General features: G+C 70.3%; 57 protein-coding genes and 2 pseudogenes. 30 read left to right on the forward strand and 29 right to left on the reverse strand.

Features of this window, described 5'->3' with window-relative positions; all coding sequences use genetic code 11:
- Positions 1-82: 82 nt before the first annotated feature.
- Together ABZ454_RS26945 and ABZ454_RS26950 are read right to left on the reverse strand one after the other, a co-directional pair.
- Entirely contained in the window at positions 83-1,261 is a 1,179-nt protein-coding gene (locus ABZ454_RS26945; protein WP_359541619.1) for an acyl-CoA dehydrogenase family protein, read from the reverse strand.
- Positions 1,262-1,294: 33 nt separating this feature from the next.
- Complete coding sequence (locus ABZ454_RS26950; RefSeq protein ID WP_359541622.1) at positions 1,295-2,413, reverse strand: acyl-CoA dehydrogenase family protein; 1,119 nt, start codon at positions 2,411-2,413, stop codon at positions 1,295-1,297.
- A gap of 88 nt (positions 2,414-2,501) precedes the next feature.
- Here ABZ454_RS26950 and ABZ454_RS26955 point away from each other — a divergent pair, with 88 nt between their 5' ends.
- From ABZ454_RS26955 to ABZ454_RS26970, 4 genes are all read left to right on the forward strand, one after another.
- On the forward strand, positions 2,502-3,323 hold the full coding sequence (locus ABZ454_RS26955) for an enoyl-CoA hydratase/isomerase family protein (RefSeq protein ID WP_359541624.1): 822 nt from the start codon (positions 2,502-2,504) through the stop codon (positions 3,321-3,323).
- Between the two features lie 76 nt (positions 3,324-3,399).
- On the forward strand, positions 3,400-3,906 hold the full coding sequence (locus ABZ454_RS26960) for a MaoC/PaaZ C-terminal domain-containing protein (protein WP_359541626.1): 507 nt from the start codon (positions 3,400-3,402) through the stop codon (positions 3,904-3,906).
- Between the two features lie 66 nt (positions 3,907-3,972).
- A complete protein-coding gene (locus tag ABZ454_RS26965; protein WP_359541893.1) occupies positions 3,973-5,091 on the forward strand; it encodes an acyl-CoA dehydrogenase family protein in 1,119 nt (372 codons plus the stop codon).
- 61 nt (positions 5,092-5,152) lie between these two features.
- Positions 5,153-6,172, forward strand: a complete 1,020-nt coding sequence (locus ABZ454_RS26970; RefSeq protein ID WP_359541628.1) for an LLM class F420-dependent oxidoreductase — start codon at positions 5,153-5,155, stop codon at positions 6,170-6,172.
- A gap of 80 nt (positions 6,173-6,252) precedes the next feature.
- Here the strand turns inward: ABZ454_RS26970 and ABZ454_RS26975 are convergent, their stop codons facing one another.
- The gene (locus ABZ454_RS26975) at positions 6,253-7,854 is read right to left on the reverse strand and encodes a class I adenylate-forming enzyme family protein (protein ID WP_359541631.1); all 1,602 of its coding nucleotides are present in this window, start codon (positions 7,852-7,854) and stop codon (positions 6,253-6,255) included.
- 641 nt (positions 7,855-8,495) lie between these two features.
- On the opposite strand from ABZ454_RS26975, the gene ABZ454_RS26980 reads away from it, so the two are divergent.
- Together ABZ454_RS26980 and ABZ454_RS26985 are read left to right on the forward strand one after the other, a co-directional pair.
- Positions 8,496-8,840 (forward strand): SRPBCC family protein, encoded by a 345-nt coding sequence (locus tag ABZ454_RS26980; protein ID WP_359541634.1) that lies wholly within the window; start codon positions 8,496-8,498, stop codon positions 8,838-8,840.
- The gene (locus tag ABZ454_RS26985; RefSeq protein WP_359541636.1) at positions 8,825-9,697 is read left to right on the forward strand and encodes an FAD-binding protein; all 873 of its coding nucleotides are present in this window, start codon (positions 8,825-8,827) and stop codon (positions 9,695-9,697) included. Before ABZ454_RS26980 ends, ABZ454_RS26985 begins: the two co-directional genes overlap by 16 nt.
- On the opposite strand, the gene ABZ454_RS26990 is transcribed toward ABZ454_RS26985, so the two are convergent.
- The 6 genes and pseudogenes from ABZ454_RS26990 to ABZ454_RS27015 form a co-directional block, all read right to left on the reverse strand.
- The gene (locus ABZ454_RS26990) at positions 9,687-10,490 is read right to left on the reverse strand and encodes an FCD domain-containing protein (RefSeq protein ID WP_359541896.1); all 804 of its coding nucleotides are present in this window, start codon (positions 10,488-10,490) and stop codon (positions 9,687-9,689) included. The two genes, ABZ454_RS26985 and ABZ454_RS26990, sit on opposite strands and share 11 nt — an antisense overlap.
- Before the next feature lie 155 nt (positions 10,491-10,645).
- Positions 10,646-11,557 carry an acyl-CoA thioesterase domain-containing protein gene (locus tag ABZ454_RS26995; RefSeq protein WP_359541638.1) on the reverse strand — a complete coding sequence of 304 codons (912 nt, stop codon included), beginning with the start codon at positions 11,555-11,557 and terminating at the stop codon, positions 10,646-10,648.
- Positions 11,554-12,096: an acyl-CoA dehydrogenase family protein gene (locus tag ABZ454_RS27000; RefSeq protein ID WP_359541899.1), complete on the reverse strand. Its 543-nt coding sequence runs from the start codon at positions 12,094-12,096 to the stop codon at positions 11,554-11,556. Before ABZ454_RS27000 ends, ABZ454_RS26995 begins: the two co-directional genes overlap by 4 nt.
- Before the next feature lie 30 nt (positions 12,097-12,126).
- Positions 12,127-12,378, reverse strand: a pseudogene (locus ABZ454_RS27005) (acyl-CoA dehydrogenase family protein); the annotation flags it as partial.
- A 21-nt stretch (positions 12,379-12,399) separates the two neighbouring features.
- Positions 12,400-12,744, reverse strand: a complete 345-nt coding sequence (locus ABZ454_RS27010) for an acyl-CoA dehydrogenase family protein (RefSeq protein ID WP_359541640.1) — start codon at positions 12,742-12,744, stop codon at positions 12,400-12,402.
- 23 nt (positions 12,745-12,767) lie between these two features.
- Positions 12,768-13,511, reverse strand: a complete 744-nt coding sequence (locus tag ABZ454_RS27015; protein WP_359541643.1) for an enoyl-CoA hydratase-related protein — start codon at positions 13,509-13,511, stop codon at positions 12,768-12,770.
- Between the two features lie 457 nt (positions 13,512-13,968).
- On the opposite strand from ABZ454_RS27015, the gene ABZ454_RS27020 reads away from it, so the two are divergent.
- Complete coding sequence (locus tag ABZ454_RS27020; protein WP_359541645.1) at positions 13,969-14,190, forward strand: enoyl-CoA hydratase-related protein; 222 nt, start codon at positions 13,969-13,971, stop codon at positions 14,188-14,190.
- A 184-nt stretch (positions 14,191-14,374) separates the two neighbouring features.
- Here the strand turns inward: ABZ454_RS27020 and ABZ454_RS27025 are convergent, their stop codons facing one another.
- From ABZ454_RS27025 to ABZ454_RS27050, 6 genes are all read right to left on the reverse strand, one after another.
- Positions 14,375-15,220: an oxidoreductase gene (locus ABZ454_RS27025; RefSeq protein ID WP_359541647.1), complete on the reverse strand. Its 846-nt coding sequence runs from the start codon at positions 15,218-15,220 to the stop codon at positions 14,375-14,377.
- A gap of 70 nt (positions 15,221-15,290) precedes the next feature.
- Complete coding sequence (locus tag ABZ454_RS27030; protein ID WP_359541649.1) at positions 15,291-16,157, reverse strand: crotonase/enoyl-CoA hydratase family protein; 867 nt, start codon at positions 16,155-16,157, stop codon at positions 15,291-15,293.
- A 112-nt stretch (positions 16,158-16,269) separates the two neighbouring features.
- Positions 16,270-17,022 carry an SDR family oxidoreductase gene (locus tag ABZ454_RS27035; RefSeq protein WP_359541651.1) on the reverse strand — a complete coding sequence of 251 codons (753 nt, stop codon included), beginning with the start codon at positions 17,020-17,022 and terminating at the stop codon, positions 16,270-16,272.
- A gap of 77 nt (positions 17,023-17,099) precedes the next feature.
- Complete coding sequence (locus ABZ454_RS27040) at positions 17,100-18,104, reverse strand: LLM class flavin-dependent oxidoreductase (protein ID WP_359541653.1); 1,005 nt, start codon at positions 18,102-18,104, stop codon at positions 17,100-17,102.
- Positions 18,105-18,159: 55 nt separating this feature from the next.
- Positions 18,160-19,419, reverse strand: a complete 1,260-nt coding sequence (locus ABZ454_RS27045) for a cytochrome P450 (RefSeq protein WP_359541656.1) — start codon at positions 19,417-19,419, stop codon at positions 18,160-18,162.
- Entirely contained in the window at positions 19,416-20,258 is an 843-nt protein-coding gene (locus ABZ454_RS27050; protein WP_359541658.1) for an SDR family NAD(P)-dependent oxidoreductase, read from the reverse strand. Before ABZ454_RS27050 ends, ABZ454_RS27045 begins: the two co-directional genes overlap by 4 nt.
- Positions 20,259-20,333: 75 nt before the next feature.
- Here ABZ454_RS27050 and ABZ454_RS27055 point away from each other — a divergent pair, with 75 nt between their 5' ends.
- The 3 genes from ABZ454_RS27055 to ABZ454_RS27065 all read left to right on the forward strand — a co-directional run bounded on the left by ABZ454_RS27055 (position 20,334) and on the right by ABZ454_RS27065 (position 22,768).
- Positions 20,334-20,963 carry a TetR/AcrR family transcriptional regulator gene (locus ABZ454_RS27055; RefSeq protein WP_359541661.1) on the forward strand — a complete coding sequence of 210 codons (630 nt, stop codon included), beginning with the start codon at positions 20,334-20,336 and terminating at the stop codon, positions 20,961-20,963.
- A 162-nt stretch (positions 20,964-21,125) separates the two neighbouring features.
- Entirely contained in the window at positions 21,126-22,193 is a 1,068-nt protein-coding gene (locus ABZ454_RS27060; protein ID WP_359541664.1) for a hypothetical protein, read from the forward strand.
- Complete coding sequence (locus ABZ454_RS27065; protein WP_359541666.1) at positions 22,190-22,768, forward strand: helix-turn-helix domain-containing protein; 579 nt, start codon at positions 22,190-22,192, stop codon at positions 22,766-22,768. The genes ABZ454_RS27060 and ABZ454_RS27065 overlap by 4 nt, the downstream gene beginning before the upstream one ends.
- Before the next feature lie 274 nt (positions 22,769-23,042).
- Here ABZ454_RS27065 and ABZ454_RS27070 read toward each other — a convergent pair whose 3' ends face one another.
- Positions 23,043-24,086 (reverse strand): alcohol dehydrogenase catalytic domain-containing protein, encoded by a 1,044-nt coding sequence (locus ABZ454_RS27070; protein WP_359541668.1) that lies wholly within the window; start codon positions 24,084-24,086, stop codon positions 23,043-23,045.
- 325 nt (positions 24,087-24,411) lie between these two features.
- Positions 24,412-24,837, reverse strand: a pseudogene (locus ABZ454_RS27075) (four-carbon acid sugar kinase family protein); the annotation flags it as partial.
- Between ABZ454_RS27075 and ABZ454_RS27080 the strand changes: the two are divergent.
- The 3 genes from ABZ454_RS27080 (at position 24,794) to ABZ454_RS27090 (ending at position 26,205) form a co-directional block, all read left to right on the forward strand.
- Positions 24,794-25,057, forward strand: a complete 264-nt coding sequence (locus ABZ454_RS27080) for a hypothetical protein (protein ID WP_359541900.1) — start codon at positions 24,794-24,796, stop codon at positions 25,055-25,057. The pseudogene ABZ454_RS27075 and the gene ABZ454_RS27080 overlap by 44 nt on opposite strands.
- 63 nt (positions 25,058-25,120) lie before the next feature.
- Positions 25,121-25,399: an MFS transporter gene (locus ABZ454_RS27085; RefSeq protein WP_359541670.1), complete on the forward strand. Its 279-nt coding sequence runs from the start codon at positions 25,121-25,123 to the stop codon at positions 25,397-25,399.
- Positions 25,393-26,205 (forward strand): hypothetical protein, encoded by an 813-nt coding sequence (locus ABZ454_RS27090; protein ID WP_359541901.1) that lies wholly within the window; start codon positions 25,393-25,395, stop codon positions 26,203-26,205. Before ABZ454_RS27085 ends, ABZ454_RS27090 begins: the two co-directional genes overlap by 7 nt.
- Here ABZ454_RS27090 and ABZ454_RS27095 read toward each other — a convergent pair.
- The 3 genes from ABZ454_RS27095 to ABZ454_RS27105 form a co-directional block, all read right to left on the reverse strand.
- Entirely contained in the window at positions 26,130-27,134 is a 1,005-nt protein-coding gene (locus tag ABZ454_RS27095) for an NADP-dependent oxidoreductase (protein WP_359541673.1), read from the reverse strand. The genes ABZ454_RS27090 and ABZ454_RS27095 overlap by 76 nt on opposite strands.
- Positions 27,135-27,268: 134 nt before the next feature.
- Positions 27,269-28,324 carry an aldo/keto reductase gene (locus ABZ454_RS27100; RefSeq protein ID WP_359541675.1) on the reverse strand — a complete coding sequence of 352 codons (1,056 nt, stop codon included), beginning with the start codon at positions 28,322-28,324 and terminating at the stop codon, positions 27,269-27,271.
- Positions 28,325-28,391: 67 nt separating this feature from the next.
- On the reverse strand, positions 28,392-29,084 hold the full coding sequence (locus ABZ454_RS27105) for an SDR family oxidoreductase (RefSeq protein ID WP_359541678.1): 693 nt from the start codon (positions 29,082-29,084) through the stop codon (positions 28,392-28,394).
- Between the two features lie 115 nt (positions 29,085-29,199).
- Between ABZ454_RS27105 and ABZ454_RS27110 the strand changes: the two genes are divergently transcribed.
- On the forward strand, positions 29,200-29,760 hold the full coding sequence (locus ABZ454_RS27110; RefSeq protein WP_359541679.1) for a TetR family transcriptional regulator: 561 nt from the start codon (positions 29,200-29,202) through the stop codon (positions 29,758-29,760).
- A 174-nt stretch (positions 29,761-29,934) separates the two neighbouring features.
- Here the strand turns inward: ABZ454_RS27110 and ABZ454_RS27115 are convergent, their stop codons facing one another.
- Positions 29,935-30,537, reverse strand: a complete 603-nt coding sequence (locus tag ABZ454_RS27115) for a helix-turn-helix domain-containing protein (protein ID WP_359541682.1) — start codon at positions 30,535-30,537, stop codon at positions 29,935-29,937.
- A gap of 178 nt (positions 30,538-30,715) precedes the next feature.
- Between ABZ454_RS27115 and ABZ454_RS27120 the strand changes: the two genes are divergently transcribed.
- The 3 genes from ABZ454_RS27120 (at position 30,716) to ABZ454_RS27130 (ending at position 33,455) form a co-directional block, all read left to right on the forward strand.
- Positions 30,716-31,795 carry an alkene reductase gene (locus ABZ454_RS27120; RefSeq protein ID WP_359541683.1) on the forward strand — a complete coding sequence of 360 codons (1,080 nt, stop codon included), beginning with the start codon at positions 30,716-30,718 and terminating at the stop codon, positions 31,793-31,795.
- Positions 31,796-32,158: 363 nt separating this feature from the next.
- Positions 32,159-33,070, forward strand: a complete 912-nt coding sequence (locus ABZ454_RS27125) for an alpha/beta hydrolase fold domain-containing protein (RefSeq protein WP_359541684.1) — start codon at positions 32,159-32,161, stop codon at positions 33,068-33,070.
- 133 nt (positions 33,071-33,203) lie between these two features.
- Complete coding sequence (locus tag ABZ454_RS27130; protein WP_359541685.1) at positions 33,204-33,455, forward strand: hypothetical protein; 252 nt, start codon at positions 33,204-33,206, stop codon at positions 33,453-33,455.
- A 55-nt stretch (positions 33,456-33,510) separates the two neighbouring features.
- Here the strand turns inward: ABZ454_RS27130 and ABZ454_RS27135 are convergent, their stop codons facing one another.
- Entirely contained in the window at positions 33,511-34,479 is a 969-nt protein-coding gene (locus ABZ454_RS27135; protein ID WP_359541687.1) for a helix-turn-helix domain-containing protein, read from the reverse strand.
- Between the two features lie 70 nt (positions 34,480-34,549).
- Here ABZ454_RS27135 and ABZ454_RS27140 point away from each other — a divergent pair, with 70 nt between their 5' ends.
- Positions 34,550-35,506 (forward strand): NADP-dependent oxidoreductase, encoded by a 957-nt coding sequence (locus tag ABZ454_RS27140; protein ID WP_359541690.1) that lies wholly within the window; start codon positions 34,550-34,552, stop codon positions 35,504-35,506.
- A gap of 599 nt (positions 35,507-36,105) precedes the next feature.
- On the forward strand, positions 36,106-36,603 hold the full coding sequence (locus tag ABZ454_RS27145; RefSeq protein WP_359541692.1) for a hypothetical protein: 498 nt from the start codon (positions 36,106-36,108) through the stop codon (positions 36,601-36,603).
- Positions 36,604-36,859: 256 nt separating this feature from the next.
- On the opposite strand, the gene ABZ454_RS27150 is transcribed toward ABZ454_RS27145, so the two are convergent.
- The 3 genes from ABZ454_RS27150 to ABZ454_RS27160 all read right to left on the reverse strand — a co-directional run bounded on the left by ABZ454_RS27150 (position 36,860) and on the right by ABZ454_RS27160 (position 39,756).
- Positions 36,860-37,798: a Rieske 2Fe-2S domain-containing protein gene (locus ABZ454_RS27150; RefSeq protein WP_359541693.1), complete on the reverse strand. Its 939-nt coding sequence runs from the start codon at positions 37,796-37,798 to the stop codon at positions 36,860-36,862.
- 107 nt (positions 37,799-37,905) lie between these two features.
- Complete coding sequence (locus tag ABZ454_RS27155; RefSeq protein WP_359541695.1) at positions 37,906-38,505, reverse strand: hemerythrin domain-containing protein; 600 nt, start codon at positions 38,503-38,505, stop codon at positions 37,906-37,908.
- A gap of 48 nt (positions 38,506-38,553) precedes the next feature.
- The gene (locus ABZ454_RS27160; RefSeq protein WP_356319805.1) at positions 38,554-39,756 is read right to left on the reverse strand and encodes a hypothetical protein; all 1,203 of its coding nucleotides are present in this window, start codon (positions 39,754-39,756) and stop codon (positions 38,554-38,556) included.
- Positions 39,757-40,275: 519 nt separating this feature from the next.
- On the opposite strand from ABZ454_RS27160, the gene ABZ454_RS27165 reads away from it, so the two are divergent.
- On the forward strand, positions 40,276-40,764 hold the full coding sequence (locus ABZ454_RS27165; protein ID WP_359541696.1) for an MSMEG_6728 family protein: 489 nt from the start codon (positions 40,276-40,278) through the stop codon (positions 40,762-40,764).
- A gap of 135 nt (positions 40,765-40,899) precedes the next feature.
- Here ABZ454_RS27165 and ABZ454_RS27170 read toward each other — a convergent pair whose 3' ends face one another.
- Complete coding sequence (locus tag ABZ454_RS27170) at positions 40,900-41,400, reverse strand: DUF1360 domain-containing protein (RefSeq protein WP_356319737.1); 501 nt, start codon at positions 41,398-41,400, stop codon at positions 40,900-40,902.
- A 355-nt stretch (positions 41,401-41,755) separates the two neighbouring features.
- Here ABZ454_RS27170 and ABZ454_RS27175 point away from each other — a divergent pair, with 355 nt between their 5' ends.
- The 3 genes from ABZ454_RS27175 to ABZ454_RS27185 all read left to right on the forward strand — a co-directional run bounded on the left by ABZ454_RS27175 (position 41,756) and on the right by ABZ454_RS27185 (position 45,288).
- Positions 41,756-41,950: a hypothetical protein gene (locus tag ABZ454_RS27175; protein ID WP_359541699.1), complete on the forward strand. Its 195-nt coding sequence runs from the start codon at positions 41,756-41,758 to the stop codon at positions 41,948-41,950.
- 749 nt (positions 41,951-42,699) lie between these two features.
- A complete protein-coding gene (locus ABZ454_RS27180; protein ID WP_359541701.1) occupies positions 42,700-43,614 on the forward strand; it encodes a diiron oxygenase in 915 nt (304 codons plus the stop codon).
- Between the two features lie 27 nt (positions 43,615-43,641).
- Positions 43,642-45,288: an FAD-dependent oxidoreductase gene (locus tag ABZ454_RS27185; protein WP_359541703.1), complete on the forward strand. Its 1,647-nt coding sequence runs from the start codon at positions 43,642-43,644 to the stop codon at positions 45,286-45,288.
- Between the two features lie 99 nt (positions 45,289-45,387).
- On the opposite strand, the gene ABZ454_RS27190 is transcribed toward ABZ454_RS27185, so the two are convergent.
- The gene (locus tag ABZ454_RS27190; RefSeq protein WP_359541705.1) at positions 45,388-45,912 is read right to left on the reverse strand and encodes a DoxX family protein; all 525 of its coding nucleotides are present in this window, start codon (positions 45,910-45,912) and stop codon (positions 45,388-45,390) included.
- Positions 45,913-46,153: 241 nt separating this feature from the next.
- Here ABZ454_RS27190 and ABZ454_RS27195 point away from each other — a divergent pair, with 241 nt between their 5' ends.
- Both ABZ454_RS27195 and ABZ454_RS27200 read left to right on the forward strand, forming a co-directional pair.
- Positions 46,154-48,169 carry an NADPH-dependent 2,4-dienoyl-CoA reductase gene (locus tag ABZ454_RS27195; RefSeq protein WP_359541708.1) on the forward strand — a complete coding sequence of 672 codons (2,016 nt, stop codon included), beginning with the start codon at positions 46,154-46,156 and terminating at the stop codon, positions 48,167-48,169.
- Between the two features lie 62 nt (positions 48,170-48,231).
- Positions 48,232-48,783 (forward strand): PadR family transcriptional regulator, encoded by a 552-nt coding sequence (locus tag ABZ454_RS27200; RefSeq protein ID WP_359541711.1) that lies wholly within the window; start codon positions 48,232-48,234, stop codon positions 48,781-48,783.
- A gap of 72 nt (positions 48,784-48,855) precedes the next feature.
- On the opposite strand, the gene ABZ454_RS27205 is transcribed toward ABZ454_RS27200, so the two are convergent.
- Positions 48,856-49,815, reverse strand: a complete 960-nt coding sequence (locus ABZ454_RS27205; protein ID WP_359541713.1) for a hypothetical protein — start codon at positions 49,813-49,815, stop codon at positions 48,856-48,858.
- Positions 49,812-50,657, reverse strand: a complete 846-nt coding sequence (locus tag ABZ454_RS27210) for a phosphatase PAP2 family protein (protein WP_356319729.1) — start codon at positions 50,655-50,657, stop codon at positions 49,812-49,814. Before ABZ454_RS27210 ends, ABZ454_RS27205 begins: the two co-directional genes overlap by 4 nt.
- 162 nt (positions 50,658-50,819) lie before the next feature.
- On the opposite strand from ABZ454_RS27210, the gene ABZ454_RS27215 reads away from it, so the two are divergent.
- From ABZ454_RS27215 to ABZ454_RS27235, 5 genes are all read left to right on the forward strand, one after another.
- Positions 50,820-51,449, forward strand: a complete 630-nt coding sequence (locus ABZ454_RS27215) for a TetR/AcrR family transcriptional regulator (RefSeq protein WP_359541714.1) — start codon at positions 50,820-50,822, stop codon at positions 51,447-51,449.
- Positions 51,450-51,741: 292 nt separating this feature from the next.
- Complete coding sequence (locus tag ABZ454_RS27220) at positions 51,742-52,755, forward strand: SPFH domain-containing protein (RefSeq protein WP_359541717.1); 1,014 nt, start codon at positions 51,742-51,744, stop codon at positions 52,753-52,755.
- On the forward strand, positions 52,752-53,651 hold the full coding sequence (locus ABZ454_RS27225; RefSeq protein WP_359541718.1) for a hypothetical protein: 900 nt from the start codon (positions 52,752-52,754) through the stop codon (positions 53,649-53,651). The genes ABZ454_RS27220 and ABZ454_RS27225 overlap by 4 nt, the downstream gene beginning before the upstream one ends.
- Before the next feature lie 70 nt (positions 53,652-53,721).
- Positions 53,722-54,222: an NUDIX domain-containing protein gene (locus ABZ454_RS27230; protein ID WP_359541719.1), complete on the forward strand. Its 501-nt coding sequence runs from the start codon at positions 53,722-53,724 to the stop codon at positions 54,220-54,222.
- A gap of 56 nt (positions 54,223-54,278) precedes the next feature.
- Complete coding sequence (locus tag ABZ454_RS27235; RefSeq protein ID WP_356322049.1) at positions 54,279-54,773, forward strand: FBP domain-containing protein; 495 nt, start codon at positions 54,279-54,281, stop codon at positions 54,771-54,773.
- The last annotated feature ends 73 nt before the right edge of the window (positions 54,774-54,846 follow it).

Raw genomic sequence — 54,846 nt, forward strand, 5'->3', positions numbered from 1 at the left:
ACCCCCCCGCCGGCCCCCGCCGCCCCGCTTTTCCCCCCCCCCCCGGCCCGGCGCGGCCCTTCGTCGCGGCGGGCCTGACCGCTCAGGGTCTCGGGTCCTTGGGAAGTCCGAGCACCTTCTCGCCGATGATGTTCCGCTGGATCTCGCTGGAGCCCCCGTAAATGGTCTCCGCAAGGGACAGCAAAAACGAGCGCTGCATGCCGTCTAGTTCGTAGTCCGGGCCGACCACCTGACCGGCCTGGCCCGCCAGTTCCATGGCCACGTGGCCGAGACGCTGGTGCCCCGTCGAGGCGTAGAGCTTGGCCGTCGTGGACTGTGCTCCCGGAGTCCGGCCATCCACCAGCTCACCGACCGTACGCAGGTTGGTCAGACGCATGATCCGGACCGCCATCCAGGCCTCCACGATCCGCTCGCGCAGCATGGCGTCCCCGGCCAGGCCGCGCCCGCGGGCCCGCCGCAGAACGGCCTCGGCCTCACGCTCGAAGGTGAACTGCTGGGGCAGCAGCGTGCCGCCTCGCTCGATCCCGAGGGTCACCATGGCGGTCCGCCAGCCCTGGCCCACTTCCCCCACCACCAGGCCGGCGGAGGTGCGCGCGTCGGAGAGGAACACCTCCGCGAACTCTTCCTGGCCGGCCAGGTTGCGGATCGGGCGGATCTCGACACCGGGCTGGTCGGTGGGGATGAGCAGCATGCTCAGCCCGTGGTGGCGCTCGGAGTCCGGGTCGGTGCGGACGAGCACGTAAAGCCAGTCCGCGTACATCCCGAAGGAGGTCCACACCTTCTGGCCGTTGACGACCCACTCGTCACCGTCGCGTTCGGCGCGGGTACTCACCGAGGCCAGGTCGGAGCCCGCGCCCGGTTCGCTGAACCCCTGCCCCCAGAACTCCTGGGCAGCAAGGATGGGTGGCAGGAAGCGCTTCTTCTGCTCCTCGTCGCCGACCGCGATCAGCATCGGCCCCAGCAGGTCCAGCGCATTGCCGGTGGCCCGGTAGGGCGCGTTGGCGCGCGCGTATTCGTACTCGAAGACGATCTCCTCGAGCAGGCCGAGACCACGTCCGCCGTGCTCGCGCGGCCAGCCGACGCCCAGCCAGTTCCCTGCCGCCATCTCACGGTCCCAGGCGAGCCGCACGTCCCAGGCCACACCGTCGGTGGGACCACCGACCCCGCGGAACTCGGCGAACTCACCGACCAGGTGCTCGTGCAACCACGTGCGGATCTCGTCCCGGAACTCCCGGACCTCAGGCCCGAAATCCAGCTCCACTCGCTTTTCCCCTCTCCTGCTCGGATTCCTGCCTCAGATGCCCAGCCGGGACGCCAGGGCTTCCCGGTGGTAGGACGCCGGACCGAGCAGTACCTCGGAACTCTTGGCGCGCTTGAAGTAGAGGTGTGCTGGGTGCTCCCAGGTGAAGCCGATCCCACCGTGCACCTGGATGTTGTCACCGGCCACCCGCGTGTAGGCCTGCGAGCAGAACGCCTTGGCCAGCGAAGCCGCCAGGGCGGCCTCGTTGTCGTCGTCGCCCGCGACGGCCCACAGGCCGCCGTACGCGGCGGAGCGCGCGGACTCGATCTCCACCAGCATGTCCGCGCACTTGTGCTTGATCCCCTGGTAGGAGCCGATGACACGGCCGTACTGCTTGCGCATCTTGGCGTACTCCACCGCCGCCTCCAGCGCCGCGGACGCCCCGCCCACCTGCTCGGCGGCGAGGAGCACGGCGGCCGTGGCGAGCGCTCGCTCGATGCCCGGCCAGGCCTGGCCTTCCTCGCCCAACAGCCGCGCCGGGGTGTGGGTGAACTCCACGCGAGCCTGTTTCCTGGTTTCGTCCATGGCGGGCTGGTGTGTGCGGCTCACACCCCGCGCATCCGCGTCGACCGCGAGCAGGCCCACCCCGCCGGGGGTGGCCGCCACGACCAGCAACAGATCGGCCGTGTGCCCGTCGGGTACGTAGGACTTGGTACCGGTCAGCGTCCAGCCGTCGCCGGCCGGTGCTGCGGCCAGGTGGATGCCGGCCCGGTCCCAGCGGCCGTCCTCCTCGGTGAGCGCCAGCGTCGCCACGGTGCTTCCGTCCGCGATGCCCGGCAGCAACTCGCGGCGCGCGTCCTCGTCCGCCACCCGCAGCAGCACCTCCGCGGCCAGCGCGACCGTGGAGAAGTACGGAGCGCACAGCAACGCCCGGCCCATCTCCTCGAAGACGACCCCGAGTTCGAGGTGGCCGAACCCCGAGCCTCCGTACTCTTCCGGGATCGCGATCCCCTGGAGGCCCAGTTCGGTGGCCATGCGGCGCCAGATCGCCCGGTCGAAGCCGTCATCGGTCGCCGCGAGGCGGCGCACCTCCGCCTCGGAGGAGTGCCGCGTCAGAAAGGAGCGCACGACCGATCGCAGCTCCTCCTGCTCTTCACTGAAGGTGAGTTCCATGCAGAGCCCTTCCGTGCCCGGTGTTGCTCACGTCGACAATACAGTTAGATTATTGCAGTATCCATACTGATTGAGCCGGAGGCCCGACGTGACCGACCGATACGAGCAGTTCAGCAGCCTGACCTTCGAACGCCCGGCTCCCGGCGTGCTCCGGATCGTCCTGGACGCCCCCAACCTGAACGCCGTCGACCCGGCGATGCACCGCGAACTGGCCGACATCTGGCCGGTCATCGACCGCGACGAAGAGACCCGCGCGGTGATGATCCAGGGCGCCGGAAAGGCGTTCTCGGCCGGCGGCACCTTCGATTCCATCGAGGCCATGACCGACTCGTACGACGTGCGCGTCAGGGTCATGCGCGAGGCCAGGGACATGGTCTACGGAGTGCTCAACTGCGCCAAGCCGGTGGTCTCGGCGATCCACGGCCCTGCCGTCGGCGCGGGCCTTGTCATCGGGATGATGGCGGACATCTCGGTGGCCGGCCGGAAGGCGAAGATCGTCGACGGCCACACCCGGCTCGGCGTCGCCGCCGGCGATCACGCCGCCATCTGCTGGCCACTGCTGTGCGGCATGGCCAAGGCCAAGTACTACCTCCTCACCTGTGACGCACTGAGCGGCGAGGAGGCCGAACGGATCGGCCTGGTCTCCACGTGCGTGGACGACGAGGAGGTGCGGGACGAGGCGCTGCGCATCGCCACCCGTCTGGCCGCCGGTTCCGTCAGCGCCATCGCCTGGACCAAGCGGTCACTCAACCACTGGTACCGGATCGCCCAGCCGATCTTCGAGGCGTCGCTCGGGCTCGAGTTCCTCGGCTTCGGCGGACATGACGTGGCCGAGGGCGTCGCCTCGCACCGCGAGAAGCGCTCTCCCGACTTCGAGGCGGTGGCAGCGGCCCACCCCCTGGACCTCTGACCCCCCGCCCCGCCGACACGACAGCCGACAGCCGACAGCCGACAGCCAACAGCCGATCGAAACCGAAGGACTCGCCATGCCCCAGCCGGCCCAGCCGCCCGCACAAGAAGTCACCCCGCTGGTCAAGGGTCTGACCTATGAGGAGATGCCGACCGGCCAGCGGTTCCGCACCGCCCGCCGCACCATCACCGAGACCGACCTGGTGAATTTCATCACCTGGGGCGGCTTCAACGAGCCGCTCTTCTGGGATGCGTCGCACGCCGCCGACGGCGGCTACACCGGTCGGCTGGTCCCAGGAGCTCTGACCTACTGCATCGCCGAGGGACTCGTGCTGCAGACCAACGCCCTGCACGGCACAGGACTCGCCTTCATGCACATGGAGTTGTCCGTCAAGGGCCCGGTCTACGTCGGCGACACACTCTGCGCAATCGTGGAGACCACGGACTCGCGGTCCTCGAGCAAGCCCGGCCGCGGCGTCGTGACCAGCAGGATCAGCGTCCGCAACCAGCGGGACGAGGAGGTACTGGTCTATACACCGGTGCGACTCATCCGCGGCAAGGACTTCGAGCCGACAGAGCACTGATCCCGACCGCAGAATCTCCAGTTACACCATTCCCCCTCAATCTCCGCCATGGATCCGGGAGTTCCCGTGCACTTCGCCTTCACCGACGAGCAGGAGGATCTGCGCAGAACCGTGCGCGCCTTCTTCGACAAGACCTCTTCGGAGCCGGAGCTGCGCCGGCTGATGGACTCCCCGGAGGGCCACGACCCGGGTGTGTGGCAGCGCATGGGCTCCGAGATCGGCGTTCAAGGACTGATGGTGCCCGAGGAGTTCGGTGGTGCCGGCTGCGGCATGGTCGAACTCGGCGTGGTGATGGAGGAGGCAGGGCGGGCGCTGCTGTGCGCGCCGCTGCTCTCCTCCGCCGTGATGGCCACGACCGCCCTGCTTCGCTGCGAGGACCCGGACGCCCGCAAGCGACTGCTGCCCCGCCTTGCCGCGGGCGAGACGGTCGCGACGTTCGCGCTGACCGAGGACGCGGCGCGATGGGACGCGGAGGGCGTGCGGCTCGCCGCCCGTGAGGATACGGGCGGCGGCTGGCGGCTGTCCGGGAACAAGAACTTCGTGCTCGACGGAGCAGTCGCCGACGTGGTCCTCACCGTGGCACGCACCCCCGACGGCATCGGGCTGTTCTGCGTCGAGGGCGATGCCCCCGGTCTGGTCCGCGAGACCCTGCCCACCTTGGACCCGACGCGGCGCCAGGCACGCTTGGAGTACCGGGAGGTGCCGGCCACCCGGTTGCGCACTCCGGGGAACGGCTGGGACCTGGTGTCCGAGGTGCTCGACCGGACCGCTGCCGCGCTGGCCGCGGAGCAGGTCGGAGTGGCCGAGCAGGCTCTGGACATGGCGGTCGAGTACGCCAAGACGCGCCACCAGTTCGGCCGCGCCATCGGCTCGTTCCAAGCGGTCAAGCATCTCCTCGCCGACGTACTGCTGGAGGTCGAATCCGCCCGTGCCGCCGCCTACTTCGCTCTGCTGAGCGCCGACGGCGGCGGGGACGACCTGCCGAACGTAGCCGGACTGGCCAAGGCCTTCTGCTCGGACGCCGCCGTGCTGGCCGCGTCGCAGAACATCCAGGTGCACGGCGGAATCGGCTTCACGTGGGAGCACACCGCTCACCTGTACCTCAAGCGGGCCAAGACCTCGCAGCTGCTGCTCGGTGACTCCGCGCACCACCGAGAGCTGCTGGCCCGGCGCATCGGAGTCTGAGAACCCTCGGCTCGATCTCCCCGGCACCGTCCGGGGACCTGTACTCAAGGGAGTTGACGCTATGAAGGTGGACGGCAAGCTGAGCGCCTGGGGGGCCTCCGAGGTGGTCTCCCAGGCCGTGGAATACGAGCGGCGCGGCTACAGCGGACTGTGGTCCTCGGAGTCCAAGCACGATCCGTTCCTGCCCCTGCTCCTCGCCGCCGAGCACACCGAACGGCTGGAGGTGGGTACCGCGATCGCACTCGCCTTCGCACGCTCCCCCATGCAGCTGGCCTATACCGCGCACGACCTCCAGGCCTACTCGGGCGGCCGTTTCACCCTCGGCCTGGGGAGCCAGATCAAGCCGCACATCGAGCGCCGGTTCTCGATGCCCTGGAGCCGGCCGGCGGCCAGGATGCGGGAGTACATCAGCGCGCTGAAGGCCATCTGGTCCGCCTGGAACGACGGCACCCGCCTGGACTTCCGCGGCGACTTCTACAGCCACACCCTCATGACGCCGTTCTTCGCCCCTGCCCCGGCGCCCGGCGGCGCGCCGAAGGTCTTCCTGGCCGCGGTCGGTGAGGCGATGACACGTACCGCGGGTGAGGTGGCGGACGGTCTGCTCTGCCATGGCTTCACCACCGAACGCTACCTCCGCGAGGTCACCCTGCCGACCATCGAGGCCGGGCTGGCCTCCTCCGGCCGCACGCGGAGCGACTTCACCGTCAGCCACCTGCTGCTGACCGCGACCGGACGGACCGAGGAGGAGATGGCCGACGCGGTCTCCGCCACCCGTCGGCAGATCGCCTTCTACGGCAGCACACCGGCCTACCGCGCCGTACTGGAGCTGCACGGTTGGGGTGAGTTGGGCGACGAGCTGCACGCCTTGTCCACCTCCCGCCGCGAGGACCGCTGGGAGGCCATGGGCACCCTGATCGACGACGACGTGCTCAACGCCTTCGCCGTCGTGGGCGAGCCGGACCGCCTGGCAGCCGAGATCAACCGACGATACGGCTCGCTGGTGGACCGGCTCTCCTTCTACACCACCTACGACACCGAACCAGAGGTCTGGCAGCCGGCGCTGGAGGAACTGCGCGACTGAGCGGGCCCAACGGCCCGCAAGCGCAGCAAAGCCGGGGGCGTGGACGGTGACACATCCACGACCCCGGCTTTGTCTGCCGATCAGCTGGACGGCAGGAACAGCTTCCGCAACTCGGTGCGCCGCACCTTCCCGGAACCGGTCAGGGGAAATGCGGAGACGGACCGCCAGGTACGGGGCACCTTGAACGACGCGAGCCGCTCGCCGGCGAACACCTGGAGTTCCTCGGGGTCGAAATCGGCTCCCGCGTGCGTCCGCACACAGGCCGCCACCGTCTCACCGAGCCGGGCGTCGGGGATACCCACGACGACAGCTGCCGCGACGGCGGGGTGTGACTCCAGGACGTCCTCCACCTCCCGGGGGTAGACGTTCTCGCCGCCTCGGATGATGACCTCTCGGATCCTGCCGTGGAAGGTGATCACTCCCCGGCTGTCCATGCTGCACAGATCGCCGGTGTGCAGCCACCCGTCGGTATCGAGCGTGGCAGCCGATGCCTCCGGCATGTCGTGATACTCGATCATGTTGAGCGGGGACCGGATCCACAGTTCCCCCGGCTCTCCCAGTGCCGCGGTCTCGCCCGTTGCCGGGCGGGTGATGCGCACCTCCCGGTGCGGCGACGGGCGTCCGAGCGTGAGCGCCTTGTCCTCGGCCGTGTCACCGGTCTCCGTGGAACACGCGTGAGGGCTTTCGGACTGGCCGTACCCGACCACGAATTCCACTCCCAGGGTCCGCTGGAAGTCGCGGACAGTGGCGGGTGAGACCGTGGCACCTCCCCCCATCACCACCCCCAGCGTGCTCAGGTCGCGATCGCCAAGGCCTGGAAGGGCCAACAGGTCCGCCACCATCGTGGGCACCACCCCCAGGATCGTGGTCCCGGTCTCCTCGATCAGTCCGAGAAGCTGGTCGGCGTCGAAGCGCGGCGCGGAGATCCATGCCGCGCCGACGCTGGCGGCCACCAGCACACCGCACACCGAGGCCCCGACGTGGTGCAGGGGCAGCAGTGAGCAGAAGACCTCGTGGTCGGTTCCCGTGCGCTGCCGTTCCATCCCGAAGCGTGCGGTGTTGACGCAGGCCAGGTGGGAGAGCACCGCCCCCTTGGGGCGCCCCGTGGTCCCCGAGGTGTACTGGATGAGGAAGGGCGCGTCCGCCGAGACGGTCGGCAGAGCCCCGCCCATGGGAGAACCGTCCTCCCAGTGCGACAGCGAGTGGACGAGGGGAGCCTGAGGCAGCCCCTCCGCGATCTTCCGGGCCCTGTCCAGCAGGGGCCTGCCGCGGTGGTCCTCCGATGCCAGGACCACCCGCACACCGGAACGCCTGAGTTGGTCGGTGACCTCGGCGTCCGCGAGCGAAGTGTTCAGCGGTACGAGCACGGTGCCGGCGAGCGCACAGGCGTACTCGGCCACGACCCAGGCCACCGAGTTCGCCCCCCACACACCGACCGTGTCGCCGGGGGCGAGTCGTGCCAGCAGTTGGTGGGCGGCGCTGCGCGCCCGGTCGGCCAGCTCCTGCCAACTCAGGCTGTCCAGACCGGAGTCGGTGGCCACCGCTACGGCGAGCCGGTCGGGGTATCGGTCGGCGTTGCGCAGTAGGAGCTCACCGACCGAGAGGCGCCACAAGGCAGGCCCGGTGTCTGCGGGCCTATGGGCTTCGGTGAGGCGGGTCCTGTCGGACAGATACGGCGGCAATGGCGTCTCCTGTACGTGCGGCTCGCTTGCGCGGGGCGCCGCGACCCAGCCGCCGACGACGGCCGGCGAGGGTGGGTCAGACTCCGAGCGCACCCTGGGATCGCCTTCGCCCAGCGGATTGCCAAGGGGGCGATCAACGTATAGATATAACTCATTACCCTGTTACCGCAACCCTTGGCACTCCCCCGACCGACACGAGGGCGACAGGACAGGGGTACGCGCGACCGGCCGTCCGATCGACACCTCCCGCTCTCCGCACCAAGGGCATTGACATCACCTCCAAGAGAGCAAACACTCTCCTAGTGGGGCTTCCGAGCACGTGGAAGGGGCGCCAACGTGACGACAGCCGATCTCCCGCCTCCCAGATCCAGATCAACGATGAACAGCCGCAGCGGCCCTTCGGCGCCGGCGACTGCCCGGTGCGTGACGACTTCGTACCCCCATCGGATTACATCGACCCGAAGTACGTATCTGGACGGCAGCGTCCGCGAGGTCGTCGACCGCGACGACTGGGGCGGCAAGCTCGCCGACGACGACCTGCGCCTCAGGGAACCCCTCGTGGACACCTGGGGCGGCTTCGTCTTCATCACCATGAACCCCGACGCGGAACCGCTGCGCGACTACCTCGCCCCGTCCCCGAAGTGTTCGACCGCTTCGAGTTCGAGAAGTTCCGCTACCGCTGGCACAAGACGGTCATCCTCCCCTGCAACTGGAAGACCGCTCCGGGAGCCTCCAACGAGGGCTACCACGTCCAGACGACCCACCCTCAACTGCACGAGGACCACTACCAGGACGACGCCCCTGGCGGGGGCGCGTCCGACAGCACCACCACGAGAGCAGAGGCACGATCATGCCCAGGAAGACAGCGCGAGGACACGTCCGAGACCGGATGGGACGTAGTCACCGATCTGGTGGTGGTCGGCAGCGGCGGTGGTTCCTGTGCGCCGCTCTGGCCGCCCATGAGGGCGGGATGCAAGCCCTGGTGATCGAGAAGACGGATACGGTCGGCGGATCCACCGCGATGTCGGGCGGCGTGCTGTGGCTGCCGAACAACCCGGTCCCGCGCCGCGCCGGCGTCCAGGACAGCCCGGAGGACGCCCGCCGATACTTCGCATCGGCCGTCGGTGACGTCGGACCTCCACGTCGCCGCTGCAGGGCTGGATGCTGCTGGCCGCGATCCACGCCGAAGTACCGGCGCCGTGCCGGGCTGATTCATCCTGGACTCCCGTCACCGCGGGAACTACCTGGGGGGGATGAGCCTCGGCGGTGTGACACCGCCGGGGCTCACCTCCGGTTACACGAAGAAGGCCAACACGATCGAGGCCCTCGCCGATCAGTGCGGTATCGACCGGCCGGGCCGCGTGCCACCGCTGACCGCCACAACGCCTCCGCGGCCCACGGCAAGGACCCCGACTGCCACAAGGGCGAGCGGGCCTACGACCGCTACTACGGCGACCCGCGGGTCAGCCCCAACCCTTGCGTGGCGCCGGTCGGCAAGGCTCCGTTCTACGCGGTGGCGCTCTACCCGGACGATGTCGGCACGGCAGGAGGCCTGCTGACCGACGAACACGCCCGTGTGATGCGTGAGGACGGGGAGCCGATCCCCGGCCTGTACGCCACCGGCAACCGCACCGCCTCCGTCATGGGCCGCACCTACCCGGGCGGGCGCCAGCATCGCCGCGCCCTTCGTCTTCGGCCGGCTGGCCACCCACCACATGCCGCAGAACACCGCGCAACGAGATCGACCGACGCTCGACGCGCTCACCGCCTACGTCTTGGCCGGCCTGATGGGGCGGAGCTGACAGACAGCTCAGGGAGTCCGCCGTGCGCCGCTAGTCGATGAGCTCGAGAACCGTCTTCGCGCCGACCGCGTTGACGACGTCGTCGGCGCTGGTGATGTGACGGTGCCAGAGCTTCTCCGCCTCCTCGGCCTTGTTCTGCTCGATGAGCTTGACCAGCCGGACGTGGGTGCGATGCCCCTTGAGGGCCTGGGCACGGTGCTCCTCCGAATCGGCGGATGCGGCCACGTGCTCGGAGTTGGCACGGTCGACGATGTACCGCAGCATGCTGCACAGCAGGACCAGTGTCTGGTTCCCCGTGAGTTCCACCAGCAGAGCGTGGAAGGCATCCTGAGCCTCGACAAGGGCCAGAGGGTCGTCCAGGGCGGCCTTCTCGGCATCCACCGCTTCCCGCAGCCGCGCGACGACGGCCGCGTCCGCCTGGCCGGCCAACTGCCGCACACACGGCGGTTCCATGATGGCGGCCGCCTGGTAGACATCGCGAAGTGTGGCCCCGCGGTACTCGAGGACGAGACCGGCATAGCGCGCGGCGACATCGGGATCGGGGGCGCTCACCCGAGCGCCGCCGTGGGCGCCGCGCCGGATGGTGATGAGCGACTCGGACTCCAGAACCCGAAAGGCCTCCCGCAGCGTGGGGCGGGAGATCCCGAATTGCCCCATCAGCTCGGACTCGGACGCCAGAGCATCGCCGGGTTCCAGTTCGCCCCGGACGATCTGCTTCCGAAGGTGTCCGGCCACCAGTTCGGCGGTCTTGGGCACACGAACCCGCTTGCCGACCGGCACTCGCGCCCCGCCCGGTGCGTCTGATGCCTGCGCTACACGAGCGAGCTCGGCCATCGCCACTCCCCCTACCGCGATATAGACAAATAAATATGTTTAGCGCAGGCAGCATACCAGGTCAAGATCTGGGAGCCGATAATCTGGGCCCCGTTGCCCTCCACCCTTTCTCGGCTACCGCAGCCAACAAGCAAACACATGCGTCTACCCGGTGCTCAACCACGCACAAAGTTCCCCTTCGGCCTCGCCGGCTTCAAGAGCGCCTCCTGAGCGATCGTGGCGACGTGACGTCCCGAGCGGTCGTGCACCGTGCCGAGCACCAACCCGCGCGTGCCGGCCACGGAGGCCGTGTGAAGCTCGATCAGAAGCCAGTCGTCGAAACGCACCGGCCGGTGGAACCAGAGCGTGTGGTCGAGCGTGGCCCTCCTTTCCGCATCACGGTCGGGCAGGCCGATCGCCCGCGCGGCAACAGACAGCGCCCCGAAGTCGCTGGCGAAGGCCAGGAGCCTGGAGTGAAGAGCCCGGCCGTCCGGCGGGTCGAGCGCGGGGCGGATCCAGTAACGGCGCCCCACCGACTCGCCCTGGCCCTCAACGTGTTGTTCCCTCATGCGGAAGGCATGACGCACGGGGAAATCGGGAAACGGTGCCGGGATCCATCCGGCGTCCGGGTCGTCCGGGTTGGGTGCCAGTGGCATCTGTGCCGCGAACTCTGGTCCTTCCGCGTCTCGATGGAAGGACACCGTGGCGGACAGCAACACCTTTCCGTCCTGTTCCGCCTCCACCTGCCTACTGAGGAAGGAGATCCCGTCGCGCAAGCGGTCGACCCTCATGCGCACGGGAACTCCCGGGCGGCCCGGCCTCAGGAACACCGAGTGCAGGGAGTGCACGAAGAAGCCGTCGGGCACTGTCTCCTGGGCGGCCGCGAGGGCCTGGGCCGCCACCAGGCCGCCGTACAGCCGACCGGGGTTGGTCTCGGTGTCGTTGTGCGCTGTATAGAGGTCGGGCGTGATCCGCTCGAGCCGCAGCATCGCGGCGACACGACGGAAGACGCGCGGGTCTCCGCCTTCCGGCTCCTGACGGGGAAAGGACGAGGCCGTGGAATGATCGGCCCCTTCGATCAGGCTCACGCGGAATCACCCGTCGTCTCGTGTGTCGGTTTCCTGTCTCGTGGCGTTTCAGCTCGCTCGGCCCCCCGGCCGAGTACCTCACGCGCCACAATGGCCTGTTGGATCTCGGCCGACCCCTGGGTCACCTCGAAGAACTTGCTCTCCCTGAAGAGTCGTTCGACGATCAGTTCTTTGGTCCACCCGTAGGCACCGCAGACCTGAAGCGCCGACGAAGTCGCCTCGTGGGCGGTGCGTCCGGCCACCAGCCGAGCCGATGCCGCCTCCTTGGCCACCGGCTGTCCTTCGTCGACCATGGTGGCCACGGACCGCACAAGAGCCCGGGCCGCCAGGACCCCCGCCTGCATGTCCGCGAGGTGTCGTTGGACTCCGCCGAATTTTCGACCGATGGCCACCCCACGGTGAGTCCGCGTCAGGGCGTACTCGGTTGCCTCGTCGAGAGCACGCTGGGCGATCCCGACACACACCGCGGCCGCGCGGACTTTGCCCTGGGCCTCTCCCGCCAGCATCACCTGGAAGCCGTTCCGCGGTTCGCCGACCACGTGTTCCGCAGGTACACGGACGTCATCCAGGTACAGCGGCCGCGGCTCACTTCCCCCGAGCCCCAGGACCTCGACGGGTGCCCCCACCGACCACCCCGGAGTTCCGGCCTCGACCAGGAACGCCCCCACCCGGTCATCGGGTGTGCGGGCAAAAACGAGGGCCACCGCGCACACACCCGCGTAGGAGATGAACTGCTTGTCTCCGCTCAGAATCCAGGTGTCCCCCTCCCGCCGCGCCCGGGTCCGCAGTTGCCGGGGGTCCGATCCGGTCTGGGGTTCCGTGAACGCCCAAGCGGCGACGGCCTACCCGGCCACCAGGCGGGGCAGCCACTTGCGCCGGGCCGCGTCCGTTCCCAGGCGTAGGAGCGCGTCGGCGACCTGGACGGTCGTTCCCGGGTACAAGCCCGCTATGGCTCCGGCCCGGGCGAGTTCCTCCACCGCGGCAGCGAAGGAGCTGAACCTACCTGCGGACCCGCCCCACTCCTCCGGGAAGAGGAACCCGACGATCCCCAGTTCCCGCAGCTGGGCCCACAGCTCGGGCGAGAAGCGCTGACCGCGGTCGATCGGGGCGATCAGCGGCTCTATCAAGCGCTCCGCGCGGGCGCGGACGGCCCGCCGCAACTCCTCGTCCTCACCCTGCTGCGACATGCGTGAGCCTTCCTCGTACGAGTTCAACCGGACCATCCGCGGCGCCCTCCCTGGGCCCGCCACTGTTCCAGGGCTGCCTTCTCGGCCGCGAGTGCCTCGGGCACGGACCGGTCGACGTTGTCATCGTGCAGCGCCCGTACGGCCCCTACGAGATCCTGGTTCGCCGCGGCCACCGACCTCGCCATCTCGACGGCTCGCTCGACCAGCAGATCCGCCTCGACGATCTCCGAGAGGAGTCCCGCACGCAGTGCGGCCTCGGCGTCCAGGCGCAGCCCGGCAAGGCTCATCGCCTTGGCCGTGCGAACTCCGACGACGTGTCCGAGTCGCGCGGTCATTCCACCGCCGGGAAAGGCGCCGACCGACACATGGGTGTCACCGAACAGTGCCGCCGGACTGCCGATCAGCCAGTCGCAGCCCAGTGCGAGCTCGAACCCGCCGGTGAAGGCCGGTCCGTTGACGGCGCCGATGACCGGTTTGGCCAGACGGCCCACCCGGTCGATCAGGGCGGCCGGGGCCCGCCTGTCGGCGGTGGCAGCGGAGTACGCCTTCAGGTCCAGGCCCGCGCAGAAGGCCGTGCCGCGACCGGTGATCACGGCGGCACGCAGGCCATCGTCCTCGGAGAAGCGGGTCAGGGCCGCGTCCAGTTCTTCGACGAGCCCGGGCGAGAGCGCGTTGCGGGAGCCGGGCCGGTTGAGCGTCAGCACCAGCACGCCGGCGTCCGTACCGACCTCGAGCAGGGCCTGTTCACCGTCCGGCTGTGTCGTCAAAGCTGCCGCCCCTCGTCGCATGAAGCCTCCGCTTGCCGGCGGCTCACCCTCACCAGCACTTCCTTACAGTGCATTTAGTTATCTTATTATGCCACGTACTCGAACAGCGACGGGTGACCTGAGGCATCCGAGGTGTACGACCTTTCGCCCGAGCTGGTGAAGACGCACACGACGCGGTCCGCCCGGTGCGGCTCAACCGTCCGGAGCAGCTCAACTCCCCCAGCGAGGAGCTCCATACAGACCTATCGGAGGTGGGGGTGAGGGAGCGGTCCAGCAGGATGCCGCTGTTCGCGAGGAGAACATCACCGAAGCGCGGCAGATCATCACCTCCATGGCGCACTGTCCGGCACCTGTGGTGGCCGCAGCCAGCAGCCCCGCGGTCGGGCTCGGACGCAGCCTCACCCTGCTGAGTGACCTGATGTCGGTCGCCTAGGACGCGCACTTCGCGGATCCGCACGTGCGGGTCGGCCTGGTCGCCGGCGAAGGCGGTGCCCTGGCCCTGCCTCTACCGGCCGCCCCCGCCCGGGTCAAGGAGACGCTGCTCCTCGGTCAGCGTGTGGACGCTCACGACGGCGTGCAGCTCGGCATCGCCGACCGAGCCGTGCCGCAGGACGAGTTGCTCGCCGAGGCCATGTCTCGCACAACGAATCGCGTAGCTGCCCGCACAAGCGCAGCGTGACACCAAGCGCACCGTCAATCTGATCTCGAGGCGGCGATGTCCACCGTGATGGAGCCCGGAATCCTCGCGGAGCGCGCAAGCGTGCGCTAGCCGGAGCATGTCGCTCTCGTCAAGAAGCTCACCTCACGGCACAGCTGAAGACATCCCGCGAGGTGGCCGCCGGGCTCCGTCCACGGCCTACGGATCAGTCGCGCCGGTCCGGGTAGTCCGTGGAGAGCGCCACGCCCTGCCAGTCCTTCAACTCCCGCTCCATACCTTCGAGTTTGTTGCGAACGGCCGCGACCGCGTCGCTGCCCAGCGGGAGCCGGCGGGGCGGCGCGGCCGATTCCACGGCCGCGATGATCGCGGCAGCCGCCCGGCCGGGGTCGCCTTGCTGCTCCCCGTCAAGCCTGCTCATCGTGCTGTCACCCGCCTCGGCGAGAGCCGCGTAGACGGACAGGCGCTCGGCAGCCCGGCGCAGCCCCTTTCCCGCCCAGTCGGTACGGAAGGCGCCGGGCTCGATGAGGGTGACGGGAATCCCGAACGACCTCAGCTCGTGCTGCAACGCTTCGGAGAGCCCTTCCAGGGCGAACTTCGAAGCGTTGTACAGGCCAAGTCCGGCCTGGCCACTGAAGCCGGCAATGGAGCTGACGTTGACGATGTGTCCGTCACCACGCTCGCGGAAGTGGGGCAGCAGAGCACGGATCAGATGGAGGGGGCCGAAGAAGTTGGTCTCCATCTGGTGCCGCAGTTCTTCTTCGCTCACCTCCTCGACCGCGCCGAGCAATCCGTAGCCCGCGTTGTTGACCAGAATGTCGAGATGCCCGGCCCTCCTGACGGCCTCGGAGGCCCGCTGCGAGACGATCTGCGGGCCGTCGGTGACGTCGAGCAGGACCGCGAAGGAGCGTCCGGGGGCGCGTTGTTCGAAGCTCGCCGCCTGCGCCTCGTCGCGGAGTGTTCCCACCACGACGTCCCCTCGGCCGAGTGCCGCCTCGGCGAGGGCGCGGCCGAGCCCTCCGGACACCCCGGTGATCAGCCAGTGACGTGTCATTCGTTGTTCACCCATCTACGAGTCGTTGAAGCGGACAGAGGTGTCGTTGCCGATGCGCGAACCGGCGCCGCTATGTGCCGAAGGGGCGGAACTCCTCCTCTTCCCACCAGGGGTAGAGGGGTGGCATGTCCTTGCTGACCCGCCCCGGGAACGCCGGAGGCCGCTTGGCGAGGAACGACTCGATCCCCTCGGTGGGATCGGGGCCGCCGCCGATCTGGCTCATGATCCGCGAATCGAGTCGATGCGCTGTCATCGGATGGCCCTCGCCGAGCATGCGCCACATCATCTGCCGAGCCAGCGCGACGGAGACGGGTGCGGTGTTGTCGGCTATCTCGCGGGCAAGGTCGTACGTCGCGGGCAGGAGTTCTTCCGGCGGGTGGACCGAGCGGACAAGTCCCGCTGCCAGCGCCTCCTGAGGGCCGAAGACGCGGCCGGTCGCCACCCACTCCATGGCGGTCTGCATTCCCACGGCCCGCGGCAGGAACCAGCTCGCGGCCGACTCGGGGACGATGCCGCGCCGCGCGAAGACGAAGCCGAACTTGGCTGAGGACGAGGCCAGTCGGATGTCCATGGGCAAGGTCATGCTCGCCCCGACCCCCACCGCGGGTCCGTTGATCGCTCCGATGACCGGCCTGGTGCTGGAGTACAGCCGAAGCGCCACCAGGCCACCGATGTCCCGGTGCCGGGCCCCGGCCTCGCGGTGATCGAAGGAGGATCCGCCGGAGCTGACGTCGGCGCCGGCGCAGAACCCCCGGCCGGCCCCCGTGAAGACGATGACGCGCGTGTCGTCGTCGCCCTCCGCCGCGTCCAGCACGTCGAGAAGGTCGTGCATCATCTGCGGGTTGAAGGCGTTCAGCTTCTCGGGGCGATCGAGGGTGACGGTGAGGATCCCCTCCGCCGTCCCGGCACGCAGAGTCTCGTACTCCCGGTCCGGCATGGGCCGCCCTCCGTCGCTCCATCAACCCCACAAATAGCTATACTATTAAACTGTACACGCTGCCACTCGTGGGAACCAGGGCGAGCCGCGGAGGGCGCACCGACCCCGCGGGTCACATGCCTCCGGTGAGCATCAACGTGTCCCCGGTCAGGTACGAGAGATCGTCCGACATGAGTGAGACGACCGCACGGCCGATGTCCGTCTCGCAGTCGCCGACCCGACGCAACGCGAGCGAGTTCCGCATCGCGTCGAAGCGTTCCGGGTTCTTCTGCGAGAACTCCACGGAGGCCGGCGACATGGCCACCGGCACGACCACGTTGACGCGGATGCCGTAGCGCCCCCACTCACGTGCGGCGACCCGGGAAAGTCCGCGGATCGCTTCCTTCGCCATGGCGTAGGCGCCGAAGGTGGCGTTGCCGTACACCGCGGTGCTCGAGCCGAAGTTGACGATCGAGCCACCGCCGGCGGCCCGCAGGTGCGGCAGCGCCGCCTGCATTGCGTACAGGGTGCCCATCGCGCCGGAGCGCCAGGAGAGTTCGACGTCGGCGTCGGTGACCTCCTCGAGCAGCTGCTGGTCGCTGGAGACGGCATTGTTCACCAGGCCGTGCAGGCTCCCGAACTGCTCCACCGTCTCCGAGACCATGCGGTCCACCTGGGACCGGTCGGTGACATCACACGCCAGGGACAGCGCTGCTCCCCCGGCCGATTCGATCTCGTCGACGACGAGGTCGCACTTCGCTTTCGTCCGTCCCGCGAGGACGACCTGCGCCCCTTCCTTCGCCAGCGCGAGGGCGATTCCCCGGCCGATGCCCTGCCCGGCGCCCGTGACCAGCACGACCTGCCCGGTAAGTCGCTTTCCCGTCATATCCACTGTGCTCCGCTTCCGTTTTCAGGTGAGTGAGATGTTCACGTCCCGCCGGTGCGCGTGAAGCAGCACCGGTCTCAGATCTGCAGGGGTGCCTGGTCGGGTACCTCGAGGTGCGGCAGGACCTCGGACTCGAAGAGCCGCAGACTGGCCCACGCCTTCTTCGGCTCGGTCCCGCCGAAGAGCGGCCGCAGGATCAGATGTCCCTCCGGTCCGAGCTCACGCCCGATGGCGACGCAGCGCTCGGGGGTGACGATCTCGTAGGCACCTCCGGCCCGCAGTTCGTCGACAGATGCGATCGGCGGGTACCAGTCACTCTTCCCCTGCGCGGAGTCCGCGATCCACCTGGCGTACGTGTTCGCGGCGTGCAGAAGATTGGGGCCGACCTCCGCCCATGCCGCGTCGGGATCGTGGGTGACGTACAGGAACGTCGGGCCGCGAGGGACCCATGGCCCCGGGTCGTTCCCCAGCTTCAGGCATTCGTCCCGGTAGTACTCCCAGGCTTGCGGCTCCGCGGGATCGAACCCGTCGCCGAGGTGGGCGGCGCGCCGGGAGGGGGCCTCGGCCGCCCCTCCCATGATGATCGGGGGTCGGGGCTCTTGGGCAGGGCGGGGGGTGACCGTGACGGTGGTGCCGCGGAAGTCGAACGGCTCGCCCGTCCAGGCGTTCTTGCAGACCTCCACGGCTTCGAGGAGTCGGCGGCGCCGCTCCCCCAGGCCGACCTGGAACATGTCGAATTCCTGCTGCCGGTAGCCCGCGGCGAACACCGGGCTCATCCGGCCCCCGCTGAGCAGGTCGGCCACCGCGATGTCCTCGGCGAGGCGGATCGGGTGGTAGAGCGGAGTGAGCAGGATGGGCCGGAACCGCATCCGCGAGGTGCGCCCGGCTGCGGCGGACGAGGCGATCAGCGGCGAAGGCAGGTAGCGGTCCTCGGCGGCGTGGTGCTCGCCGAAATAGGTCATGTCGAAGCCGAGCCGGTCGGCCCACTCGCAGATGTCGAGCATCGTCGCTGCGAGTTCGGCCGAGCCGGCGGAGACGAAGTCGGGGCGGCGGAGGTCGAAGGACAGGCGTAGTCGGGGCATGTGTTGCTCCTCACGAATTGGTAAGGGCGTGTGCCGCGGGGGAAAGGGAATCGGCTCAGCGCGCGGACGGCGCGTCGGCTGTGCCGACGACCAGGGGCAGGCTTGTCATGCGGATGGCTACCGACACCTCGTGCGTGAGGTCGGACAGGTCGCCGAGGTGGTAGTCCGCGATGCGCCGATGCCATTCCTCTGTGAGGACGCGGAGCTCCATGTGGGCCAGCAGCGCACCGGCGCATCGATGTGGTCCGCCGCCACCGAACCCGAGGTGACGCGGGGGGTGACGGTCCGGATCGACCTGCGCCGGTGCCGGGAACACATCGGGGTCGGCGTTCGCCGCGGCCAGGAGCAGCAGCAGCCGGTCGCCCTCCTTCCACGGGATTCCGTGAACCTCGCGGTCGGCCCGAACGGTCCGGGACACCATCGGGATCGCCGGGAAGTGCCGCACCGCCTCGTCGACCAGGCCGCGGACCATCTCCGGTGTGTCCGTGATGCGTTGGCGCATCTCCGGCTGCCCTGCGAGCCACTGGAACAGGAACGCCATGGTCGACGCGGTCGTGCCCAGCGACGTGCCGAGCAGGGTGTGGCACAGCTGCAGCACCTCCTCGTCGCTGAGCGGCCTGCCGTCGACGGTCTGGGCCAGCAGATAGCTCGGGACGTCGTCGGCGGGCCGGCGGCGACGTTCGGCCACCACTTCCTCGAACATGCTCCGCACGTCGGACACGGCCGCGGCGAGAAGTGTGCCGTCGGGGTCGTTGCTGGCGTTGAGCTTGCCCGGAAGCAACCGGGTGGCGATGATCTCGTCGGCGCGGGAGAGCGGCAGTCCCATCTGCTCGAGGAAGACCTCTGCCGGGATGCGCAGTGCCACGTCGGCCATGAAGTCGCAGGCCCCCCGCTCGGCGACCTCGTCCGCGATCGCCGCGACCGAGGCCCTGGCCCGCGGCTCGAGTCTGCGTACCGCGGCGGGCGACAGGAGCGGCGCGATCAACCGCCGGATCTTGGCGTGCTCGGGCGGATCGAGGTTCGCCGGGCTCTGGAAGACCGGAGGCGGATTCCGGTAGAAGGTGAACGTCTCCCGGTTCGAGTAACCGGCCGGGTCCTGGCTGATCTCCCTGCACAGTTCGTGCCGGGAAACGACCCAGAAGCCGCGTGCCGCCGTGCTGTAGAAGATGTCGCCGATCTGCTGTGCCGTGCGGATGGTGCCGAGCGGGTCGTCCTTGAAGACGGGATCGCATTCCGGGTCGAAGTCCACGACGGGTACACCGGCGTTGCGTGCCCGTGCCTCCGCGTCCGCCGACGTCACGGTTCCTTGGCTCACTTGACCTCCTGGGACACGGGCGCGACCAGGGGTGGCAGCCCGCCGTCGGACAGGGCTCCGGCGTGGTCGACGAGCATCGCCGCGTCCGCCGGGTCGGTGAAGATGCAGAAACGGCGCTCGTCGAGGGCGCGTCGCAGCACGTCGTCCGCCATCGCCCGCGGATCTGCCCCGAACCGGTCGAGGTACGCGCGGCTCGCTCGTGCCAGGTCCTCCGGAACCGACACACTGCCGTAGTCGGCAGGGCGGTGGCGGACCGCGTCCGCCATGCCGGACCGGATCGCGCCGGGCAGCACGACCGAGACATCGACCCCTGAGCCGACCTCGCGCAGATCGTGCTGCAAGGACTCCGCGACGGCCACCACGGCATGCTTGCTGGACACGTAGGGCGCGAGCGACGGCAGCGTGGTCGTGGCGCTGTTCGACGCGGTGATCACGACATGACCGGCACCCGCCTCCAGCAGGGCCGGAACGAAGGCCTGGATCCCGTGGACGACGCCGAAGACGTTGACGTCGTAGACCCAGCGCCAGTCCGCGACCGACAGCTCCCACGCTCGTCCCCGTAACGAGACCCCCGCGTTCAGACACACCACGTCCACCCGACCGAACCGTTCGAGGGTGCGCGCGGACAACTCCAGTACTGACTCCGACTTGGTGACATCGGTGCGGACAGCGAGGACGTCCGCACCCTCCGCGAGCAGGCGCTTCTCCGCCGACGTCAGCGCGTCGCCGTCGATATCGGCGATCACCACGCTCATCCCTCTGGCAACGAGGCTGGAGACCAGCCCGAAACCGAGACCACTCGCGGCCCCGGTCACCACGGCGACTTCTCTGTCTGTCATGCCGACCCCCAAGGTCTGCATCGACTTGTTGGGCGTCCAACAAGGAATTGGACGCCCAACAAGTAACATGGCTTCATGGTGACGTCAATCACTCGGACGCCGAGACGTACACAGGCCCAGCGCCGCGACACCGCCCGTGCCGCCATCATCGAAACCGCGATCCGGCTGCTCGCCGACGGCGGGTACGCGAACATGACGCTGGCCGACCTGGGAGAACGCGCCGGGTACAGCAGAAGCCTGGCCACGCACTACTTCGGCTCCAAGCCGAAGCTGCTCGCGGCCGTCGTCCAGCACGTACTGGACCAGAATCCGTCGGCGCGACTCGACGAGTCACTCCGCGGATTCGCGCGGATCGAGGCCGAGGTGGCCGCGGTGCTCGACGGACTCGAGGAGAGTCCGCACATGGCCCGCGCGTACATCGTCATCACCTTCGAGGCGATCACCTCGTTGCCGGAGCTGCGACCGGTGGTCCACGAGCAGAACGTGGCGTTCCGCCGCCGGATCGAGTCCGCGCTGCGAGAGGGCAAGGCGCTCGGCACCGTCCGCCCGGATGTCGACGCCGCCTCCGCAAGCATCGCGGTCATGGCCATGGTCCGGGGAATCGCCTGGGAGTGGTTCACCGACAGCTCACTCGACCTTGCCGCCTGCCGCCGGGCCCTACTGAGCCAGGTGACCGCACTGTGCGCCTCCACAAGCGACCGATAACGGAACACAGGCCGAATCGCCCCCTGACCCTCACCGTGAGGGCCCGGGGGCGATTTTTATGCCAGCGGCGCGCGTAAGGCCCAGATCAGCAGGGTGTCAACAACGTTGACTTTTGATGCTACAGTCAACAACGTTGACACCAAGCGGAGGGCATCGGGACACATGCGAACGAACGCACATGCGGAGAACAGGAAACGACTGCGCAACACAGCCCTGGCAGGACTCGGTGGGCTGATCGCCGTCCTCGCGTTCCTGTTCGCGTACGGAGGCGCCTTCGGGCAGCCGAAACCGCACGACCTGGAGATCGCCGTCGTGGACGCGCCCTCCGTGGTCCAGACCCTGCAGGACGTCGACGGCGTGACGGTCACCCAGCTTCCCGATTGGGGCGCCGCTGAGGACCAGGTGGCTCACAACGAAATCAATGGCGCCATGACCGTCGGTGCGGGCGGTGACGTGAACGTGGCCGTTGCCGGCGGCGGCGGACGCAGTGTGGCCTCGGCCGTCACCGACCTGGCCACACCGATCGCCGACGCATCCGGCGGCAGCGTCCACGTCGACGACCTCGCCCCGCTGTCCAGCGAGAACCCGAACGGCACCTTCGAGTTCTACGGCATCATCTTCCTGGGGATCGGAGCCTCACTGGGCGCCACCGTCTTCGGCCGCACGCTCGGCCCCGTACAGGGACTGCGCGGCTTCACCGAACGCCTGGTGACGACAGCCGTCTACACCGCGGCGGCCGCCGCTCTCGTCACGTACGTGCTCGACGGCCACCTCGGCGCTCTCGCCGGCCACCCCTGGGGGCTCTTCCTCACTCTGTGGGCCTTCACGGCGACGGTGTGCCTCGCCCTGTCCGGCATCAACGCCCGCTTCGGCATGGCCCCCGGAATCATCGCGACCCTGGGCTTCGTCCTGCTCGGCAACAGCTCCGCCGGCGGCGCGGTCCCGCCCGCTCTGCTCAATGGCTTCTACGCTGCACTGACCCCCGTACTCCCGCACGGCGCGGCACTCTCCGCACTCCGTGGTGTGCAGTACTTCGACGGTCACGGCGTAACAGCCGGACTGGTGTGTCTGGCGGTGTGGGCAGCCGGCGGCATCCTCCTGCTGGCCAGGGCGGCACACAGGGCCGCTCGTTCGGCACGGCACAAGCGCGTCCCCGAGGAGGCCGGAGCCACGCCCTCTGCCGAGGACGCCGATGCCGCGACCGCGGCGCTCGCTACAGTACGAGGGTGACTCGCAGCGACACTTCCCGCACCGCCCGCACCGCCGCGGGTGGACAGGCCACCAGGGAACGCATTCTGGCCGCAGCCGCCGAGCTGTTCGAGCGGGACGGATTCTCTCGCGCCACCGTGCGCGCGATCGCCGCCGAGGCCGATGCCGATCCGGCCCTGGTGGTCCGCTACTTCGGCTCCAAGGAACGGCTCTTCGCCGCCGTCCGTCTACCGCACTTCAGGATGCCGGACGGCACGCTGAACGACACCGCCGCCCTCACCCGGCTGCTCGTCACCCTCGCCGATGACCAGTTGAGCCGCCTCGTGGACCTCACCTCCCTGCCCGAGAGCGGGAGCAGCGAGGCGGTGGAACGGGTGCGGGACGACCTCGACGCCTTCGTCGTGCAGCCCGTGATGAATGCCTTCGCCATCCCGGAAGCGGGGCGAGCCCGCGTAGAGGCGCTGATCGGCGCGGTCATCGGCACGGTGCTGCTGCGGCGCCGCCTCACGACACGAGCGCTCTCCACCCTTGACCGGAACGCACTGATCAACCTGCTCGCCCCGGTGACCGAGAGCCTCATCGCGCAGTCCGATTGAGCAGACCCGCGGATAGCCGCCAGACCGGCCGGGACGGGGACGTGCCCCATGCCGGTTCGTCCCCCTCCGACCGGGTGCGCTTGCCGCACATCGGGGCGGATGAGCAGGCCCACCCGCTCTGGCGCCATCCGCAGCACAATCCCCGGGGTCAAGAACCTTTGGCCACGACATGCCTGCCGCCATCGCCAGCCGCAGCGGAGGCGCCGTCGGCCAGGCCGTCGTCACCATCGCTCCCGGGAGCGAATCCGGGCGGCCCGATCCCCGCATTCCTGAATCAGCGCAGCCCCGGCACCAGAAGCACCTTGCAGGCGTCCCCGGTCAAGAGCTCCATGGCCTCGTCGACCTGATCCAGGGGCAGTCGGTGTGTGATCAGCCAGTCCAGGTCCAGGCGGCCGGAGTTCAGCAGGAGCATGGTCTGCTCCCAGGTTTCCCACAGGCGGCGGCCGAAGATCCCGCGCAGTGTGATGCCGCGCTTGTTGATCTGGGCAGCCACGTCGATCGGCACCGGCCGGCCCGGGTGTCCCACGGTCACGACCGTGCCCTCCCGACGCACCGCGTCGAAGAGGGGCGGGAGCGCGGCGGCCGCTCCCGAGCATTCGAAGGCCACGTCGGCGCCGCCTCGGTGACCGCTCAGTTCGCGGCTGCGCTCGGTGACACCATCGCCCGGCTCCATGGCGATCACACCGAGCCGTTCGGCCGCGGCGCGGCGGAAGGGGTTCGGCTCGATCACGATCACGTAGGCGGCGCCCATGAGCGAGGCCAGGCGGGCGACGACCATGCCGACCGGTCCGGCTCCGCTGACCAGAACGCCGCGACCCGCCACCGAATACTCGGCCCGCTGGATGGCGTGGATCGCGACACCGGCCGACTCCAGCAGTGCGCCGGTCTCCAGGTCGACACTGTCGGGAAGGGGGACGCAGATGCTGTCGGGCACGGCGACGCGCTCGGCGAAGACACCGTCGAAGTGCATGCCGAGGATGTGCGTGTGCTCGCAGGTGTGAGCGTCCCCGGTGCGGCACGCGAAGCACTGGCCGCACGGCAGGTGGCTCTCCAGCGCGACGCGGTCCCCCACGCTCAGGTTCCCCACCCCGGCCCCCACCTCGACGACGGTGCCCGCCGCCTCGTGCCCCAGCACGACGGGAAGCCCGAGGTTGAACGCCTGGGCGGCCGGTGACCACGCGTAGCACTCGCGGTCCGTGCCGCACAGTGAGGCCGCCGCGATCTCGACGACCACCTGGCCGGCGCCCGCCCTGGGCTCGGGCGCGTCGGTGACGTACTCGACTCCCTTGGCTGCCGCTGCCTTGACGACTGCTCGCATGAGTTCGTACTCCTTCAATTCGCGTGTGAGGGTGGAGTGTTGGGCCTGCGGCTCGTGGGCGCGTCAGGCCGGGGTAGGTGTCTGCGCGAAGCGGTTGAGCCGTGCGCTGTTCCAGCTCGTTCAGCAGCGAAGGGTCCTCGCCGTTGAGCACCTGGGCGGGCACGGCCAGTTCGGCCCAGCCGTGCGCGATGGCGTCGGCGATCTGCGCGGCCGTGGTGCTGGAAGCCGACGCACTGACGGCCAGCACCGGCCCGGTGGCCGACTGGGGGGCGGTGGCGGTGGCAGGTCGGGATCGTCCGGTGGCCGTGCGTGCGAGCGCGGCCATCACACCGCCGGAGCCGACCACGAGTGCCGGTCCCTGGCGGGCGGTGTCCTCCCGCAGGGCCCGCGCGAGGGCGTCGAGGTGTCCTTCCTCGACGGCGTCCACGACGAAGGCCGCCCGGCCGGAGCGGCGCAGGGCCGCCCACTGTTCGCGGAAGGAACCATCGGCGAGGGCGGGGAGGTGGATGGCCTCGGGGACCTCGCCGGTCCGCAGCTGGGCGGCGATCACCTGCCGCAGGTCGGCCTCGTCCATCGGGGTCGATGGATGGCGGGCCATGACGGGGTGCCGGTCGAGGCGGTGCACACCGCCTGCGTAGACGGCGAAGTGGTTGCTGAACGCGGTGTAGCGGCCGAAGTCCGGCACGGCGGCACAGGAACGGCCGCAGATCCACCTAGACCTACTGGTCCTCGGCTGCGGCGGGCTGTCCATCGACCACGGCGTCACCTACTTCGACCCCGCCGAGGTCGAAGTGCGTCGCACCCTCGTGGACCTCGCCGACCGGATCGTGGTCGCCGCCGATCACACCAAGTTCGGCCGCAAGAAGGCGATGGCCCTCGGCGACCTGTCGATCGTCGACGTCCTCGTCACCGACGAGCTGCCCCCCGCCGAGCTTCGCCCTGCATTCGTGGACATCGTGGTCGCTCCGTAGCGCTCGACCGGCGCTCGGTTCGGGCACCCGGACCAGGAACTCTCCCGCCACTGCCTCAGCGAGATGCTCCTGGGCGTCGCACTCCCCACGCTGATCACTGACCTGGGCATCACCCCGGCCACCGGCCAGTGGCTCACCACGGGATACCTGCTGACGCCGGCGGTTCTCTTCCCGGCCACCGGGTTCCTGATGCAGCGGTTCCACCTGCGAACCATCTTCCTGAGCGCGCTGACGTTGTTCACCGTCGGGACGGCGGTCGCCGCCATCGCACCGGATTCGGTGTCCTGTTCGCCGCCCGCATCGTCCAGGCCGCCGGCAGCGCGGTCTTCCTGCCGCTGCTGATGACCACGACCATGCGCCTGGTCCCGGCTGGTCGCCGCGGGCAGATCATGGCGCTCGTGCCGGCTGCGGCGCCGGCAGTCGGCCCGGCCCTGTCCGGTCTCATCCTGTCCGGGCTGAGCTGGCGGTGGCTGTTCATCTTCATGCTCCCGGTCGCCCTCATCGCGCTCGCGCTCGGGGCCTGGAAGCTCCGGAACATCACCACCCCGGAGCCGGTAGCCCTCGACGTGGCGTCGCTGGCGCTGTCCGTCATCGGGTTCGGCGGGCTGGTGCACGGGCTGGCGTCGATCGGCGAGTCGGTGTCCGGTCACGCGCCCGTCGCGCCGTACATACCGATCGCCATCGGCCTGGCCGGCCTGGCGGCGTTCGTCCTCCGCCAGGTGCGGATGCAGCGACGTGGGGCCGCGTTCCTGGACGTGCGCATCTTCGCCACCAAGCCGTTCACCGTGCCGCTGCTGGTGTCGGCCGCCGTCGCCCTGGTCGCCTTCGGCTCGCAGATCGTGCTGCCGCTCGTGCTGACCGGGCGCCTACCTGGTCATGAACGCCGGGCAGGCCATGGTGTGGCCGACACCGAGCCGGGTCGGCGCGTACTCGTACGACGACGGGGCGGGTGTGGAGGAGCTGGACGATGCGCTCATGGCCGGGTCCTGGTGTGCGGTAGGGGACGGGGGTGTGGGGTTGGGCTTCTCGTTGTGACGGGCTGCCTCGGCGTCCGGCTGGGTTGTGCCCGCGCTCACATCATGGAGACGACGACTTTGCCGGCCTTCGCGCGGCCCTTCTCGACGTACTCCATGGCCTGGAGGGTCTGATCGAACGGGAAGACGCGGTCGACGACGGGGCGGATCTTCCCGGCGTCGATGAGGGGGGTGAGTTCGCGCAGTTGGTCGCCGCTGGCCTTCATGAACAGGAACGAGTACGTCACACCGTGGCGCTTCGCGTCGCGCCGGGTCTTGAAGCTGAGGGCGGTCATGGCCAGGCGGAGGAACGGATTCAGGCCGAGTTCACGGGCGAAGGCCGGGTCCGGCGGGCCCGCGACGCTGATGGCCGTGCCGCCGGGCTTGAGTACGCGCAGGGATTTGGCGAGGTTTTCGCCGCCGAGGCTGTCCAGGACGACGTCGTAGCCGTCGAGGATCTCTTCGAAGTCCTGGGTGCGGTAGTCGACGACGATGTCGGCGCCGAGGTCCTTGGCCAGGTCGACCTTGGCGGTGCTCACGGTGGTGGCCACGTGGGCGCCCAGCGCCTTGGCCAGCTGGACGGCGATGGAGCCCAGGCCGCCGGCGCCCGCGTGGATGAGGACCTTCTGGCCGGGCTGCACGTGTGCCCGCTCGACCAGGGCCTGCCAGGCGGTCAGCGCGACCAGGGGGAGGGACGCGGCCTCGGTCATGGTGAGGGTGGCAGGTTTGGGTGCCAGGTCGTCCTGGTGGACAGCGATGAGTTCGGCGAAGGTGCCGATGCTGTCCTTGTCGGGCCGGGCGTAGACCTCGTCGCCCACCGCGAAGCGGGTGACGGACCCGCCGACCTGGACCACCGTCCCGGCGAGGTCGTTGCCCAGAACGAGCGGGAGACGGTAGGGCAGGAACGCCTTGAAGTCCCCATTGCGGAGCCTGAGGTCCAGCGGGTTGACGCCCGCCGCGTGGATCTTGACCAGGACGTCGTCGGCACCTACCTGGGGGGTGGGCATGTCGGCGGCGCGCATTCCGGCTTGGCCGCCGTACTTCTCGACCATGAAAGCCTTCATCGTTGTCTCCGTTCCGTTTCCCGTCCGTGAGAGGGCGGGGGTTCCGCTCGCCCCGGGCTTATCCCAGTACGAGACAGTTTGTGCTGTTTTCTGGCTGCGGGGTGGGCGCATCGCGTCCTCAGCCGCGCCCCCCATCAGGCCACCGGGGTGACCGGGGTGGTGATCCGGTCGGCGGCGCCTCCCTGGAGGCGGTCCAGGGAGGCGGTGATCCCCTCGTGGGGCACGCCGAGCGGTACCGCGCTGACCTCGGCCAGGCGGGTGTACTGCACGTCGGTCAGCCGGACGTCGAGGGCACCGAGGTAGCTGTCGAGCTGGGAGAGGCTGCGCGGGCCGATGATCGGGACGAGCGTGGCCACGGAACGGTCGGCGCGCTCGCGCACCCAGGCCACCGCCACCTGGGCGGGCGTCACGCCGGTCTCTTCGGCGATGGCCAGGACCGTGTCGACGACGGCGGTCTTCTGGTCGGTGCTCTCGGTGTGGATGACCGCGCCCAGGTCGCTCAGGCGCCCTTCGGCGGAGCTGCGGTATTTGCCGGTGAGCAGTCCGCCGCCGAGCGGGGACCACAGGGCGGCGCCGAGTCCGAGGCTCTCGGCCATGGGCAGGAGTTCGCGGTCGGCGGTGCGTTCGACGAGGCTGTACTCGTGCTGGATGCCCACGATCGGGGCCCAGTCCTTCAGGTCCGCGAGGGTTACCGCGCGCGAGACGCGCCAGGCGGGGAAGTTGGACAGCGCGGCGTGGTGGATCTTGCCGGCGCTCACCAGGTCGTCGAGTCCGCGCAGGAGCTCCTCCATCGGAGTGAGCTCGTCGGGGAAGTGCACCCACAGCAGGTCGATGTAGTCGGTGCCCAGGCGCTTCAGGCTGGCCTCGACCGAGGCGACCATGTTCTTGCGGCTGTTGCCGGTCTTGGAGATGTCCGGCTGCGGGGCGGCGCCGAGGGCGAACTTCGTGGCCAGGACGAAGTGGTCGCGGTCGGCGGAGATCAGCTTTCCGGTCAGCTCCTCCGACTCCCCGAACTGGTAACCGTCAGCGCTGTCGAGGAAGGTTCCGCCGGCCTCCGCGAACCGGTCGAAGATCCGGCGTGCCTCGTCCGGCTCGGCTCCGGCACCCCAGCCGGTGCCGAAGTTCGCGGTTCCGAGCGCGTACTCGGACACGCGAAGTCCGGTCCGGTGTCCGAAGGTCGTGTAACGCATCAGGTGTCCTTACGAGAGGGAGGGGAGGGAGGAGGCGGGGGTGCGCCGCGATGACGGCGGGAGAGAATCAGGCCGCTGTCGGCTGCGGCGTGGCGGCCAGGCTCTGCTTGACCTGCTGGGTGAATGCGTCGGCGACGATCTCGGTCAGGCCCGTCTCGATGCCGTTGAGGGCCTGGGCTGCGACGTCCGCGGCTGCGGTCTTCTGATCGGCGGGGACGCCGGCGGCCATGTCGGTGTCCATGTAGCCGACGTGCAGCGCCGAGACGGCGATGCCGCGAGGCGCCAGTTCGTCGCGGGTGGCACCGGTCAGCGCCCAGGCGGCCGCCTTGGACGCGGCGTAGGAGCCGAGTCCGGCCGGGTGCACCCAGGACAGAACGGACAGGACGTTGAGTACGGCGCCGCCGCCGTTGCCCTCGATGACAGGGGCGAAGGCCCGGGTCGCGGCGAGCGGGCCGAAGAAGTTGGTCTCCATCTCCCGGCGCACCTCAGTCACGTCGCCTCCGATCAGCGTCGCGCCGGTGGAGATGCCCGCGTTGTTGATCAGCAGCGTCGCGTCGGAAGCGATACGGGCGGCCTCCCGTATCGATGCCTCGTCCGTGACGTCCAGCCGCAGCGGGATGACGCCCGGCACGTCGACCGTCTCGGGGCGTCGGGCCGCGCCGTACACCTTCGCGCCGCGCTCGACGAGCTGGGCCGCCAAGTGTCGTCCGAAGCCCCGGTTGGCGCCGGTGACGACCGCGACCGCGTTGTTGAGTTTCATGACTGCTCCCGATCCTGGTGGGCGGCCTGGGCCACCCGCACCAAATTAGATTACGCGTTCAATCTAAACACGCGGCTATGATAGATGCCAGTCGACATCCAAACGGGAGGTGGTCATGGGCCGCGTATCGCAGGCACAGGCGGAGGAAAATCGCAGGCGGGTGGTGGACACCGCGTCCCGGCTGTTCCGGGAGCAGGGTACGCAGGTCAGCGTCGCCGACCTGATGAAGGCGGCCGGTCTGACCCACGGTGCCTTCTACAAGCAGTTCGCCTCCAAGGAGGCGCTCGTCGACGAGGCCACCGCCCACGCCTTCGCCGAGCTCACCCAGCGCTACAGCGCCGGGCTTGATCGGCATGACGGGCAGCGCGACGCCGCCCAGCAGGCGCTGGTCGACACCTACCTCTCCGTTGAGCACCGCGACGACCCGGCCCACGGCTGCCCGGTCGCCGCGCTCGCCACCGACATCGCACGCCAAGGTGGGGGGAGCGAGGCTCGTCGCGTCTACGCCGAGGGGGTGGCCGACTTCGCCGATTTCCTCGCCAGTGACGACCAGGACGGCATCGTCCGCCTCTGCACCCTGTTCGGTGCGCTGGTCTTGTCCCGGGCCACCAACGGCTCCCCGCTCTCCGGGCAGATCCTCTCCGCCGCGCACGCAGCCTTGACGGAAGCAGGCTGATCAAGGGTGCGGTGCGGGCGCACATCGACCGCACTCGTGGGCGGCGAGGCACCTCCGGCCGGGCGGAGGCGGCGGGAGAAGGCCGCCGACGCCTGGCGCACCGGCTTCACCTCGCACCGGGCCTCGGTCAGTTCCGGGCGGCATGTCCGTGAAGCGGAAGTTGCGCAGCCGATGTCAACGTGTCAGCAGGACTGCTACCTGCTCCCGGATGTCGCGCAGGATCTCGTCGGCGCTTGCGGCGACGTTCACACTTGCCGCCATCGCGAGGAACGTCACGGCGGACACCACGCGCGCCGTTGTCGCCGCGTCCGCCTCGCCGGCCCGTGCGTCCCGGCATAGCGCGGCGGCCACGGCCTGCTCGGTCTGTCCGGCGATGGCGAGGGCCTCGCGGTGGTGGGGATCGGCGGGGTCGCCGAAGACCATCTCGCGCAGGTAGACGCGCCCGTTGTCGACCTGGGTCCGGTTGCATTCGACGACCGGCCGGACGATCGCCATCACAGCGTCCAGGGCATCCGGGATGTTCTCGGCGTCCGCCCTGCCTCGTTCGAGCGCTTCGGCATAGAGGGAGTTCTGTACGAGCAGGAGAAGCTCGCCCTTGGTCTTGGCGTAGAGGAAGAGCGTGCCGGTGCCGATGTCGGCCTTGTCGGCGATCTGCTGGGTGGTGACCTCGTCGACACGGCGTTCGGCGAACAGCTCGCGGGCTGCGGCGGTGATGCGGTCGAGCTTGAGCTGCTTGTTCCGCTCACGCCGACCTGCCGGCTGGGAAGGACGTGGCATGCGGGACACCTTTCGGGATTTTATTCTGACCGTACTCAGTTATGAGTACAGTCGTTACTGATGAGAATCAGAGGCGGCTTCCATCGTCCCACGACGACGCCGCCCGGTCCCCCCTGATCCACAGCGGACACCGGCGACCGATCCATGCTCGACATCGACATCAAGGACCACGCCTCCCATGAGCACGCCTTCCTCCCTCTGGCAGCCCTTCAAGCTCGGCCGTGTCGAGCTCCCGCACCGCCTCGCCATGGCGCCGCTGACCCGCAGCCGGGCGAACGCCGACGGCACGCCTGGCCCACTGGCAGCCACCTACTACGGTCAGCGCGCCTCCCTCGGGCTGGTCATCACCGAGGGCACGCAGCCCTCGGCCGACGGCCAGGGCTACCCGAACACGCCGGGCACCCACACTCCCGAGCAGATCGCGGGCTGGCGCGAGGTCGCCGACGCCGTGCACGCGGGCGGCGGGACACTGTTCATCCAGCTGATGCACGTCGGACGCATGTCCCACCCGGACAACACCCCGCACCACCGCCGGCCGGTCGCCCCCTCCGCGATCTCCGCCGACCAGGACATCTTCACCGCGACCGGCCCGAAGAGGACCCCGGTCCCGCGCGAGCTGAGCGTTCAGGACATCCAGACCACCATCGCGGACTTCCGACATGCCGCCGCCTCCGCGATCGCCGCCGGCGCGGACGGGGTGGAGATCCACGGAGCGAACGGCTACCTGCTTCACCAGTTCCTCTCCCCGAACGCCAACCATCGCACCGACACCTACGGCGGCTCGGTCGAGAACCGCTCCCGCCTCGTCGTCGAGGTCGCCCGGGCGGTGGCCGAGGAGATCGGCGCGGACCGGGTCGGCATCCGCCTGTCCCCCTCCATGCCGCTGGGCGGGATCGACGAGGGCGACACCGAGGCCGTCCGCGCGCAGTACCACCACCTGGTCGGCGAGCTGGCGCCCCTGAACCTCGCCTACCTGCACGTCCACCACGTCGGTGACGACGAACTGCTGCGCTCCTTCCGCGAGGTGTGGCCCACCGCCCTGCTCGTGGTCCGCTACGGCCGCACTCGCGAGCAGATCGCCGACGACATCGACGCGGGTCTGGCCGACATCGCCCCGCTGGGCCGCTTCGCGCTCGCCAACCCCGACATCGTCGAGCGTCTGCGCACCGACGCCCCGCTCAACGAGATCGACCCGGCCACCCTGTACGGCGGCGGCGAGGCCGGATACACCGACTACCCGACTCTGTCCCACGCCTGACACCGGAGTCCGCAAGGCGTCCATCCACCGGACCGGGGGTGGGTGGGTCGTCGTCCCGCTGTGCGACAGCCCGTCGCCGGTATGACGATGATCAGGGCGCAGACGAGAAGGAGAACCTCGATGAGCAGCACGCACTTCGAGGTCGTCGTACTCGGCGCGGGACCCTCGCGCGGAAGTGGGATCTGACGGCCACCGAACGGGCCCGCAACGTCCGTCCGCACCCCACTCTCGGCGAAGCACTCCAGGAAGCGTTCCACGGCCTCACCGGCCACACCGGCCACACCGGCCACATGATCAACCTCTGACTCTCGGGCGGCCGGCCGATCAGTCGGCCTCCACCCGAGCCAAGCAAGGAGCACCACCATGGGAATCAGTCAGCAGCAGCGCGAGTTCGCGGAGTTCCAGGCCCGTACGAGCGCGAAGTCGGGCGTACCCGGCCTCGACCTGGCCGTGGTCCGCGACATCATCGACTCCTACCAGCGCGCGTCGACCGAACCCGAAGGCGTCAGCTACGCCGAGGTCGACGCGGGCGGCGTCCCCGCCCTGTGGGCCATCCCCGAGGGCGCAGACCCCGACAAGGCGCTGCTCCACTTCCACTTCGGCGGATCCGTCACCGCCTCCATGTACTCCGACCGTAAGGCCGCCGGTCACATCGCCAAGGCCGCCGGCGTGCGCTCCCTGGTCGTGGACTTCCGCCTGGCCCCCGAGCACCCCTACCCGGCCCAGCTCGACGACGCCGAGACCGCCTACCGCTGGCTGCTCTCCCAGGGCTACGAGCCGAAGAACATCGGCAGCACCGGCCACTCGATCGGCGGCACCCTCGCGGTACTGCTCCCGCTGCGCCTGCTCGCGAAGGGTGAGGCGACCCCGGGCGCAATCGTCAGCGTCTCACCGTGGACCGACCTCACCATGCAGCTCCCGGCGGTGGACGCGAACGAGAGCAACGACCGGATGCTCAGCAGGGCCACGCTCGAACTCTTCCGGTCAGCCTGGCTCCAGGACCCCGCCGTGGACTTCGCCGACCCGCAGATCAGCCTCGTGAACGCCGACCTGACAGGCCTGCCGCCCACGACCGTCCACTTCGGCGAGTACGAGACCCTCGCCGACGACGGGGCCGCGCTCGGCCGCCGTCTCGCCGAATTCAAGATCACCTCCGAGGTCCACCCGCTGCCAGAAGGCCAGCACTCCTTCATCCTCAGCGCCGGACGCGTACCCGAGACCGACCAGGCCATCCAGCAGATGGGCCAGTGGCTGCGCCAGCACCTCGGTGCCTGAACCCGGCAGCAGAGCAGGCTCGAAAGACGCCGCGACAGTGAGACACCGCGATGCCGGCGACCGGTTCATCGGTCGCCGGCATCGCGGTGTCTCACTTGTCTCAGAACGTCACACGGGCTGAGATCGTGCCTCCGTGAGTGAACTGTTCGAGCATGTCGATGAGCATGACCGCGTGGGCATGGACCTCGTACCGGCCGTGATGGGGCTCCTGCGGTGGGGCGCCCGCTACCGCGCCGACCCGGAGGGCCCGGCCGTACTGGCGCGGCACCGCGGGTGCGGTGCGCACGTCGAGGTCCAGATGCACTGCGAACGCGGCCACCACGTGCAGCCGCCCGACATCCAGAGCACACCCGGCCCCGCCTTCCGCCTGAACACGGCCGAGTGACGACAGCGCGATTCCCCCGCGCACCGCGAGAGGGAGCATGTGTACGCGGCCGCCGCTACGCACTGCGCCGGGCGTCGGCGGCCTGGAAGGTGCGGCGGTAGGCGAGCGGCGAGACGCCGAGTTCGGCGCTCAGGTGCTGGCGCAAGGAGGCCGCGGTGGCGAAGCCGACATCAGCGGCAATCTGATCGACGGTCAGGCCACTGGATTCGAGCAGGTGGCGGGCGCGTTCGAGGCGCTGTTTGATGAGCCACTGCCGCGGCGGCATGCCGGTTTCGTCGCGGAAGCGGCGGGCGAAGGTGCGCAGGCTCATATGGGCGTGCTGGGCCATCTCCGGCAGGGCGAGCGGTTCGTCCAGGCGCTGCAGGGCCCACTGGCGGGTGGCGGAGGTGGAGGTTCCGGGGTCGTCCGGTACCGGGCGTTCGATGTACTGGGCCTGGCCGCCGTCGCGGAAGGGCGGGACCACGCAGCGCCGTGCGGCGCGGTTGGCGAGTTCGGCGCCGTGGTCGGTGCGGATCAGGTGCAGGCACAGGTCCACCCCTGACGCCGCCCCGGCGGAGGTGAGCAGGTCGCCGTCGTCGACGAACAGGACATCTTCGTCCAGGCGGATGTGCGGGAACCATTTACGGAACAGCGGTGCGCACTCCCAGTGGGTGGTGACGGGCCGTCCGTCGAGCAGTCCGGCGGCGGCCAGCACGAAGCCGCCGGTGCAGATGGACGCGATCCGAGTGCCGGGCTTGATGCGGGCCAGGGCGGCCGAGACCTCCTTCGGCAGCTCGCGGGTGAGCCGCCGGGGGTCGACCGGCGCGACGATCACCGTGTCCGCCCACTCCAGGACGTCGGGGCCGTGCTGCGGGGTGACGGAGAACCCGGCGTTGGTGGCGACCGGACGGCCGTCCACCGAAGCGAGCACGATCTCGTAGTTGCCGTCGGCGGCGCCCAGGATCCGGGCGGGAATGCCCAGCTCGAAGGGATACGCCCCGTCCAGGGCGAGAACGGCGACCCTGTGCGGCTGCGAACTGCTCATGGCACGATTCTATCGCCTATTGGCTTTTCTGCCATTGTGGGCCGCTGTTTTTGTGCGGATTCTGGAATGCATGAACGACACCACGAACGCCGCGCATCCCACCATGCAGGCCATCAGCCAGGACGAGCTCGGCGGCCCCGAGGTCCTCAAGTCCGTCACCCTTCCCCGCCCCACGCCCGGCCTGGGCGAGATCCTCGTACGGGTGCACGCCGTGGGCACGAACCCGGTCGACAGCTACCACCGCCAGGGCCTCGTTCCCCTCGCCGAGCCGCCGTTCGTGGTCGGCTTCGACGTCTCCGGCACGGTCGAGGCGGTCGGCCTGGGCGTCACGCTGTACCAGCCCGGTGACGAGGTCTTCGGCATGCTGCCCTTCACGCACGGCCACGGCGCCTACGCCCAGTACGCCGTCGGCCCGGCCCGGGCCTTCGTCCCCAAGCCTGAGGGCCTCGACCACGTCCAGGCCGCCGCGCTGCCCATGGCCGGACTGACCGCCTGGCAGGCCCTGGTGGACACCGCCGGCATCGGCGAGGGCAGCCGCGTACTGATCAACGGCGCGGCGGGCGGCGTCGGCCACCTCGCGGTCCAGATCGCCAAGGCGCACGGCGCGTACGTGATCGCCCTGGCGTCCGCCCAGAACGCCGACTTCGTGCGCTCCCTCGGCGCCGACGAGGTGCTCGACTACACCACCACCGACATCGCCACGGCCGTGAAGGACCTGGACGCGGTCCTGGAGAGTGTCGGCGGCGACTACCCCGCCAAGGAAGTCAAGCTCCTCAAGCCCGGAGGCACCCTCATCGCGACGCTTCCCCCCATGCTCGCGTCGATCGCGGAGGAAGCAGCCCAGCGCGGCGTCCGCCTTGCCGCCATCTTCGTCGAGGCCGACCGGCTCGGCATGACCGCCCTGGCAGACCTCGCCGCCTCCGGCCGACTCACCCCCGCGATCTCCGCGACGTACCCGCTGGAGCAGGCCGGCGCCGCCCAGTCCGCAAAGACCCGGTACGGCAAGACGGTCCTCACCCTCATCTGACACGGCCGGCCGCGCGTCAGTCGGACCCGCCTCGGGCGGTTCCCCCGGAACCTGACCTACCGGTGCGGGTCGCCTCGCTGATTGAACGCGTTGGTCCGAAATCTGCCTCTGCTCATCGGTACGACCGATAGCAGGCAAACAAGGCAAGGGACGTCTACGGACTCGTGCGACATCCCGGCACCCGGCACCCGGCACCCGGCACCCGGCACCCGGCACCCGGCACCCGGCACCCGGCCCAACAATCTCCCTTGGCTCGGGTGCTGCGCCTGGGCTGGTAACAGCCCGGATTTACGGGTCCCCCAAGGGCTGTAGGCCATACTCAGGAGCACAGGTGTCCGTGTGCGGGACGTTGCGATATGTCGTAGCGTCAGTTAAGACGACGTTTTCCTGGGGGGCAGAGAACGACAAACGTCAAATCTGCAACTTACCCGTTGCCTTGGGAGCCCTACATGTCTCGACACGTAGTTTCCCTCGCTGCCACATTTGTGGCAGTCTTCGCCATCAGTCCTTACATCCCTCCTGCGGCCGCATCGGAACCTCAAACGGCAACTCGCACTGACGCGGCAGTGGCGAGGCCGCACCCCGAGGTGCTCCGCCCGATGTCGCAGCAGACTTTCGATGCGGCATGCAAAGAAGAGGGCTACGCCCGGGGCGTGACCACCGTCGGAACGGACGCGTACTCCATCCGGTGCGTCAATGAAGACGGGAGTCTCCAGACCTTCCGTCCACCTGAGGAAATCCACGACTTCGTAGCCCGAGCCTGCCAAGGCACCTACACCGATACCAGAGTGACAGATCGCCTCGCCACTATGGGCCGGACCTACAGTGCTTGGGAATGCGCCGACTACGGATCGTATGCGGGGACCCCGGACCTGAAGAAATGGTGTGAGTCCAAGGGGCTTACACTCGTCAGTGCTTCGAGTGCCAAGTACTCGGCCTACCAATGGTTCTGCGCGAATTCCTCGGGGACCACAGTGGAAGGCATTCCCGTAGATGATGTATGCGCGTCGCAATTCGATGAATCCGCTCTCGACCGCGTGTTCAACGTCTACGGGAAGACTGTCGAGGACGCCTGGGACTGTTTCTATACCCGGTGATCCCCTCTGCCGGGCTTCCGCAGGCGCCCCCTGACGACCCGCCTGACCACGGCCCACACGATGAGGTGGGTCGGTGCCGTTGACCGTGTCATCGTCAGTAGTCCAGCGTCGTTCGGGCAGGGAACATCGCGGTGGAGCGTGAGCGTGTCGGACGACCTGGGGGCAGCGGATCGAGCCGCTGCCGCCGCGCAAGGAACGTCGGTTCCGGCATCCTCGGCGCAAGCCGCTGCCGGAGCGACGGGGGGCATCCTGGTCGTCAGAGGTGATCCCGAAAACGCGCCTCCACACGTCCGGCGGCGGTCCGGGTCTCGAAGGACGGCTGCGGCGCGGTGGCGGGGCCCCGTACGTTCCAGCCGTCGGACAGACGGAAGACGCTGCCGTGCCAGGGGCAGCGCACACAGCCCTCGCTGACCTCTCCGTCCGACAGCGGACCTCCCATGTGGCTGCAGGTGTCGGCGAGCACGTGCACCTGCTCACCGCTCTCGCGCACCACCACCACGGGTACGGTGCCGACGTTCCGGCGCACGGCCACGCCGACGGGGAAGTCCGCCACGGGGCCGATCTCGTGCCACCCGGGCTCCAGCGCATCCGGCACGGCTTCGGCGTGGTTGGCGCCCGCCGCCTGGCGGTAGGCGAGATGCCCGCCGATCGCCCCGCCCACTCCCATCGCGGACAGCCCCAGGAGTCCCAGCACCTTGCCGCGGCCTGTACGCCCCCGCGCGCGAGCCGTGAACGAGGCGGTGTAGAGAGCCACCGCCGTGATGTTCGCCGCCGCGTGCACGAACCCGACCCGCTGCTGCCGGGGCTTCAGCTCCGCCCAGTCGGCCCAGCCGGCCACGGCAGCCGGGCCGGCAGCACCGAGACCCACACCGATCAAGGCACAGGCCGCCCGTCGCTGCCCGGGCAGAAGATCCAGTACCGCCGCCGAGAACCAGGCGCCGACCGGGACCTGCACCATCAGGGGATGCACCGGGTGTCCCAGCCACCGGCCGTGCAGTACGTCGCGCAAGGGGCCGAGGGGGACGGCCTGCACCGCGTTTCGGACCACGCCGATGGCACCGTCGAGTGCCGTGGTGTGTTCCAAGCGGTCCATGGCCCGCAGGACCGTGCCAGGCCCCAGGGCCGAGGGAAGGAGGCGCCGTGCGAGTCGTACCGCCGTGGCGCCGGTTGCCGCGTGCCGCTTGAGGTCAGACATCTCTCTCCCAGGGGCAGATAGCCGATTGTCAGGGGGAAACAGCTTTGTTCCGTCCGGCGGACCGGGTTGCGGCCGGGAACTGTGCGAGTCCGCTCCCGGCCGTGGGGTCATCCCTTTCCGCCGTCCTTGCCCATGGCCTTGCGGACCGCGTCGCGGGTGCGGTCCATGACGGCGGCCATCGGTCCGAGGGCCATGTTCTTGGCACCCGACTCCACGCCGGGATGCGGGTGGGTGGGAGCTGTCGCTTCGGCCGCCCGGACTGCCTTGGCCATGGCGGCCAGCCGCTCGGGGTCGGCCGAACGCCGCAGGTGGGTGAACTCGTAGCGTTCCTCGGCGCGGGCGTGCTCCATAACGTCGACGCGCAGCTCGAGCAGGGCGGGGAGGAACGCCGCGTCCTCGGTGTCCATGTCCTCGAGAGCGCTCAGTTTCTCCTTGGCCAGCCGTTCCTCCTCCAGGCGTTCGGCCACGCCAAGCCCGGCGTCGCCGAACGCCTTGCGCGCGAAGGGGTGGACCACCTCCTCCTCCGCGGTTTCGTGCACCGCCAGCATGCGGACCAGCCGGCGGAAGGCGTCCTTGCGCTCCTCGCCCGTGGTGCTCTCCACCTCGTCGAACAGGTTGCGGATCTCACCGTGCTGGCGCATGAGCATGGCCACCACGTCGTCGTCCCGGACCGGCGGGGCGTCCGACCGTTCAGCTTGTGCGGACATAGGGCTCTCCTTGGTCGTGGCCGGCCGGATACCCGGAGCGGACCGGGCTCACTCGGCTGACCGCAGCTCGGGAACCGGGTGCTCGCCCTCGGTCTCCAGCCGGTAGTCCCCGCCGATCAGGGCCTCGTGCTGGGCCAGCACCTTGTCGCTCGGGGCCGGCTCACCGCCGTGGATGGCCTCCTGCATCGCCTCGAACCGCTCGTGGGCCTCGCGCACGTACCCGGTGCCCAGGGTGGTCAGGTCCAGCTGGTTCGAGATCAGCTCACGCAGGTACGCCTTGTTGGGCTCGAACGTGAGCACGTTGGGCAGCGACGGTGCGCACACCTCGGCCGCCTCCCGGCCGTCGTGCCGGCGCATCAGGTCCGCCGCGATGCGCAGGTGCTCCAGCTCCATGTTCAGGTGGAGCTCCCAGATTGCCTTCACCTTCGGGTCGCTCTCCTGCTCCATGAAGGAGTGGTAGAGGTAGCACTCGTTGTACTCGTGGTGGACGAGCTGCTCCCACCAGGACTCACCCGGGTCGACGAGCGACTCGTAGTGCGTGACGTGCTCCTCCTCGATGAGCCCGATTTCCTGGTACAGCTGCCGGGCGATCGGCTCCATGTAGGTGGGGCCGGTGTTCATGTAGAAGTTCATGGTCTGCTGCTCGGCCGACATGATCGTCAGTGCGTGGAGCCGGGAGAGCGGGTTGACGGTGTTCCTGTCGTACGGCTCGCGTACGTTGTCGACCGGGTCGCGGTGGTGCAGCGGAGTGGGCCGCCCCGGCATGACCTCCGTGAGGCCGTCCACGATCTTCTCGGCCTTGCGGTGTTCGATGATCTCGTAAAGGTTGGCGTACCGGTACAGGTGGTCGAAGTCCTCCAGCACACCGAACTGGTACGCCTGTGTCAGGTACGGGTCCGGCTCCGTCCGGGCCACCCATGCCGTCAGGTCCACGGCCACCTGCTCGTAGGCGATCGTCGTCTCCAGAACCGAGGAAACCCCGGGCAGGAGCCAGTTCACCGCCTTCTGCTGCTGGGCCTCGATGTACCGGGACTGTGCCAGCTGTTGCTTCACCGCGAGGTCGGGACAGTGCCGGGCCATCTGGTGGCTGAACAGGATCGCCTCCACCTCGATGCCGTTCATCGTGATGACGCGGCATCGGGTGTACGGATCGCAGTGGTCGGGGTCGATCGGCGTCACGTTGAGCTCACGCCAGTTGCGCAACTGCCGGTCCAGCGGGATGCCTCGCTGCTCAAGCGGGTTGAACGACATGTGTGTCTCCGACATCGGGGACTTGATCCGTTCCACGTACCCGCGCGCTTGCAACGCACTCACGCACCTTCCACGCCTCCGGCGCAACGAGCCGATGCTTGCGCGCCCACATGCCGGAGGGTCGGTCCGGTCGCCCCGTGCCGGCCGGGGCAGTCCGGTCTCAGGCCGGCCGCGTCGGGACCGAGCTGGCGGTACACGGGCGGGAGAGCGGGCCGAAGCCGGGGAACCCAAGCGGTGCGGTCGCGGCGTCGACGTGGGGGCGGGGCACCGATGGGGCGATGCCCCGCCCCCGGCTCCTTCGTGCCGCCACGGGCTCGAACGGGGCCCGCCGCATCTTCCGCGTGCCCCAGGGGTCAAAGGCCGGCCCGAAGACAGGGTCGTTCCGGGGCTGGGGCTGACGGTCGGAACGGGGTCGCCGCGAGGACCGGCCCCGGCCCGCGGTGACGCGAGGCCGGGCCTTCGCGGCGGCCGCGCCCTGTTCGGCACGCACGGAAACGCTCGCACAGGTAGACAGGTCGTATGCAGACTTTTCTCCCCTTCCCCAACTTCACGGAGTCGGCTGTCGTCCTGGATTCCAGACGGCTGGGCAAGCAGCGGGTAGAGGCTCTGCAGGTGCTCCGCGGCCTCACCGTGCCCGGTTACGGATGGCGAAGGCATCCGGCGGTCCGCATGTGGGCGGGGTACGAGGAGGCGCTGGTCCGGTACGGGCTGGACGTATGCGCGGTGTGGACGGCCGAGGGACGCGCCGACACCTGCGCCGCCACCCTCATGCGGGACTTCCTGGCTCATGGAGCCGGCGCGACGGTGCGGACGCAGGCGCGGCTCGACGCGGAAGGAGATCTTCCGCCGTGGCTCGGCGCGCCCGCTTTCCACCGGAGCCACCAGTCGGCACTGATCCGCAAGGACCCGGAGCACTACCGTGACCGGTTCCCCGAGGTTCCGGACGACCTGCCGTACGTATGGCCGGCATCGGACCGCCGCTCCGAACCGGGGCCGCCCCCTCGGTGACCTCGTGCCACTCGCGTACGGCCTGGCCCTTCGTGGCTTCCGCGGCCACGGTGATCCGCAAGCGGTGGGCATGGGGGGTCGTGCCGATCCCGGCTGGGCCGGTGGCGGCGCACTTGGTCGGGCAGACGCGTCCGGTCAGCCCTCGGCGTTCTGCTGGGTCCAGGCCCAGGCGTACTGCAACCAGTCGGCGACGGCGACCGCTCCGAGGCCGGCGCAGACGAGGCGGGTACCGCGGGGAGCGAGGACGTAGGCCCCCATGAACCCCGTGGCCGTCCAGGTGGCGGCGCAGAACGGGCAGGTCACCAGGTCGCCGATCGCCAGCCTGAGACCACTGCCCCGTGGCTCGTCCGCGACCTCGCCCGCCGTCGTGTCCTCAGAACGGCGACTGAAGGGCGCCCGAAGGAAGCTGGTGATCTTGTCCTTGGTGAGCAGCCGTGCCGATTTGTACGTCGCCGCCCCGAGAAGTGCCACGTCCCACGGCGGCACCCGCTCCGGCAGGACGACACCACGTCGGCGCGCGAGTACCAGGACGGCTCCGGTCGCGGCGGCGTACGTCGCCGCGATCGCGGCGTAACCCAGGAGGGGCACAGCCCCTTCCTCGTCGTAGTTCCCTGCGGTGGGCTCTCCAGCCGTCATGACGCCTCCAGTGGTGCGGTGAGCAGGGAAGACGGCCGGACCCGGCCGTCTCCACGGCGACGCCGGGACGGGTACCCCTCCCGTCCGGGGTCACACCTCGGCCACCCCCGCACCCGGCCCGTTCGGGCGCCGACCCGACGGTGGACGGTTTCCCCGTCTCCGTGCGGCGGAGGTGTTCCGGCCGGGGGCGAGGCTCGGGAAGGCGGCTACCGGGCCCCTCCCCCTACCGACACCCTGTGACCCCCGCCCAGGGCTCCGCTTCGGTCAGGCGGGCCGCCGCGGGCAGGAGGACAATGGGGCGTGAGCGCGTCCCGCGAACGCCGTACCGGACCGCACACCTATTCCGGGAGTCGACATGGCGAACCCCCAACAGCCTGAGCAGCGCAGAAGCGACAAGGGCGGCTCCACCCCCGAGGACAGCGCCCAGATCAAGGCGGGACGGCCCGGCCGCGGCCGGGGAGACAAGCGCGCCCACGGGACGGACAAGGGCCACAAGGGCGGAGGAGAGGGCGGAGCGACCCCTCCGGACCAGCAGCCGGACCACCCCTGAGGCGGGGCACCCCTGCCGCAGTTCTCCGGCCCTGGCGGGCGGCAAGGGACGCCTTCGCGGGTAACGGGCAGCCCCGTGCCTCCGCTCGGAGCACCGCCGCCGGCACCCCGGCCGCCACCAAGGCGAGACGATGTCCGCCCCGCGAACAGTTGCCTGGCGTGGCGCGGCCCGAAGGACGGCATGCGGGCGGTCGCTGACCCGGGGCCGTGTTCGCCGTAGTACACCGTCATGAACTCTCCCTCGTGGAGGTCGAGTCGGGCGTGGCGCTCCCTCGGATATGGCGGTGCGGCCGTCCGACGGCCGGAACTCCGGCGCCGCGTGAGAGCGGCCATCTGGCGCCTTCGGCCTCTTGCCCCTCTCCGTGCGCGGCGACCAGGGCGACGACGGAGTAGCCGGCAGCCGTCATCATGACTTTTCAGGAGGGGAGGTGCTCCGGCGTCCGCCCGCACGACGGCCGGGCTCCGGGCGCCGCGGCAACGATCGCCGTGATCCCCTGGTGCGGGCGGACCGGCAAGTGCCGTTCGCTGCCTCGGAGTCCAGCTTCCCGTGGAGAGATCGCACGCATTTCCTACGCGGGGGTAGGCCCGGGCGGCTTCTTGCTATACCTTCCGTCTAACAGCTTGCTAGACGTGACGTCTAACAAGCTGGGGCGGCGCCCGGCGGCCGCCGATCTCATCGGGCAGACGCGGGATGGGAGAAGAAGCCGGGCAGCCGTCGGGTCGACCTGTCTCGATTCAAGGAGTGGCACCATGGCAAGCAGCACCGTTCGGCCGGAGGACCAGGACCGGCTCGGCGAGCGGGACGTCGCCCGGCGCCTGCTCGATTCGGCCGCGAAGCTCTCGTACGATCCGGCCACCGAGGTGGACTGGGACACGCCGCTGGACACCGGGCACCATGGCGCGAGCCCGGAGTGGAGCACGCTCTACGGCACCGCGTACTGGCAGGAGTTGACGGAAGGTCAGCGACGTGCGCTGACGCGCCAGGAGGCCGCGTCCGTCGCCAGTACCGGCATCTGGTTCGAAATGATCCTGCAGCAGATGGTGCTGCGCGACATGTACGCCAAGGACCCCACGGACCCGAGGTTCCAGTGGGCCCTCACCGAGGTCGCCGACGAGTGCCGGCACTCCATCATGTTCGCGCGCGGCGCCGCGAAGCTGGGCGCGCCGGCCTACCGGCCGCGCCGCGCGGTGATCGAACTGGGCCGCGCCTTCAAGACACTTGCCTTCGGCGAGGCCGCGTACGCGGCGATCCTCGTGGCGGAGGAGGTCCTGGACGTGATGCAGCGGGACTGGATGCGGGACGAAAGGGTCGCTCCGTTCGTCCGGACGATCAACAACATCCATGTGGTGGAGGAGTCACGGCACATGAAGTTCGCCCGCGACGAGACCCGCAGGCGGCTGCGCACGGCGGGACCTGTGCGCCGGCAGATCAACGCGCTCGTGGTGGCCATCGCTTCGTACTTCATCGTCACCAGCATGGTGAACCGGGACGTCTACGCGAACGCGGGGCTGGACAGCGCACGCGCCCGTCGTGAGGCCAGGTCCAACCAGCACCACAAGTCGCTGATGCGGTCCAGCTGTTCGGGGCTGATGGAGTTTTTGGCCTCGGCCGGTCTCCTGACCAGGCCCGCCCTGTTCTTCTACAAGCGCGCCGACCTGATCTGATCCGAGCCGAGAGCCCGAGCTTCCGAGATGACCTACGCCATCACCCAGACCTGCTGCAGCGACGCCACCTGCGTCGCCGTGTGCCCCGTCAACTGCATCCACCCCACGCCCGAGGAGCAGGACTTCGGCAGCACGGAGATGCTCTACGTCGACCCGAAGTCCTGCATCGACTGCGGCGCCTGTGCCGACGCCTGTCCGGTCGACGCGATACTCCCGGTCGACAGCCTCTCCAGGTCGCAGCAGGAGTACGCCGGCATCAACGCGGCGTACTACGCCGACCGGGAGCCGGAACCGGCCGCCGGGCCGAACTTCCACGCCTGGGGCGAGCCGTCGTTCGTACGCAGCCTGCCTTCGGACTTCGCCCCGCTCCGGGTGGCCGTCGTGGGCACCGGGCCGGCCGGCATGTACGCGGCCGAGGACCTGCTGCTGCACACCAACGCCGAGGTGACGCTGATCGACCGGCTGCCGGTGGCGGGCGGCCTCGTCCGGTACGGCGTCGCGCCCGACCACCCCGCGACGAAGGGGGTCGGCGAGACCTTCGCACGGTTCCACTCCCACCCACGGGTCCGGATGCACCTGGGGATCGAGGTCGGCAAGGACGTCACCGTCGAGGAGCTCGCGGCTCATCACGACGCGGTGATCTACGCGGTCGGCGCGTCCGCCTCCCGCCGGCTCGGCATCCCGGGCGAGGACCTGCCGGCCAGCATTCCGGCCACGACGTTCGTGTCCTGGTACAACGCCCACCCGGACGTCACGCCGGGTGCCGTCGGCCTGGCCGCGGAGCGGGTGGTGGTCGCCGGCAGCGGCAACGTGGCGCTGGACGTGGCACGCATCCTCGTCACCGACCCCGCCGCACTGGCCGGCACCGACATCGCCGGCCACGCGCTGACGGCGCTGCGGGACTCCACGGTGCGTGAGGTCGTGCTGCTCGGGCGGCGCGGACCCGACGACGCCGCCTGTACCGCGTCCGAGCTGCTGGCGCTCAGCCACCTGCCGGGGGTGCACCTGGTGGTCGACGACCACGACCCGCGCCCCGGTGCGGCGATCGACGGCGCGGCGGCCGGCGAGAAGGCCGCCCTGCTGCGGGAGCTGCCCCGGGAGAGGGTCGACTGGGCGCAGCCCCCGCCGCACGGACGTCGCATCGTCTTCCGGTTCCACTCCGCGCCCGTGGCGGTGCTCGGCCAGGACGGGGTCGAGGCCGTGCGGGTGACGGCGGGCGGCGGCGATCAGGAGATACCCGCGGGGCTTTTCCTGCGGGCGATCGGTTACCGGGGCCTGCCGGTTCCCGGCCTGCCCTTCGACGAGGCGACCGGCACCGTGCCGCACGAGGGCGGCCGGGTGGCGGGCCTGCCCAACAGCTATGTCGTCGGCTGGATCAAGCGCGGTCCGTCGGGCGGCATCGGGGCCAACCGCGCCTGCGCCGCCGAGACCGTCGGCACTCTCCTGGCCGACGCGGTCGCGGGCGCCCTGCCCTCACCCGCGTACCCGGCCCGGGCGTTCGGGCGGCTTGCCCGGGGCCGTGGCCGCCAGGTGGTCGATGCCCGGGGGCTGGCGGCCATCGACCGCGCCGAGCTGGCCCGAGGCCGCGCAGCCGGCCGCCCCCGCGTCAAGTTCGACACGGTCCCCGCTCTGATCGCCGCGGCGAAGGGCGGCCGCTGGAGGTCCCCACGCTGATCCGGGCCCCGGCACAGGTGCGGAGGCGGACACCCGCGGACCCCGGCGTGCCGGGGCCGGCGGGCGGCCGCCGGCTCCGCGCCGGTGCGGGCGGCCCGCTCAGATCTCTTCCGGCTCCGCGCCCTGCCCCTTGGCCCTCTTCCCGACGACGACGGCCGCGGCCGCGGCGCTGCCCAGGAAGGCCAGGGCGACCATCCAGGGCTGGTCGAACGCGTGCCGGGTGGCGTGGTCCACGGAGTAGCGGCCGGGGCCGGTCAGCCCGATCGCGGCCGCGGTGAAGCCGAGGAAGGCCGGGTACTCGTAGCCGCCGCCCTGCGCGAAGAACCCCGCGGGGGCGTGGACGGCCACGGCTCCCGCCATGGCGCCCGCGGCGGCGGCTCCGGCCGCCGGAGTCGCCAGCCCCAGGGCCAGCAGGACGCCGCCGCCGGCCTCGCCGAGGCCGGCGGCGATCGCGCTGTGCTTCGGCGGATGGAAGCCCATGGCCTCCATCGCCGCCGTGGTGCCCTTGATGCCCCCGCCGCCGAACCAGCCGGCGAGTTTCTGGCTGCCGTGCGCGGCGAGCACTGCGCCGGTGCCGACGCGAAGGACAAGCAGGCCGAGGTCACGACGGTTGACGCTGCCCATGAGGGTCTCCGGAAGGGTTCGGGGGCCCGGCGCCGGAAGAAGGAGCGGGCCCGGGGTGCGGTACGGATCCACTCTCCGCGCGGCGACGCCCCGGCGGGAGGCGTTGGTACGCCGTCCGGGTGAGCCGGCTCGGGTACGTGACCTGTCGCACAGTGCGACGTACGCCATTGTGCAACTTGTTGCACAACCACGTTTCGGTGGTCTAGAACTGGCGTAACCACACCGCGCGAGGAGCCACCGCATGAGTCCGTACCCGCATCTGCTGAGCCCGCTCGACCTCGGGTTCACCACCCTGCCCAACCGGGTGCTGATGGGGTCGATGCACATCGGCCTGGAGGAGGTCGAGAACGGTTTCGAGCGCATGGCCGCGTTCTACGCCGCCCGCGCCCGCGGGGGCGTGGGCCTCATGGTCACCGGGGGCATCGCACCGAACGAGCAGGCCTGCTCGTTGCCCGGCGGCGCGAAGATGACCACCGAGGCGGAGGCGGCGCAGCACGCCCTGGTGACGTCGGCCGTTCACGCGGCGGGGGGCCGGATCGCCATGCAGATCCTGCACTTCGGGCGCTACGCGCACCACCCCGGCCTCGTGGCACCGAGCGCGATCCAGGCGCCGATCAGTGGATTCGTCCCGCACGCCCTGACCGACGACGAGGTCGAGTCGACCATCGAGGACTTCGTCACGGCGGCCGCGCTGGCGCGGAGCGCGGGGTACGACGGCGTCGAGATCATGGGCTCCGAGGGCTATCTGATCAACGAGTTCATCGCTTCGGCGACGAACCACCGCGACGACCGGTGGGGCGGGTCGTACGAGAACCGCATCCGCTTCCCCGTCGAGATCGTGCGCCGGGTCCGTGAGCGGGTCGGCAGTGACTTCATCCTGATCTACCGGCTGTCGATGCTGGACCTGGTGCCCGGCGGATCGTCGCTGGAGGAGGTCGTGCGGCTCGCCCGGGAGATCGAGGCGGCCGGGGCGACGATCATCAACACCGGAATCGGCTGGCACGAGGCCCGCATCCCCACCATCGCGACGTCGGTGCCGCGCGGCGCGTTCACCTGGGTCACCGAGAAGGTCCGCGGCGCCGTCTCCGTACCGCTGGTGACGAGCAACCGCATCAACACCCCCGAGGTCGCGGAGCAGGTCCTGGCGTCGGGCCGCGCGGACATGGTGTCGATGGCCCGGCCGTTCCTCGCGGACCCGGACTTCGTCGCGAAGGCGAGCGAGGGCCGCGCGGACGCGATCAACACCTGCATCGGCTGCAACCAGGCCTGCCTGGACCACATCTTCAGCGGGAAGGTCACCTCCTGCCTGGTCAACCCGCGCGCCTGTCACGAGACGGAACTCACGCTGTCGCCGACCCGTACCCGCAAGCGCGTCGCGGTCGTCGGGGCCGGTCCGGCCGGGCTCTCCTGCGCGGTGACGGCCGCCGAGCGCGGTCACGAGGTGACCCTCTTCGACGCGGCCGACGAGATCGGCGGGCAGCTGAACGTGGCGCGCCGGGTGCCGGGCAAGGAGGAGTTCGACGAGACGCTGCGCTACTTCCGCACCCGGCTGGCGGAGGAGAAGGTCGAGCTGCGGCTGGGCGCCGCCGTCGGCAGCGGGGAGCTCGACGGCTTCGACGAGATCGTCCTGGCGACCGGGGTCACCCCGCGCACGCCGGCGATCCCGGGCGTGGACCATCCGAGCGTGGTCAGCTACCTCGACGTGCTGCGGCACGGGGCGCCGGTGGGTGACCGGGTGGCGCTCGTCGGGGCGGGCGGGATCGGCTTCGACGTGGCGGAGTTCCTGACCGACGGCGGGGACGCGGCGAGCCTGGACCCGGAGGCGTTCTTCCGGCAGTGGGGCGTCGACACCGAGTACCGCGAGCGGGGCGGACTCGGCACCGCCGAGCGCCCAAAGTCGCCCCGCACCGTCCATCTCCTCCAGCGCAAGGCGAGCAAGGTCGGCGCCGGCCTCGGTAAGACGACGGGCTGGATCCACCGCACCGAGCTCCGGCACCGCGGCGTCACCATGCTCGCGGGAGTCGGCTACGACCGGATCGACGACGACGGACTGCACATCACGGTCGACGGCGAGCAGCACCTGCTGCCGGTCGACACGATCGTGCTCTGCGCGGGCCAGGAGCCCAGGCGGGACCTGTACGAGGAGCTGCTCGCAGCCGGGCGCCCCGCGCACCTGATCGGTGGCGCCGACGTGGCGGCCGAGCTGGATGCCAAGCGGGCGATCCGCCAGGGCACGGAACTCGCCGCCTCGCTCTGACCACGGCCTCCGAGGGCCGGACCGCCCCGTCCGGCCCTCCGGGGCTCCTTAGGATGCACCCCATGTCACTCCCGCACGCGATCCTCACCGCACTGCTCGAAAAACCTTCGTCAGGGCTGGAGCTGACCCGCAGGTTCGACCGGTCGATCGGCTACTTCTGGTCGGCCACGCATCAGCAGATCTACCGCGAGCTGGGCAAGCTGGAGCAGGCCGGGCAGATCCGTGCGCTGGCACCCGCCCAGCCGGCCCGGGGTCAGAAGAAGGAGTACGAGGTGCTGCCCGCGGGCCGCGAGGCGCTGTCCGCCTGGGTGGCCCGCCCGGAGGATCCGAAGCAGATCCGCGATCCGCTGCTCCTGCGGATGCGGGCGGCGGCGGTCGTCGGCGCGCCCGGACTCGACGCGGAGCTGCGCCGCCACCTCGCGCTGCACCGGCGCCGGCTCGCGGAGTACCTGGAGATCGAGGAACGGGACTTCCCGCCCGGGCGCGACGCGGCACAGGACCGGCTGCGCCATCTCGTGCTGCGCGGGGGCATCGATCTGGAGAACTTCTGGATCGGCTGGCTGACCCGGGCGCTGGCCGACAACGCCGGCGCCGCGGCCGCCGATCTCGGGTAGGTGCATCGGCCGGTGTACGCCGGCCGCTCGGAGCGGCCCTCGCCGCCGAGCCGGAAGTCGGACCGGGGGTTGCTACGAGCGGCCCGCCCGGATGCGTCGCAGGTGCCCGTGCCCGTGGTGGAGCGCGGCCCGCGGGCTCTGGATGACGACCCTCGACGGCACGCTCGGAGCGGGTTCGGCCACGGCCGCCTCGCCGGCGACCGTGGTCTGCGCCTGGGCGCGGCTGAGCAGGATCACGCCCCGTACGGCCGCCGCCGTGCCGAGCAGCGCCGGGACCAGGCTGATCGTCCCGCCCTGGAGCCGCTCCCCCAGCAGGGCCAGGCCGATCGCCGCCGCGGCGACCGGATTGGCGAGGGTGACGACGGCGAGCGGTGCGCCGAGGCCGCCCCGGTAGGCGGTCTGGGACAGGAGCAGTCCGCCCATCGCGAAGGCCGACACGAGCACCGCGACGACCACGAGGCGCACGCTGATCAGCGGGCCTGTGGTGTGGTCGGTGACGGCGACGGTCAGGGTCTGGGTCAGCGCGGAGGCGACACCCGAGGTGATGCCGGAGGCCGCGGCGTGGCGCAGACCGGGGCGCGCGCCAGGGCGGCTGAGCCCGGCGACGAGGGCCATGGTCGCGGCGCCGACGGCGAGCGCCTCGGTCAGGCTCAGCGTCTCGTGCGGAGCGGCGCCGCCCGCCGTCATCAGCAGGGCCCCCAGGCCCAGCAGGGTCAGGAGGGTGCCGCGCCATTCCGTCGTCGTGACCTTGCGGCCCGCGGCCCGCGCGCCCAGCGGTACGGCTGCGACCAGGGTGAGCGCGCCGAGCGGCTGGACCAGGGTCAGCGGGCCGTACTTCAGTGCGGCGACGTGCAGCAGGGCGCCGCCCGCGTTCAGCCCGACGGCCGCCCACCACGCGCCGCTGCCGAGCAGCCGGAGCGTTCCGGTGCCCGGTGCGGTGCGTCCCGCGAGCCGCGCCTGGGCCACCGCGGCCGAGGCGTAGGCGGCGGCGGAGACGAGCGACAGCGCGACGGCGACCAGGGTGGCGTTCATCGCCCGGTCCCGGAGGAGGCGTACGAAGAGGCACGGCCGGAGGCGTACGGCGCGGCGACGGCGTGGGCGGGCGCGCCGGCCACGGACGGCCACGGCAGGTGGGCCCGGACCGGTTCCGCGCGTGGCAGCCGCAGCGCCGCGAGGGCGACCGAAAGCAGTGCGGCCACCACGATCGAGTCCAGCCAGTAGTGGTTGGCGGTGCCGACTATGACGAGCAGCGTGATCGCGGGGTGCAGCAGCCACAGCCAGCGCCACCGCGAGCGGGTGGCGACGACGAGGCCGACGCCGACCATGACCGCCCAGCCGAAGTGCAGCGAGGGCATGGCAGCGAACTGGTTCGCCATCGAGTCGGCGGCCGGCGTGGATCCGTACACCGTCGGCCCGTAGACCTGCCCGGTGTCGACCAGGCCTGTCGCGGCGAGCAGCCGGGGCGGGGCGAGCGGGAACAGCAGGTGCAGGGCGAGGGCGGCGCCGGTGAGCACGGCGAGGACGCGGCGTGACCAGAGGTAGTGGCGCGGGCGGCGCCAGTACAGCCAGGCGAGGAAGAGCAGGGTGGCCGGGAAGTGCACGGTCGCGTAGTAGGTGTTCGCGAGGTGGATCAGCGTCTCGTCGTGGAGCAGCAGGCCCTGTACGGCACCCTCACCGGGCAGGTGCACGGCGCGTTCGAAGTCCCAGACGCCTCCGGCGTTGTGGAACGCCTCGTCGACGTGACCGTTGGCCGCCTGGCGGCCGAACTTGTAGATCACGAACAGTCCTACGACGAGAAGAAGCTCGCGGACGAGGGGCGGTCGGGCAGAAGTGTCCGGCTCCCGATCGGCGGGCCTGCTACCGGCGAACTTCATCCGGTGCCCCTTTGCTGACGATGCGGTGTTTCGGTGGCAGGAACGAGTCCCTGCCGTATCGATACGCCAGTGTACCGATACGGAGGCGTATCGGAACACTCGCGTATCGGTACACTGGCGTATCGAGGCACCTCGTCGCAGAATCGCAGAGAGGGAAAGCGCATGTCGTCGCAGCAATGGGCGCCGGAGCAGGCCACCGCGTCGCGCCGCTCGAAGATCACGCCGGAGCGGGCCCAAGAGCTCTACACGGCCGTGCTCGACATGCTGAGAGAGAGCGGCTACGAGTCGCTCACGATGGAAGGCGTCGCCTCCCGGTCCCGCTGCGGCAAGTCCACGCTCTACCGCCAGTGGGGATCGAAACCCGAACTGGTCGTCGCCGCACTCCACGGGACCCGGCGCGGGCTGCTCGGCCGGATCGACACGGGCACCCTGGCGGGGGATCTGCGGGAAGCGGCGCGCGCCATCGGCGAGGAGTCCGGACGCGACACCCCCCTGATGCTGGCCCTGAGCCACGCCGCGCTGCAGAGCCCCGAGCTGCTGTGCGCGCTGCGCGAGTCACTGATCCTGCCCGAGCTGGCGGCGATCGACGCGATGGTCGCGCGCGGCGTGGAACGGGGCGAGGTGGCCGCGGACAACCCGGCCGTGGAGTTCGTCTCCGCCCAGCTGCTCGGCGTGATGCGCGCCCGCCCGCTCCTGGAGGGCGCCTACGCGGACGAGACGTTCCTCGCCCGCTTCGTGGAAGGCGCCGTCTTTCCCGCACTCGGCCTCGACGCTCAGGCGTCCCGGCCCTGACAGACGTGGGCCGTCGTCCGAGCGGATGACGACGGTTCACCCGCGCCGCACCGTGGGGACGGGGGCGGCGCACACCCCGGCCGGCCGGTGACTTCTGCGGAAGTCACCGGCCGGCCGCGTTTCGGCAGAAGGGAAAGAGAACCCCCGCCCGCCCGACCCCTCCGACAGATGGGCAGGCCCGCCCCACCCCTCCGACACATGGGCAGGCCCGCCCGACCGCCCCTTTTCGTCCCCTTGACGATATGAACGCCGAGCCTTTATCGTCTCTATGACGAGAACAAGGGGGTCCCTCATGGCCGACATCACCCGGCGCTTCGGCTGGCGCCATCTGCGCTCCGCGCCCACCGCCCACATCCGCCACCACAAGCGCGGCGTGCTCGTTCACGACGGAGCGGGGCTGAGCTTCTGGTACCGGTCGCTGAGCGCCGCGCTCTCCGAGGTGCCCGTCAACGACCGGGAGCTGGCCATGGGGTTCCACGCCCGCACGGCCGACTTCCAGGACGTCACCGTGCAGGCCACCGTCACGTACCGGATCAGCGATCCGGCCGAGGCGGCCGCCCGCCTCGACTTCTCCGTCGACCCCGACACCGGTGCATGGCGCGGCGCCCCGCTGGAGCAGATCGCGACGCTGCTCACGGAGACGGCCCAGCAGCACACCCTCGACGTCCTGGCCCGCACTCCCCTGGCCGCCGCGCTGGTGGACGGGGTCGCCGCGGTACGCGAACGGGTGGCGGCCGGTCTGGCCGGCGAGCCCCGGCTGCCCGCCACCGGCATCGACGTGGTGGCCGTGCGCGTCGTGGCCATCCGCCCCGAGGCCGAGGTGGAACGCGCGCTGCGCACCCCCGCCCGCGAGCAGATCCAGCAGGAGGCCGACCGGGCCACCTACGAACGCCGGGCGGTGGCGGTCGAGCGTGAGCGGACGATCGCCGAGAACGAGCTGGCCAGCCAGATCGAGCTGGCCCGGCGCGAGGAGCAACTGGTCGAGCAGCGGGGCACCAACACCCGCCGCGAGGCCGAGGAGCACGCGGCGGCCGACGGTGTGCGCGCCGAGGCCGAAGCAGCACGCACGGTGCGTCTCGCCCGTGCCGAGGCGGAAGCGGCCCGTGAGGTCGGCGCGGCCCGTGCAGAGTCGCAGGCGGCCTGGCTGCGGGTGCACGGCGAGGTGGACGCCGCGACCCTGCACGCGCTGGCCGTCACCCGGCTCGCCGAGAACCTGCCGCGCATCGACAGCCTCACCCTGTCCCCCGACGTCCTCACCGGCCTGCTCACCAAGCTCGGCAGGGCCACGCCGGAGGCCCGGGCGTGAGTCTGGCCCCGCGGGCGGTCCTGGTCCACCGCACCACCGAGTACGAGGAGTTGCTGACCCGACACGGCACGCATGGCCAGGCGGCGTTCTTCCTCTCCAGCCGGGGCCGGTCCATCGACGAGGTGGCCCGGCGGCACGAACGTACCCGCCAGGCGCTGGCCGATGTGGCGGCGGCCGTTCCCCTCCAGTGGCGCCACTCGCGGGTGGAGCGGGCGGACCTGGACCGGTTCCTGTTCGCACCCGAGGACGTGGTGGTCGTCGTCGGGCAGGACGGGCTGGTCGCCAACGCCGCCAAGTACCTCTCCGGGCAGCCTGTCGTGGGCATCGACACCGACCCCGGCCGCAACCCCGGCGTCCTGGTGCGCCACCGGCCGGCCGACGCGGCCGCCCTGCTGCGGGCCGCCGTGACGCCGGGCGCACGGGCCGACGAGCTGACCATGGTCGAGGCGGTGGCCGACGACACCCAGCGGCTCCTGGCGCTCAACGAGATCTACCTCGGCCCCGCCGGGCACCAGACGGCTCGCTACCGGCTCGGCACCGGCCCTGCGGACTCCCCCGCCGAGTCACAGGCCTCGTCCGGCGTTCTGGTCGGCACGGGCACCGGTGCCACCGGATGGCTGCGCTCGCTGTGGCAGGAACGTCACAGCCCGCTCGCCCTGCCGGCCCCGACCGACCCCCGGCTGCTCTGGTTCGTACGGGAGGCCTGGCCGTCACCGGCGACGGGCACCTCGCTCGTCTCGGGTGAGCTGGGCCGGGGGCAGGGACTGCGGCTCACCGTCGAATCGGACCGGCTGGTGGTCTTCGGCGACGGCATGGAGGCGGACGCGCTGGAGCTGACGTGGGGCCAGACCGTGCGGCTCGGCGTCTCGGCCACCTCGCTGCGGCTGGCGGTGTGACCGGCGCGGGCGCGTCCGGTCCCCGTAGGCTCGACGCCCGACCCGGTCCGGCCCCCGCCAGGAGAGCGCCATGGATGCAGATGCCACACCCGTCCCGTCCCGCAACGCCCGACCGCCCGTGGCCCAGGCGGCCCTGGGGGTCGGCGTGCTCGTGCAGGACGGGCAGGGGCGGATCCTGCTGGGGCGGCATCACAGCGGCACCTGGGAGCTGCCCGGCGGCAAGGTCGATCCGACGCACGAGTCGATCGCGGCGGCGGCGGTGCGTGAGCTCCGGGAGGAGACGGGGCTGGAGGCGGCCGAGCGCGACGTACGCGTCTTCGCGATGCTGCACGACGCGGTCCACGGGATCAACCGGGTGACGATGGCCGCACGGGTGACCGTCGGGAGTGGCGCCGCGCAGGTGACCGAACCCCATCTCATCAGCGCCTGGCGATGGATCCGGCCCGAAGAGCTCCCAGTGCCGCTCTTCGACCCCTCGGCGCAGATCCTCGCGGCCTGGCGCCCCGATCTCGGCATCGCGCACCCGCCCGTGCACCGGCTGGACATCGCGACCGAGAACACACAGGCATAGCCCTATATCCATTAATCATTTGCCTAGGGCTCGTAGGCAGGGTTAGCGTCGTCGGTATGAAGGCCGTGACCGAGCAGGACATCCGCACATCGTTCGTCAATTGCTCCAAGGGAGAAGCGGGGCGTCTGCCGCTGCCCCGCGATCTCGACGAGCTGTCGTGGGACGACCTCGACTTCCTGGGGTGGCGCGACCTCTCCGCCCCGGGGCGCAGCTACATCGTCACCGAGCACGAGGACAAGCTGACCGGCATCTCGCTGCGCTTCCCCTCCCAGCAGCGCGGATTCCTCCACCGCAGCATGTGCTCGCTCTGTCTGACCACGCACCCGGGCAGCGGGGTGTCCCTGATGACCGCCCGCAAGGCGGGTCCGGCGGGGCGCGAGGGCAATTCGGTGGGCCTGTACATGTGCACCGACCTGGACTGCTCGCTCTACGTACGGGGGAAGAAGGCGGTGGCGTCGGGGGCTCGCTTCAAGGAGTCACTGACCGTCGAGGAGCAGATCGCGCGCACGACGGCCAATCTTTCGGCGTTCGTCGCCAAGCTCTTCGGCTGAGCCGGGCCCGTACGGCCGCGCCCGCCCCGGCGGTCCAGCCGTCGGGGCGGGCACGGGCGTGCGCGCGGACCGG

Origin of the sequence: Streptomyces sp. NPDC005803, assembly GCF_040630435.1 — a bacterium.
Taxonomy (GTDB): Bacteria; Actinomycetota; Actinomycetes; order Streptomycetales; family Streptomycetaceae; genus Streptomyces.

Coding starts and splice junctions, on each gene's coding strand:
- ABZ454_RS26950 (WP_359541622.1), bottom strand. CDS start 2,413: ATGGAACTCACCTTCAGTGAAGAGCAGGAGGAGCTGCGATCGGTCGTG.
- ABZ454_RS26960 (WP_359541626.1), top strand. CDS start 3,400: ATGCCCCAGCCGGCCCAGCCGCCCGCACAAGAAGTCACCCCGCTGGTC.
- ABZ454_RS26970 (WP_359541628.1), top strand. CDS start 5,153: ATGAAGGTGGACGGCAAGCTGAGCGCCTGGGGGGCCTCCGAGGTGGTC.
- ABZ454_RS26985 (WP_359541636.1), top strand. CDS start 8,825: ATGCAAGCCCTGGTGATCGAGAAGACGGATACGGTCGGCGGATCCACC.
- ABZ454_RS26990 (WP_359541896.1), bottom strand. CDS start 10,490: ATGGCCGAGCTCGCTCGTGTAGCGCAGGCATCAGACGCACCGGGCGGG.
- ABZ454_RS27010 (WP_359541640.1), bottom strand. CDS start 12,744: ATGTCGCAGCAGGGTGAGGACGAGGAGTTGCGGCGGGCCGTCCGCGCC.
- ABZ454_RS27025 (WP_359541647.1), bottom strand. CDS start 15,220: ATGACACGTCACTGGCTGATCACCGGGGTGTCCGGAGGGCTCGGCCGC.
- ABZ454_RS27030 (WP_359541649.1), bottom strand. CDS start 16,157: ATGCCGGACCGGGAGTACGAGACTCTGCGTGCCGGGACGGCGGAGGGG.
- ABZ454_RS27035 (WP_359541651.1), bottom strand. CDS start 17,022: ATGACGGGAAAGCGACTTACCGGGCAGGTCGTGCTGGTCACGGGCGCC.
- ABZ454_RS27040 (WP_359541653.1), bottom strand. CDS start 18,104: ATGCCCCGACTACGCCTGTCCTTCGACCTCCGCCGCCCCGACTTCGTC.
- ABZ454_RS27050 (WP_359541658.1), bottom strand. CDS start 20,258: ATGACAGACAGAGAAGTCGCCGTGGTGACCGGGGCCGCGAGTGGTCTC.
- ABZ454_RS27055 (WP_359541661.1), top strand. CDS start 20,334: ATGGTGACGTCAATCACTCGGACGCCGAGACGTACACAGGCCCAGCGC.
- ABZ454_RS27060 (WP_359541664.1), top strand. CDS start 21,126: ATGCGAACGAACGCACATGCGGAGAACAGGAAACGACTGCGCAACACA.
- ABZ454_RS27070 (WP_359541668.1), bottom strand. CDS start 24,086: ATGCGAGCAGTCGTCAAGGCAGCGGCAGCCAAGGGAGTCGAGTACGTC.
- ABZ454_RS27085 (WP_359541670.1), top strand. CDS start 25,121: ATGCTCCTGGGCGTCGCACTCCCCACGCTGATCACTGACCTGGGCATC.
- ABZ454_RS27095 (WP_359541673.1), bottom strand. CDS start 27,134: ATGAAGGCTTTCATGGTCGAGAAGTACGGCGGCCAAGCCGGAATGCGC.
- ABZ454_RS27100 (WP_359541675.1), bottom strand. CDS start 28,324: ATGCGTTACACGACCTTCGGACACCGGACCGGACTTCGCGTGTCCGAG.
- ABZ454_RS27105 (WP_359541678.1), bottom strand. CDS start 29,084: ATGAAACTCAACAACGCGGTCGCGGTCGTCACCGGCGCCAACCGGGGC.
- ABZ454_RS27110 (WP_359541679.1), top strand. CDS start 29,200: ATGGGCCGCGTATCGCAGGCACAGGCGGAGGAAAATCGCAGGCGGGTG.
- ABZ454_RS27115 (WP_359541682.1), bottom strand. CDS start 30,537: ATGCCACGTCCTTCCCAGCCGGCAGGTCGGCGTGAGCGGAACAAGCAG.
- ABZ454_RS27120 (WP_359541683.1), top strand. CDS start 30,716: ATGAGCACGCCTTCCTCCCTCTGGCAGCCCTTCAAGCTCGGCCGTGTC.
- ABZ454_RS27125 (WP_359541684.1), top strand. CDS start 32,159: ATGGGAATCAGTCAGCAGCAGCGCGAGTTCGCGGAGTTCCAGGCCCGT.
- ABZ454_RS27135 (WP_359541687.1), bottom strand. CDS start 34,479: ATGAGCAGTTCGCAGCCGCACAGGGTCGCCGTTCTCGCCCTGGACGGG.
- ABZ454_RS27140 (WP_359541690.1), top strand. CDS start 34,550: ATGAACGACACCACGAACGCCGCGCATCCCACCATGCAGGCCATCAGC.
- ABZ454_RS27145 (WP_359541692.1), top strand. CDS start 36,106: ATGTCGCAGCAGACTTTCGATGCGGCATGCAAAGAAGAGGGCTACGCC.
- ABZ454_RS27150 (WP_359541693.1), bottom strand. CDS start 37,798: ATGTCTGACCTCAAGCGGCACGCGGCAACCGGCGCCACGGCGGTACGA.
- ABZ454_RS27155 (WP_359541695.1), bottom strand. CDS start 38,505: ATGTCCGCACAAGCTGAACGGTCGGACGCCCCGCCGGTCCGGGACGAC.
- ABZ454_RS27160 (WP_356319805.1), bottom strand. CDS start 39,756: ATGTCGTTCAACCCGCTTGAGCAGCGAGGCATCCCGCTGGACCGGCAG.
- ABZ454_RS27165 (WP_359541696.1), top strand. CDS start 40,276: ATGCAGACTTTTCTCCCCTTCCCCAACTTCACGGAGTCGGCTGTCGTC.
- ABZ454_RS27170 (WP_356319737.1), bottom strand. CDS start 41,400: ATGACGGCTGGAGAGCCCACCGCAGGGAACTACGACGAGGAAGGGGCT.
- ABZ454_RS27175 (WP_359541699.1), top strand. CDS start 41,756: ATGGCGAACCCCCAACAGCCTGAGCAGCGCAGAAGCGACAAGGGCGGC.
- ABZ454_RS27180 (WP_359541701.1), top strand. CDS start 42,700: ATGGCAAGCAGCACCGTTCGGCCGGAGGACCAGGACCGGCTCGGCGAG.
- ABZ454_RS27185 (WP_359541703.1), top strand. CDS start 43,642: ATGACCTACGCCATCACCCAGACCTGCTGCAGCGACGCCACCTGCGTC.
- ABZ454_RS27190 (WP_359541705.1), bottom strand. CDS start 45,912: ATGGGCAGCGTCAACCGTCGTGACCTCGGCCTGCTTGTCCTTCGCGTC.
- ABZ454_RS27195 (WP_359541708.1), top strand. CDS start 46,154: ATGAGTCCGTACCCGCATCTGCTGAGCCCGCTCGACCTCGGGTTCACC.
- ABZ454_RS27200 (WP_359541711.1), top strand. CDS start 48,232: ATGTCACTCCCGCACGCGATCCTCACCGCACTGCTCGAAAAACCTTCG.
- ABZ454_RS27205 (WP_359541713.1), bottom strand. CDS start 49,815: ATGAACGCCACCCTGGTCGCCGTCGCGCTGTCGCTCGTCTCCGCCGCC.
- ABZ454_RS27210 (WP_356319729.1), bottom strand. CDS start 50,657: ATGAAGTTCGCCGGTAGCAGGCCCGCCGATCGGGAGCCGGACACTTCT.
- ABZ454_RS27215 (WP_359541714.1), top strand. CDS start 50,820: ATGTCGTCGCAGCAATGGGCGCCGGAGCAGGCCACCGCGTCGCGCCGC.
- ABZ454_RS27220 (WP_359541717.1), top strand. CDS start 51,742: ATGGCCGACATCACCCGGCGCTTCGGCTGGCGCCATCTGCGCTCCGCG.
- ABZ454_RS27230 (WP_359541719.1), top strand. CDS start 53,722: ATGGATGCAGATGCCACACCCGTCCCGTCCCGCAACGCCCGACCGCCC.
- ABZ454_RS27235 (WP_356322049.1), top strand. CDS start 54,279: ATGAAGGCCGTGACCGAGCAGGACATCCGCACATCGTTCGTCAATTGC.